This window comes from Amycolatopsis nivea (genome assembly GCF_004522235.1).
In the GTDB taxonomy this organism is placed as follows: Bacteria; Actinomycetota; Actinomycetes; order Mycobacteriales; family Pseudonocardiaceae; genus Amycolatopsis; species Amycolatopsis nivea.
Window position 1 is genome coordinate 1 of record NZ_SDLT01000031.1, and the last position, 57,671, is coordinate 57,671.

The 57,671-nt window shown below is 68.0% G+C and carries 45 protein-coding genes and 1 tRNA gene (1 of these 46 running past the window's edge); 22 read left to right on the forward strand and 24 right to left on the reverse strand.

The features are described 5' to 3' along the window. Nucleotides 1-535: 535 nt before the first annotated feature. Nucleotides 536-3,412 (forward strand): AfsR/SARP family transcriptional regulator, encoded by a 2,877-nt coding sequence (locus EIZ44_RS30285; protein WP_134732672.1) that lies wholly within the window; start codon nt 536-538, stop codon nt 3,410-3,412. Between the two features lie 154 nt (nt 3,413-3,566). Beyond that, entirely contained in the window at nt 3,567-4,253 is a 687-nt protein-coding gene (locus tag EIZ44_RS30290) for a DUF8814 domain-containing protein (protein ID WP_338081095.1), read from the forward strand. A 3-nt stretch (nt 4,254-4,256) separates the two neighbouring features. Here EIZ44_RS30290 and EIZ44_RS30295 read toward each other — a convergent pair whose 3' ends face one another. Next, complete coding sequence (locus EIZ44_RS30295) at nt 4,257-4,715, reverse strand: DUF4396 domain-containing protein (RefSeq protein WP_037811965.1); 459 nt, start codon at nt 4,713-4,715, stop codon at nt 4,257-4,259. Nucleotides 4,716-4,937: 222 nt separating this feature from the next. Here EIZ44_RS30295 and EIZ44_RS30300 point away from each other — a divergent pair, with 222 nt between their 5' ends. Continuing rightward, a complete protein-coding gene (locus tag EIZ44_RS30300) occupies nt 4,938-5,951 on the forward strand; it encodes an autoinducer 2 ABC transporter substrate-binding protein (protein WP_134732674.1) in 1,014 nt (337 codons plus the stop codon). A gap of 6 nt (nt 5,952-5,957) precedes the next feature. Here the strand turns inward: EIZ44_RS30300 and EIZ44_RS30305 are convergent, their stop codons facing one another. The 3 genes from EIZ44_RS30305 to EIZ44_RS30315 form a co-directional block, all read right to left on the reverse strand. Further along, nucleotides 5,958-7,517: an esterase-like activity of phytase family protein gene (locus EIZ44_RS30305; protein WP_134732675.1), complete on the reverse strand. Its 1,560-nt coding sequence runs from the start codon at nt 7,515-7,517 to the stop codon at nt 5,958-5,960. 91 nt (nt 7,518-7,608) lie between these two features. Next, the gene (locus EIZ44_RS30310; RefSeq protein WP_134732676.1) at nt 7,609-8,877 is read right to left on the reverse strand and encodes a DUF6923 family protein; all 1,269 of its coding nucleotides are present in this window, start codon (nt 8,875-8,877) and stop codon (nt 7,609-7,611) included. A gap of 3 nt (nt 8,878-8,880) precedes the next feature. Further along, the gene (locus tag EIZ44_RS30315) at nt 8,881-9,642 is read right to left on the reverse strand and encodes a bestrophin-like domain (RefSeq protein WP_134732677.1); all 762 of its coding nucleotides are present in this window, start codon (nt 9,640-9,642) and stop codon (nt 8,881-8,883) included. A gap of 515 nt (nt 9,643-10,157) precedes the next feature. On the opposite strand from EIZ44_RS30315, the gene EIZ44_RS30320 reads away from it, so the two are divergent. The 3 genes from EIZ44_RS30320 to EIZ44_RS30330 all read left to right on the forward strand — a co-directional run bounded on the left by EIZ44_RS30320 (nt 10,158) and on the right by EIZ44_RS30330 (nt 14,215). Further along, nucleotides 10,158-11,180, forward strand: a complete 1,023-nt coding sequence (locus tag EIZ44_RS30320) for a family 2 encapsulin nanocompartment cargo protein polyprenyl transferase (RefSeq protein ID WP_134732678.1) — start codon at nt 10,158-10,160, stop codon at nt 11,178-11,180. 799 nt (nt 11,181-11,979) lie between these two features. Then, on the forward strand, nt 11,980-12,987 hold the full coding sequence (locus tag EIZ44_RS30325; RefSeq protein WP_134732679.1) for a thiaminase II/PqqC family protein: 1,008 nt from the start codon (nt 11,980-11,982) through the stop codon (nt 12,985-12,987). A gap of 82 nt (nt 12,988-13,069) precedes the next feature. After that, nucleotides 13,070-14,215 (forward strand): MFS transporter, encoded by a 1,146-nt coding sequence (locus tag EIZ44_RS30330; RefSeq protein WP_134732680.1) that lies wholly within the window; start codon nt 13,070-13,072, stop codon nt 14,213-14,215. Between the two features lie 13 nt (nt 14,216-14,228). Here the strand turns inward: EIZ44_RS30330 and EIZ44_RS30335 are convergent, their stop codons facing one another. From EIZ44_RS30335 to EIZ44_RS30360, 6 genes are all read right to left on the reverse strand, one after another. Continuing rightward, on the reverse strand, nt 14,229-15,350 hold the full coding sequence (locus tag EIZ44_RS30335) for a CapA family protein (RefSeq protein ID WP_439098629.1): 1,122 nt from the start codon (nt 15,348-15,350) through the stop codon (nt 14,229-14,231). Nucleotides 15,351-15,429: 79 nt separating this feature from the next. Beyond that, nucleotides 15,430-16,749, reverse strand: a complete 1,320-nt coding sequence (locus tag EIZ44_RS30340) for a DNA polymerase IV (protein WP_037811974.1) — start codon at nt 16,747-16,749, stop codon at nt 15,430-15,432. 1 nt (nt 16,750) lies between these two features. After that, entirely contained in the window at nt 16,751-17,056 is a 306-nt protein-coding gene (locus EIZ44_RS30345; RefSeq protein ID WP_134732682.1) for a winged helix-turn-helix domain-containing protein, read from the reverse strand. Beyond that, nucleotides 17,049-17,696: a hypothetical protein gene (locus EIZ44_RS30350; protein WP_134732683.1), complete on the reverse strand. Its 648-nt coding sequence runs from the start codon at nt 17,694-17,696 to the stop codon at nt 17,049-17,051. Before EIZ44_RS30350 ends, EIZ44_RS30345 begins: the two co-directional genes overlap by 8 nt. Nucleotides 17,697-17,750: 54 nt before the next feature. After that, nucleotides 17,751-18,485 (reverse strand): ABC transporter permease, encoded by a 735-nt coding sequence (locus EIZ44_RS30355; RefSeq protein ID WP_037811977.1) that lies wholly within the window; start codon nt 18,483-18,485, stop codon nt 17,751-17,753. Continuing rightward, nucleotides 18,482-19,384, reverse strand: a complete 903-nt coding sequence (locus tag EIZ44_RS30360; protein WP_134732684.1) for an ABC transporter ATP-binding protein — start codon at nt 19,382-19,384, stop codon at nt 18,482-18,484. The genes EIZ44_RS30355 and EIZ44_RS30360 overlap by 4 nt, the downstream gene beginning before the upstream one ends. Nucleotides 19,385-20,222: 838 nt before the next feature. Between EIZ44_RS30360 and EIZ44_RS30365 the strand changes: the two genes are divergently transcribed. After that, nucleotides 20,223-20,756 (forward strand): hypothetical protein, encoded by a 534-nt coding sequence (locus EIZ44_RS30365; protein ID WP_134732685.1) that lies wholly within the window; start codon nt 20,223-20,225, stop codon nt 20,754-20,756. Between the two features lie 176 nt (nt 20,757-20,932). Then, nucleotides 20,933-22,099, forward strand: a complete 1,167-nt coding sequence (locus EIZ44_RS30370) for a macrolide family glycosyltransferase (protein ID WP_134732686.1) — start codon at nt 20,933-20,935, stop codon at nt 22,097-22,099. On the opposite strand, the gene EIZ44_RS30375 is transcribed toward EIZ44_RS30370, so the two are convergent. From EIZ44_RS30375 to EIZ44_RS30395, 5 genes are read right to left on the reverse strand one after another with little or no spacing between them, the layout of a single operon-like run. Further along, nucleotides 22,059-22,949 carry an aminoglycoside phosphotransferase family protein gene (locus EIZ44_RS30375; RefSeq protein ID WP_134732687.1) on the reverse strand — a complete coding sequence of 297 codons (891 nt, stop codon included), beginning with the start codon at nt 22,947-22,949 and terminating at the stop codon, nt 22,059-22,061. The genes EIZ44_RS30370 and EIZ44_RS30375 overlap by 41 nt on opposite strands. After that, nucleotides 22,946-24,670 (reverse strand): aminotransferase class V-fold PLP-dependent enzyme, encoded by a 1,725-nt coding sequence (locus EIZ44_RS30380; protein ID WP_134732688.1) that lies wholly within the window; start codon nt 24,668-24,670, stop codon nt 22,946-22,948. The genes EIZ44_RS30375 and EIZ44_RS30380 overlap by 4 nt, the downstream gene beginning before the upstream one ends. Further along, on the reverse strand, nt 24,667-25,434 hold the full coding sequence (locus EIZ44_RS30385) for an amino acid ABC transporter ATP-binding protein (RefSeq protein ID WP_037812163.1): 768 nt from the start codon (nt 25,432-25,434) through the stop codon (nt 24,667-24,669). Before EIZ44_RS30385 ends, EIZ44_RS30380 begins: the two co-directional genes overlap by 4 nt. Further along, nucleotides 25,427-26,320, reverse strand: coding sequence for an amino acid ABC transporter permease (locus tag EIZ44_RS30390; RefSeq protein WP_134732689.1), 894 nt, complete (start codon nt 26,318-26,320; stop codon nt 25,427-25,429). Before EIZ44_RS30390 ends, EIZ44_RS30385 begins: the two co-directional genes overlap by 8 nt. Next, complete coding sequence (locus EIZ44_RS30395) at nt 26,307-27,254, reverse strand: ABC transporter substrate-binding protein (RefSeq protein ID WP_134732690.1); 948 nt, start codon at nt 27,252-27,254, stop codon at nt 26,307-26,309. Before EIZ44_RS30395 ends, EIZ44_RS30390 begins: the two co-directional genes overlap by 14 nt. A gap of 99 nt (nt 27,255-27,353) precedes the next feature. Between EIZ44_RS30395 and EIZ44_RS30400 the strand changes: the two genes are divergently transcribed. After that, the gene (locus EIZ44_RS30400; protein ID WP_134663241.1) at nt 27,354-27,740 is read left to right on the forward strand and encodes a pyridoxamine 5'-phosphate oxidase family protein; all 387 of its coding nucleotides are present in this window, start codon (nt 27,354-27,356) and stop codon (nt 27,738-27,740) included. Nucleotides 27,741-28,226: 486 nt separating this feature from the next. Here the strand turns inward: EIZ44_RS30400 and EIZ44_RS30405 are convergent, their stop codons facing one another. The 3 genes from EIZ44_RS30405 to EIZ44_RS30415 all read right to left on the reverse strand — a co-directional run bounded on the left by EIZ44_RS30405 (nt 28,227) and on the right by EIZ44_RS30415 (nt 33,394). Further along, nucleotides 28,227-29,426, reverse strand: coding sequence for a GTPase (locus EIZ44_RS30405; RefSeq protein ID WP_167754324.1), 1,200 nt, complete (start codon nt 29,424-29,426; stop codon nt 28,227-28,229). 725 nt (nt 29,427-30,151) lie between these two features. Continuing rightward, nucleotides 30,152-31,924, reverse strand: coding sequence for a dynamin family protein (locus tag EIZ44_RS30410; protein ID WP_167754325.1), 1,773 nt, complete (start codon nt 31,922-31,924; stop codon nt 30,152-30,154). Nucleotides 31,925-32,020: 96 nt separating this feature from the next. After that, nucleotides 32,021-33,394 (reverse strand): IniB N-terminal domain-containing protein, encoded by a 1,374-nt coding sequence (locus EIZ44_RS30415; protein WP_205673362.1) that lies wholly within the window; start codon nt 33,392-33,394, stop codon nt 32,021-32,023. Between the two features lie 304 nt (nt 33,395-33,698). On the opposite strand from EIZ44_RS30415, the gene EIZ44_RS30420 reads away from it, so the two are divergent. Beyond that, on the forward strand, nt 33,699-34,841 hold the full coding sequence (locus EIZ44_RS30420) for an Hsp70 family protein (RefSeq protein WP_134732693.1): 1,143 nt from the start codon (nt 33,699-33,701) through the stop codon (nt 34,839-34,841). Next, entirely contained in the window at nt 34,838-37,495 is a 2,658-nt protein-coding gene (locus EIZ44_RS30425; RefSeq protein ID WP_205673363.1) for a helix-turn-helix transcriptional regulator, read from the forward strand. The genes EIZ44_RS30420 and EIZ44_RS30425 overlap by 4 nt, the downstream gene beginning before the upstream one ends. 13 nt (nt 37,496-37,508) lie before the next feature. Here the strand turns inward: EIZ44_RS30425 and EIZ44_RS30430 are convergent, their stop codons facing one another. From EIZ44_RS30430 to EIZ44_RS30440, 3 genes are read right to left on the reverse strand one after another with little or no spacing between them, the layout of a single operon-like run. Continuing rightward, the gene (locus EIZ44_RS30430; protein ID WP_134732694.1) at nt 37,509-38,252 is read right to left on the reverse strand and encodes a ferredoxin reductase; all 744 of its coding nucleotides are present in this window, start codon (nt 38,250-38,252) and stop codon (nt 37,509-37,511) included. Then, entirely contained in the window at nt 38,222-38,821 is a 600-nt protein-coding gene (locus tag EIZ44_RS30435) for a sulfite oxidase-like oxidoreductase (protein WP_134663245.1), read from the reverse strand. Before EIZ44_RS30435 ends, EIZ44_RS30430 begins: the two co-directional genes overlap by 31 nt. Before the next feature lie 48 nt (nt 38,822-38,869). Next, nucleotides 38,870-39,493, reverse strand: coding sequence for a pentapeptide repeat-containing protein (locus EIZ44_RS30440; protein ID WP_134663246.1), 624 nt, complete (start codon nt 39,491-39,493; stop codon nt 38,870-38,872). 1,034 nt (nt 39,494-40,527) lie between these two features. On the opposite strand from EIZ44_RS30440, the gene EIZ44_RS30450 reads away from it, so the two are divergent. After that, nucleotides 40,528-41,031, forward strand: a complete 504-nt coding sequence (locus EIZ44_RS30450) for a DUF2993 domain-containing protein (protein WP_240691457.1) — start codon at nt 40,528-40,530, stop codon at nt 41,029-41,031. A gap of 300 nt (nt 41,032-41,331) precedes the next feature. On the opposite strand, the gene EIZ44_RS30455 is transcribed toward EIZ44_RS30450, so the two are convergent. From EIZ44_RS30455 to EIZ44_RS30465, 3 genes are all read right to left on the reverse strand, one after another. After that, a complete protein-coding gene (locus EIZ44_RS30455) occupies nt 41,332-42,759 on the reverse strand; it encodes an ATP-binding protein (RefSeq protein WP_037812003.1) in 1,428 nt (475 codons plus the stop codon). Beyond that, entirely contained in the window at nt 42,756-44,408 is a 1,653-nt protein-coding gene (locus EIZ44_RS30460; RefSeq protein ID WP_037812004.1) for an NAD(P)/FAD-dependent oxidoreductase, read from the reverse strand. Before EIZ44_RS30460 ends, EIZ44_RS30455 begins: the two co-directional genes overlap by 4 nt. Before the next feature lie 108 nt (nt 44,409-44,516). Next, on the reverse strand, nt 44,517-46,196 hold the full coding sequence (locus EIZ44_RS30465; protein ID WP_500676318.1) for a pectate lyase-like domain-containing protein: 1,680 nt from the start codon (nt 46,194-46,196) through the stop codon (nt 44,517-44,519). Between the two features lie 838 nt (nt 46,197-47,034). Here EIZ44_RS30465 and EIZ44_RS30470 point away from each other — a divergent pair. The 10 genes from EIZ44_RS30470 to EIZ44_RS30515 all read left to right on the forward strand — a co-directional run. After that, a tRNA-Ala gene (locus EIZ44_RS30470) sits at nt 47,035-47,107 on the forward strand. Nucleotides 47,108-48,798: 1,691 nt separating this feature from the next. Next, nucleotides 48,799-49,479 (forward strand): AfsR/SARP family transcriptional regulator, encoded by a 681-nt coding sequence (locus EIZ44_RS30475; RefSeq protein WP_235147136.1) that lies wholly within the window; start codon nt 48,799-48,801, stop codon nt 49,477-49,479. A gap of 171 nt (nt 49,480-49,650) precedes the next feature. Continuing rightward, entirely contained in the window at nt 49,651-49,902 is a 252-nt protein-coding gene (locus EIZ44_RS30480) for an acyl carrier protein (RefSeq protein WP_037812007.1), read from the forward strand. Between the two features lie 5 nt (nt 49,903-49,907). Continuing rightward, on the forward strand, nt 49,908-51,161 hold the full coding sequence (locus tag EIZ44_RS30485) for a beta-ketoacyl-[acyl-carrier-protein] synthase family protein (protein WP_134663248.1): 1,254 nt from the start codon (nt 49,908-49,910) through the stop codon (nt 51,159-51,161). Further along, nucleotides 51,158-52,234, forward strand: a complete 1,077-nt coding sequence (locus EIZ44_RS30490) for a beta-ketoacyl synthase N-terminal-like domain-containing protein (protein ID WP_134732695.1) — start codon at nt 51,158-51,160, stop codon at nt 52,232-52,234. Before EIZ44_RS30485 ends, EIZ44_RS30490 begins: the two co-directional genes overlap by 4 nt. Beyond that, entirely contained in the window at nt 52,231-52,965 is a 735-nt protein-coding gene (fabG, locus tag EIZ44_RS30495; RefSeq protein WP_134732696.1) for a 3-oxoacyl-[acyl-carrier-protein] reductase, read from the forward strand. The genes EIZ44_RS30490 and fabG overlap by 4 nt, the downstream gene beginning before the upstream one ends. 69 nt (nt 52,966-53,034) lie before the next feature. Then, nucleotides 53,035-54,405: a preATP grasp domain-containing protein gene (locus tag EIZ44_RS30500; RefSeq protein WP_134732697.1), complete on the forward strand. Its 1,371-nt coding sequence runs from the start codon at nt 53,035-53,037 to the stop codon at nt 54,403-54,405. Nucleotides 54,406-54,511: 106 nt separating this feature from the next. Continuing rightward, complete coding sequence (sbnB, locus tag EIZ44_RS30505; protein WP_037812013.1) at nt 54,512-55,549, forward strand: 2,3-diaminopropionate biosynthesis protein SbnB; 1,038 nt, start codon at nt 54,512-54,514, stop codon at nt 55,547-55,549. Beyond that, nucleotides 55,549-56,526 carry a 2,3-diaminopropionate biosynthesis protein SbnA gene (gene sbnA / locus EIZ44_RS30510; protein WP_037812015.1) on the forward strand — a complete coding sequence of 326 codons (978 nt, stop codon included), beginning with the start codon at nt 55,549-55,551 and terminating at the stop codon, nt 56,524-56,526. The genes sbnB and sbnA overlap by 1 nt, the downstream gene beginning before the upstream one ends. Nucleotides 56,527-56,645: 119 nt before the next feature. After that, nucleotides 56,646-57,671, forward strand: the 5' portion of a protein-coding gene (locus EIZ44_RS30515) for an MMPL family transporter (RefSeq protein ID WP_134732698.1). Its footprint extends 261 nt past the window's final position; 1,026 of the gene's 1,287 nt are visible here — the first part of the coding sequence; its start codon is at nt 56,646-56,648; its stop codon lies beyond the right edge, outside the window.

Genomic DNA, 57,671 nt, shown 5'->3' on the forward strand with positions numbered 1-57,671 from the left:
AGCCGCTTGACAAACAAAACCCAGGGATGTCTTCACGGACCACCCCGCCCGCCCCGCGCCACCGGAATGCGCCCCCAATGCGGCATTGGTTGCGTCCCACGCACCGAACGCCACATTGGGTGCGTCCCATGCACCCAATGCCACATTGGGGCGCTAGCCCCGCCACCAACCACACCGCACCGATGCACCCAACGAGCGAGGCACCCAGCCCCTCCCCCGCACCCCGATACGAAGCTCATCTGCGGTCTGGGGGTGCTTGTCAAGGCATCTTTCCCGCCTTGACAAGCACCCCCGGACCGTCAGCACAATCAAGCTTCGGGGTGCCCCACGCAAGCACGGGCCAATGTCGCCGCCAGGCGACGAGGCCCACGACCCCGCACATGAAAACAATTCACCCCACCCCCAGCCGAACACCAAGTGACATCCACCCCGATATCACCCCATATGGGGTATTCCTCCCCCAGTGGATCTAGGCAACCGCCCCAAACGCTCCTAGCATGCCGACCATGGGGACCTTGCCGCCAAGGCGGGTAAATTGATTTCGCTGACCTTCCGGATCCTGGGGCCGCTGGAGGTCATCGCCGAGGGCCGGGCCGTACCGCTGGGCGGCCCGAAGCCCCGTCTGCTGCTGGCCGCGCTGGCGCTGCAGCCCAACATCGTCGTGTCCACCGAAGCCCTGGTCGAAGTCCTCTGGCCGACCACCGCCCCCCGCTCCGCGGCCGCCAACATCCGCACCTACGTCCACTCTCTGCGCAGACGCCTGGCGGAAACCTCCCCCGACCTCGCCGACCGCATCACCAGCCGAGCGTCGGGCTACCTCCTCACCGTCGAAGAAGACGAACTCGACCACCTCGTCTTCACCCGCCTCGCCACCCAAGCCTGGGAATCCCAAGACGACCCGGAAACCGCACTGGCCCTGCTGGACCAAGCACACTCCCTCTGGCGCGGCGAAGTACTGGAAGGCCTCCCCCACGACCCCACCTGGGGCCCGACCGTCGCGCGCCTGGACGAACTGCGCCTGGCAGTGCAGGAACAACGCCTGCGCGCCCGCCTGGATCTGGGCCGCCACAACGAAGTCATCGCCGAACTCCGCGCCCTCGTCACCGAACACCCGCTGCGCGAAGAACTCTGGCACCACCTCATCACCGCCCTGCGCGACGCGGGTCGCACCACCGAAGCCGCGGAAGCGTACGAACTGGTCGAACAAACCCTCGCCGACGAACTGTCCGCGAGCCCCGGCGCCGCACTCCGCGAACTCCGCGCCACCCTCGAAGTCCCCTGCGCCAAAATCCCGCCGATCTGCCAACTCCCCTTGGATCTGCCCGATTTCACCGGCCGCGGCGAAGTCATCGAGCACCTGGTCGCGAAACTCCGCCACCACGCCGAAGCGGAACGCCCCACGATCGTCGTCCTCTCCGGCGCACCCGGCATCGGCAAATCCTCAATCGCCGTACGGGTAGCGCACGCCGTCCGCACCGTCTTCCCGGACGGACAGTTGCATGTGGACCTGGCCGGGACCTCGTCGTCGCCGCGCTCGCCCATGAGCGTTCTTGCCGAACTCCTGCGCGCCCTGGGCATCCCCGACTCCGGCCTCCCCCGGGACTTGGCCGAACGCTCCGCGCTTCTGCGTTCCCAGCTCGCCGGCCGCCGGATGTGCATCGTCCTCGACGACGCGGGCAGCGCCGCCCAGGTACGCCCGCTGCTCCCCGGCGCGGGCGCGTCCGCAGTGCTGGTCACCAGCCGGATCCGCCTGCCCGACCTCGCCGGCGCGATGCCGGTGGACGTCGATCTCCTGCCCGAGCCGGAAGCCGCGCGGCTGCTGGAAGGCATCGTCGGCCATGAACGAGTAGCCGCCGAACCCGAAGACGCCGCGGCGATCCTGCGCCAATGCGGACATCTGCCCCTGGCGATCCGGGTAGCCGGAGCCAAACTCACTCACCGGCCGACTTGGTCTTTGCGCATCCTCGCCGACCGCCTCCACGACGAGCACCGCCGCCTGGACGAGCTGCGCGTCGGCGATCTGGCCGTCCGGGCGAGCGTGACTCTGAGCTACGACCTCCTGCCAATGTCCGCCGCCGCGGCCTTCCGTCGCCTGGGCGCGCTGGGCCCGGTGCAATTCCCCGCCTGGGCAGTCGCCGCGGTCCTGGGCCGCCCGTCCGCGGACGACGTCCTTGACGTGCTCGTCGACGCCCACCTGGTGGAGCTGGTCGCCACCGACGTCGCGGGACAGCCGCGCTACCGCCTGCACGACCTCCTGCGCGTCTACGCCGCGGAACTGGCCGAGCCCGGCGAAACCCGCGCCGCGATCGGCCGCGTGCTCGAGGGATATCTGGCGCTGGCAGTAGAAGCCGCCGAACGCATGCCGATCCATTTCTTCGGCCAGTACCACGACGACACCGATCTGCCCCTGCCGCCGGAAGCCGACCGTCTGCTGACGGACCCCGCCGCCTGGTTCGCCGCCGAACGCGCCACCTGCGTCGCCGCCGTCGCGCTTGCCGCCGAACGCGGGTTCGACGACCTGACCTGGCGGCTCACCGTGGCGCTCACGCCGTACTTCGACCTCCGCGGCCACCAAGACGACTGGCACGCCACTCACCTGATCGCACTGGAAGCGGCACGCCGGGCGGGCGCGATCCGCGGCGAGGCAGTCGTCCAGCGCAACCTCGGCCAAGTCCTGCTGTACCAAGACAACGACGCGGACGCGATGGTCGCCTTCGAGGCAGCACGCGAGCTGTACCAACGGATCGGCGACCAGCAAGGACTCGGCGAGGCACACGCCGGTCTCGGCACCGTGCTGCGGATGCAAGGCAAAACCGACCGCGCGCTCGAACCGTGCCACGAAGCGCTCCGGCTGTTCGACGAGGCGGGCGACCCGCACGGCGAAGCGGTGATCCGGATCGCGATCGGCTCGATCTGGGTCGCGCGCAAATGCTACGCGACCGCGCGCCGCTGGTACACCGACGCGCTCGAGCTGTCCTGCGAAATCGGCGACCGGCACCGGGAAGCCCATGCGCTGCAACGACTCGGGCTCCTGAACCAGCGCGAGGGCAATCTCGCCGAAGCCCGCGAACACGTCACGCGCGCCATCGCCGTGTTCACCGATCTCGGCGACGACCACTGTGTCGGCTACGCGAACCAGAACCTGGGCGCACTGTGCTTGTACAGCGGCGATCTCGCGCACGCGCAACTGCTGCTGGTGAACTCGCTGAGCGTGCACCGCCGCAACGGCGACCGCCGGTCCGAGGCCGAGGTGTCCCAGCTCCTCGGCGAACTCCACTCCGCGCTCAGCCAGCCGGAACGGTCCCGCAGCTACGCCGAACGCGCGCGGGCCATCCGCCGCGAGCTGTCCGCCGACACCGCGGTCGACGACCAGCCCCGCAAGACCGGACCGCACCGGATCGTGTCCGCCTGACGCGCGGGCCCGGTTGCGCGGCCAAACCCGCTCGCTGGGCCACGATGCGCAGATGAACACCAGGAAAGCGGCTGGTCACGTCCTTCTCGCAGTGGCAGTTATCGCTTTGTCGACTCCGGCTCCCGCTTTTGCGAAACCCCACCACGGCAGAAGAGTGCTGGAAAGACCGCTGACCTACCGCCTCTACGCGACCCGAGAAGGACTCGTCGGCGGCACCACTTCGAGCGGGCACCGGATCACCGAACGAGACCATTTCGTCGCGCTCCCGTCCACGAAAACGGTGTCCTCGAAGGGAAAGGGGACTTTCACCGTCCGGGTCTGCCGCACCGACGGCACCCGCTGCGAGTACGCGCCGGTGTGGGATGTCGGGCCGTGGAACGAACACGACGATTACTGGAACCCCGCCGACCGGCGCGCGACGTTCGGTTCGCTGCCGCAAGGCGTGCCGGAAGCACAAGCGGCGTACCAAGACGGGTTCAACGGCGGCAAGGACGAACGCGGCCGCACCGTGCGCAATCCAGCCGGTCTCGACCTGGCCGACGGCACGTTCTGGGACGGTCTCGGCCTCAAAGGCAGCAGCTACGTGGACGTCACTTTCCTGTGGACCGGCAGCGCTCCGGCCACCGGCGTGGTGACCGGCGGCGCCCCGCTGGTCGTGCACACGTCCGCGAGCAACGACGCGCCATCGGCCGGCTTGGCCGCCGACTCCGCGCAGGTGCCGATCGAGTGTTCCGTGCAAGGCGATCCGGTGGACGGAACCACGCGCTGGAACCGGATCGGCCCCGGGCACTACGTGTCCGGGGCTTACCTCCGAGCCGACGCGGCCGTGCCCTCCTGCTGAGGCTCAGTGCTGGTGGTGGGCATGCACGACGGCGTGCCCGCGACCGCGGCCGATCATCCACTTGTTGACCGGAACCGTGACCACGAAAGCGATCGCGAGCGACAACGCCAGCGACAGCCAGAACAAGCCGCTCGACAATCCCGCGTCCATCGCGCCCGGGATCGCCACGACGACGGTGTTGTCGATGACCTCCATGACCGCGATCGACACCGTGTCGGCGGCGAGCGCGACCTTGAAAGCGGCACCGAGCGCGAGGCCCGACTTGAGCACGCCGCGCATGGTGAGCGCGTAGCCGAAGACGAACGCCAGCACGATGGACAGCACCACAGTGGCCGCGTTGTGCAGGCCAAGCGCGGTGCCGAGAACCATGCCGAGCACTTCGCCGATGGCACAACCGGTGAGGCAGTGCAGCGTCGCTTGGGCGGCGGTGGACCAAGACGCTCCGTGCTGGTGTTCGTTCATACCGGCGACTATACCCCTTGGGGGTATCAAGAACGCAAGGTCGCCCGATGTGATGGCTGTCGCCCGGCACCGCCGTGCCAACCAGCCGACGGGCGGAGACGAGGCTGCGCCGTCCGGCGGTTGAACTCGCTTGCGTAACCGTTTGGTCGCGTTCGGTTGACCCCCTGCCGTCACTGGCCCTACCTTCGGCTGCCAGGTCACATAGCCGGGGAACGGTGGGGGATGCGAGGGCGGACCAAAACGCTCGTGCTGGGTGCGGCGCTCGTGGCGACCGCGGCGGCGATGGCGGCCAGTTGCTCGCCGGTTCTGTCGGACTCGCCCCCGGAGCAGGCGAAAATCGCCTTCGTGCCGAAAATCGGCGGCATCCCGTACTTCGACGCGATGAACGCAGGCGGCATGGCGGCCGCCAACCGGCTCGGCGCGAAGTGGCTCCTCCGCGCCCCGGCGTCGGTCGATCCGGCCGCGCAGACGGCGATCCTGCGCCAGCTCATCGCCGAACGCGTGGACGTCATCGCGGTCGCCCCGAACGATCCGGCGCAGCTGGCCCCGACGATCGCGGAGGCGCGGGCGAAGGGCATCCACGTGCTCACCACCGACACCGACGCCGCCGGCTCCCAGCGCGAGGTCTTCGTGAACCAGACGACGGCCGAGGGCATCGGTTCGGCGCTGGTCGACTCGCTGATGAAGAAGACCGGCGGCGCCGGCGAGTACGCCATCGTCTCGTGCGGGCGCGCCGCGGCGAACCTCAACTCGTGGATCGAAGCCGAGAAAACGTATGCGGCGCAACGCTATCCGCACGCGAAGCTGGTCGAGACGGTGTACGCCGACGAGGACACCACCACCGCCACGAAGCTGACGAAGGAGATCCTCAACCGGCATCCGAAGCTCACCGGCCTGATCGGCCAATGCACCACGGCGACGCCTGGCATCGCGCGAGCGGTGCGTGATCAGCAGAAGATCGGCCAGGTCTTCACCGTCGGCACGGGCACGCCGCAGACGATGAAGCCGTACCTGGTCGACGGTTCCTGCTCCATGACGGTGCTGTGGAACGTCGAATCCCTCGGCTACCTCACCGCCTGGACCGCCGAGCAGCTCGCGACCGGCGCCCCGCTCCGGCCCAAGAACAACGTGAGCCCGGAACTCCCCGCGGTGCGCTACGACGCGGCCACCCAGACGGTCCTGCTCGGCGATCCCCTGCTGATCACGCAGAACAACGTGGATCAGTTCAAGTACTGACGGTCCTCAGCGCACGTCAATGGTCACGGTCAGCGTGCGCGTCCGCGCCGGCAGCTTCGTCATGTCCACCTTCAGGTACTCGCCGTCGTCCTGACGGCCGTTCGGCTGCGTCTTGGCGTGCAGGGTGTAGGGAGCCGCCGAGTTCGCGACGCCGTCGATGCCGAAGTCGCTGTCGTTGCTGATCACCACGGTGCGGCCGCCGTCGGTCGTCGCGACGCCTTCGACCTTGTCGTGCCCGAAGAAGCCGCCGCTCGGGTCGAGCCCGGTCACCAGGCCGCCGACGTCGAGGAACAGCTTCTTCGCCGCGGGCGTCACCCCGACCTTCGCCAGCGCATCCTGAGCCTCCGCGGTAGCGGCCTTGCCGACGTACGCCTCGATGCTCTTGCCGCCGTCGACGAGCAGCCCGCCCTTCGCCGCGTCGTAGGTTGCGCCCGGCACCTTCGCCGCGGGTCCGAGGTCGGTCGCCTTGCTCAGGTCGATCTCGAACAGCTTCTTGTACGCGCCGGGCTCGGCCTTTCCGTCGCGCTCGTCCACGAGGAACCTGGTCGCTGACAGCGCGGTGATCTCAGAGACCGCGGTGCTGGTCTCGTCCGGGTTGTCGAGCAGGTAGGCGTACTCGTGCGTGGCGCGGGTCTTCAGATCGACCGTCACGATCCGCAGCGCGGGAACCTTGCCGGGTTTCTTCGTGAGATCCGGCTGTTGCAGCGCGGACTGCATGATGCCGACGAGCGTCCGGCCGTCCGGAGTGAGCGCGAGCCCCTCCATGCCCTTGTTCGGCACGCGGTTCTCGAGTTCCTTCGGCAGCGACCCGTCGAACGGCGAGAGCCGCTCGATCGCCCGGCCGTCCGCGCGGAAGTGCGTGATGAACGGGCCGTACTCGTCCGACACCCAGAACGTCCCGTCGCGTTGCGCGACGAGCCCTTCGGAGTCGTAGCCGTTCGCCGATGCGGGCAGCTTCGCGCCGTCGCGGTCCACGATGGTCTCGCCGGTGTTCGCCAGGGTGTTGACCTGGCCGTTGTACGGCGATCCGTCGGCCGCGCGCAGCGGAATGTTCCGCTCCAGCACAGCTTTCCCGCCCTTGAGCCGGAACTTGCCGATGGCGGGCGTGAACGACGGCAGCGGCTCCACTTTGGACCCGTCCGGCGCGTCGACGTTCGGCCCGCGGTCGGTGAGCCCGTAGAACTCGTCCCGCGAACCCGGCACCGGAGTGAGCGCGGACCCGTACCCGCCGCCGGTGATCTTGACGCCGCCGACAGTGCCGAGCGGCGGCAAGTCCGTCGGGTACAGCCGGACCGCGTCGCTCACGGTGCAGGTGAACGTGTCGCGTCCGGTGAACCCGGCGGCGGGCGTGTAGCGGAACGACCCGTCCGGGCCGATGGTCAGCGCGCCGTGCCCGGGATCGGTGTGCCGCACCACCGCACCGTCGCGCTGCGCGTCGCCGCGCACCTGCAGCGTGTGCCCGGCCCGCACCCGGTAATGGTCGTCCGGACGGCCCTTGGCCTCGGCCGGGCCCGCGGCGGCCAGCGGCAGCACCAGCGCGACCAACCCGATCTTCACGCTTTTCATTCGGCTTTCTCCTCCTCTGGCGTCGTTTCGACGCCTGGGGGAGTCTTGACGGCCGAGTTGGACAGCGTCCGTCATCGAGACGACTGCCGCGTTAACGAGCGCGCCGTGCTCGAGCCGCTACCGCACCTCCTCCGACGATCAGCAGGACCGCGGTGATGCCCCAACGCCGCTGCTTCTTGACGTTGTCGTGTGCTCTCGCCGCGCGTTTCTCGGGCAGTTTCGGGATGGCCTTCACCGGGGCGGCGCGCGACGGCGCCGGGGGCTGCGGCATCGGGATGGGCGGGATGATCGCGTCCGGCGGTTGCCGGGACGGGGTGGGGGTGACCGGATTCGGCGTGATGGGTGGCGGTGACGATGAGAACGGTGGGGACGGTGGAGTGGACGACGGCGTGGGGCTCGCCGAGGTCGATGGCGTCGGGGATGGAGACGACGTCGAGGGTGGTGGTGGCGTCGGCGTGGACGAGGTCGTCGGCGGGGCCGAGGACGACGGAGGCGGAGGCGGTGGCGGCGGAGGCGGTGGCGGTGGCGGCGGGGGTTCTGCCAAACACCCGGCACCGTCGGACATGACCATCGGCGGCCCAGTGCTCACCTCGACCGCGGATCCGCCGTCCAGCCGGTACGTGACACTCCGCCCGTCGACCCAGTTCGCGGTCGCGTAAAGCTTGCGGTCCGGCCCGAACACGACCGCACCGTAAGTCGCCTCCGGAAACCGCTCCCCCGGCACCTTCGCGACCTTCCCGGTCACCGGATTCACCGTGACCACCGCGCCCTCCCCTGTGGACGAAACCCCATACAGCAGGCCGTCTTCGGAGTTGTACGCGAAATCGTCCACTCCGGACGCGAGCCACCACGGATGCAGCAACACCGGCCCAGTCGCGGTGAGATAACCGGAACTGTGCGGGTCGACGTCCACTGTGTACAGACTGGTCGCCCGCTTCACGTACCAGGAGTTGCCGGACATCGCCCCGGCCGTCGCGCCAGTCACCCAGCTCCATACTCCGTGGTGCGTGTCGCGGCCGACCCCGCCGAGGTCGGTCAACTCGCCGTCGGAGTCGATCCGCACCGCGTGCCAGCCGTCGCGAAATCGTCCGTCGGCGACGCCGTACGTCACGTCCTGCGCCGACGAATACGCGATGGCATTCAGCGCGAAGGGACTGTGGTGCAACAGATGTCGCGCACCGGAGGGCAAGGTCAACCGCACGATGTCGGACGACTGCCCGTCGCGGCTTTCGACCTGAAGCACCCGGCAGGACGTCGCGGCCGCGCGCTGGCGAGCCGGAGCGAGCCACCCCGACGCGACGAGCAGCCCGGCGACCGCGGCCGCGGCGGCCACCACAGTCAGGTACCGGGAACCTCGCACCGGTCAGCCGAGCCGCGAGATCGCCGAGGTGAACGCGTCCGGATGCACGTTCGCGCCGCCGGCGTAAGGGTTCTGCAGCTGGAAGATCGCGTACAACAGCAGCACGATCGTGCCGGCCAGCGTCGACACGATCACCAGGTGCGCGGCCATCCGCGTGCCGCCGAAGAGGTTGGGCAGCAGGATCGAGATGACGCTGCCGAGGATGAGCGCGAACCACATGACCGAGCCGACGCCGTCGGTTTCCGCGCCGGTGAGCCGGGTCTGCCGGGCCTGGTAGACCTGCCAGAGCTGGGCGGCGGCGTCTTTCTTCCGGTCGTTCGTCCAGTCGTCGCTGGCCTGCGCGTTGGCGACGACGCGGCGCATCTGGTCGAGCTGCGTCCAGCCGGTGTCCGGGACCGGTCCGTCGTCGATGAGCCGGGGCCACTCCTGCTTCGACACCGTCGTCGCGTACGCGATGGCCAGGCGCCGCACCTGCTCGCCGGTGTCGCCGGGCAGCGCCTCGGCCGACCAGGTGGCGGCGACCAGGCCCTCCGCCTCGGTGTAGGAACCCTCGCGCGTGGCCGTGACGGCGTCGAAGAGCGAGATCAGCACGAACGCGACCAGCACCGCGTGCAGCCCGCCGACGATGGTGAACACCTGGCCCGCGGCGTCGTTGTTGTCGCGGCGGCCCTCGTCCCAGCCGAAGCGCCGGACGAGATAGCCGATCACCGCCGCCGCGATCGCCGCGCCGACAACCCAGAACACCCCGGTCACGTAGACGTTCATCCGGTTCCTTTCGCGCGGGTGAATACGCTGGCCGACGCTATCCAGCCGATTCCGGAACGGACAACGGCACCACCCGCGATTCAGCCGGGTGGCCGTCCACCGCCCGCGCGGTTCGCCGGATCGGAGCAGCGGGCCGGGTACGCGTTCCCTCGATTGCTCTTGCTCGGCAAGGGAAACGCCTCGGATACCGCTGGCGCGCACTCGACCGGGTTACGGCAGCAGACCCACCGTGACGCGCTTCCCGTTGTCGACCGGACAACAGCACCGGCAATGTCCGAAAAGGAGCTTCGGCAAACAGGTGAATCGAACGCGCCTACCCGATCGAGTGATTGTCGAGGTCATCCTTCTTGCTAAGTTGATGCGCGGCGCCGCTTACCATTCGCATTCCTCTCCCGGAAAACACCGCTCCGCCGTGTTCCGGCGTTTTCGACGTTAGGTGGTTTCGCAGTGATCGTCCCGAGCCCCTCCGCACTGTCCACTGTGGCCGCTGCGCGGCGTCCGGAAGCGGAAGAACGATGACGACGGTGGACGCGCGCACCGGGGCCCGCTCCGTGGCCGAGGTGCTGGACTGGAGCCGGAGCCGCTGGGAACCGGCGATGCGGGCGGCGGTCGACCGGCTGCCCGGGTCGATGCGCCGGATCGCCGGCTACCACCTCGGCTGGTGGGACGAAACCGGAACGGCCACGAGCGCCTCCGGAGGCAAAGCCCTGCGCCCGGCGCTGGTGCTCCTGTGCGCGGAGGCCTGCGGCGGAGACCCGGAAGACGCGATCCCCGCCGCGGTAGCCGTCGAACTGGCCCACAATTTCTCGCTGCTGCACGACGACGTCATGGACGGCGACCGCACCCGGCGGCACCGCCCCACCGCATGGACCGTGTTCGGCACCGGACAAGCCGTGCTGGCCGGCGATTCCCTGCTCGCACTGGCCTTCGACGTCCTGTCCGCGGACGGCCCAGCCGCCGCCCGCCTGCTGAGCACCGCGGTGCTGGACCTGCTGCACGGCCAGCACGAAGACCTGGCGTTCGAACAGCGAACGAACGTCGAAGTGGCGGAATGCGTCCGAATGGCCCAAGGCAAAACGGCGGCCCTGCTGAGCGCGGCCTGCACCCTCGGCGTGCTGGTAGTCGGAGGCCGCGGCGAACACGTCGAACGCTTCAGCCGTTTCGGCCGATCACTAGGCCTGGCCTTCCAGCACCTCGACGACCTCCTCGGCATCTGGGGCGACCCAGCAGTCACCGGAAAGCCGGTCTACTCGGACCTGCGCAGCCGCAAGAAATCCCTCCCCGTGGTCGCGGCGCTCACGTCAGGCACGTCAGCCGGACAGGAACTGGCAATGCTGTACCGACAGCCCCTGCCGGACGACTGCCTCGCGAAAGCCGCTGCCCTGATCGACGAAGCCGGCGGCCGATCCTGGAGCCACGCTCAAGCAGACGAACTGCTCACCGACGCGTTGACCGCCCTCACCGCCGCCCACCCAGCCGCCCGCGCGACGGCCGAACTGACCGCGATCGCCCAGCTCATCACCCGCCGGGACCACTGACCTAGACGATCGCCTTGGGCGGACGCCCGACCAGGACAGACGCCCGTCCCTGGGCAACCGCCTCGGGCGGCGACCCGTAGATTCCGCCCGAGGACAACCGCACCAGCCAACGGATTGGCAGCCCAGCCCTTCGGCGGGATCGGGTGCCATCAGCGAGCAGCAGACAGAGATCCCGCTGCGGGGCAGGTCGCACGTCGATGCCGCCTGTCGGAGTGCAGCCACGCGGACCCAGGCGTATGCCGTCCAGAGGAGGACGCGGCCACAGCTTTCATAGCCACGAACCCTGCAACCAGGAACTCTCACGTGCCGCATGCCCCTTGACTGACGGCAGTCACCAGGATCCGGAAAATTCCAGCCTTACCGCAGCCGTCAAGCGTTCGCAATATTCCAACCAGTCCAACAGTCACTAGATCATCTGAAGCAGCAGACCGCGACGTCCGGGCAGGCCATTGCTGCTTTCGAGGCATAGACCTCGTTCATGGGTGTCAAGGCAATAAATTACTGGCACCCTCTTGCAAGGGTTGAGTTATGCCGCAACCCCGGCCGCAGCACCGAGGGGAACAAGGGGGTGACAGCAATGGCGACCAACAAGGCGAAGTCCGTGAAGATCAAGATCCGGAAAGTGGACAACCGCACCTCCACGTCCAGGATCTCGGCCATCACCCGCTGCATGTGATGCCAACATCGGAGCATAGTTAACGTTCGGTGGTGCACCGAACTACTACCGCAACGGTGCACCACCGAATTTGTTAAGCTTACTCGAAATTGATAACTACAGAAATATTCGAGGGGGACAAAGATGACACTTGAATCCGAGCATTACAAGCCAATTATTCGACACTGTACTACGCGCGAGGTTTCACCGGATGAACCGCTTTTGATGATAGTTGGCGATCAGTACTTTGAACTGACCGAAGAAATCGGTAATCGACATGATCTCCTGAGCATCAAACGCTACCTCGACGGCAGGCACACATTAACGGATATCGCAGCCAAAGCCGGGGTCACCCGAGAATCTGTCGAAAGCATCGTTTCATCACTTGCGGAATTCGACCTCCTCGGCAACCCTCGACCGGTCGAAACCGTTTCCGGTGCAGAATTTGTCAAAAATATCGAAGATGCTTGCCGAATGTGGGGCCAGCAGATTGGCTTCCACCACATATTCACTGGAATAGCAGAGGGAAGCTTGCGCTCCGAGGTTTTGCTCGGACTAGTCCTCGAGACGTACCACTACATCAACTCTGCAAGCAAGCATATTGGCGTCGCCGTCGCGCACTGCGACGACGACCGCCTTCGGCCGATACTCTGCCAGCACCTCGCGGACGAATGGGATCACGCTCGGTCCCTGGTAGATGGAATCACGCATATGGGATTACCGTCAGCACACCTCCAGACGGCACACCCTCTGGTCGGAACCATATCGCTGGTCAATAACTTGTGTGAAATAGCGCGCCAAGACACTCTGTCGTATATCGCGTCGACATCCCTGTTCGAAGCCCGCTCCGAGGATTACGAACAGGCCGCCGCAGACCTCCGAGACGCCGCAGAACGCTGCGGATTCCCCGCCGAATCGGTAGAACCCTTAATCACCCACATGCGCCTGGACGTCGAAGCCGGGCACGCCGGACTCCTCGCAGAAGCAGTCGAAATTATCGGAGATATCCCCGCTGGACGCGCCCATCAAGTCGTGAACAACGTACATGACATAAAGCACTCCCTTGACCAATTCCACGACCAGATCGTCGAATTCTATTCCGATCCATCGAATCATATTCCCCGACTTAAGATGGATTACTTTCTCCTGTAAAACGGTGCGACTTGCACTGGCGGCTCACACGAACCCTGACCCCACCTTCCAATAAATAGCCCTACTGCGGTATGGTTCGATTATGGCCAATCTCGAGTCGCGTCGCATTGCCGGACTCATGCTTGCCTCGATGGCGTCGCAATCTCTCATGGTTGTTCTGGCGCCAGCAATGGTTCGCATAGCCGAATCGTTCCACGCGTCAGTAGGCACGGTGAGCCAAGCTCGCGCAGTAGCGGCCGTCGCGGCAGTTGTCTCGTCTTTCTGGCTCAGCCCGAGGTTGAGCAAGATCGGAGTACGGCGAGCAATTCAAACAGGCGGCTTGCTCTCGCTTGCCGCTTGCCTCGTCGTAGGACTTTCCGCGTCGCTGTGGATTTTCTGGCTAGCACATCTCATCGTTGGTTTGGCGGTGTCGTTTCTTCTTTCCGCCTCGTTCTCGGGTGCCGCTGCCGCCGAGTCCCCCGTGCGGACACTCGGCCTCGTGGCAGCAGCAAACTCACTGGCCTGGGTAGCGATCAACCCGCTTTCCGGACTGTTCGCCCAGACGCTCAACTGGCGGTTTTCCTTCTTGCTGCCAGCAGCATTTGCCCTGACTGCCATGTGGTGCGCACGATACATACCTCCGACCAAGACACAGAACCAGAGCGAAAGATCAACAGTATGGCAACTGCTGGCCGCGAAGCCAGCTCGAATGTGGATTCTCGCCGAACTGGCCGCCTACACCGCCTGGACGGCCACCATGACTTTCGTCGGCCCGCTTTTGATCCAACGAGGTCAGCTGTCGGAAACCCTCGCAGGCGTCTGCCTGGGTCTCGGCGCCAGCATGTTCTTCATCATCTCCAGCCGCGTCAAGAACCTTCTCTCCAGAACGAGCGCGAAAGCAGCCATCATCGCCTCTTCCGCAGGCATGTCGATAACGGGAGGAGCGCTCTTTTTACTCCCTCTTCCCGCCGCACTGCTAGCCGTCCTGTTTTGCGTAATGTCGGCGTTCTGCGGAGTTCGCACCCCAGTCGCCAGCTTTATCGGCACACAGGTGGAACCGACTCGAACAGACGCGATGATGACCGCGAGGACCGCTATTACCCAAACCGGATACCTCTTGGGAGCCGCGCTGGGAGGGGCGCTGCTCACCTGGTCCGGATTCGGCGCGCTGGGCTTACTGGTGATGGCTGGCACCATCACCGGCGGCCTGGTGTTGTTCTGGAAAGCACCCGTGCCGTCGGCCGCCTGAAGCCGCGGAACCGTCACCGCCCCGGTCGGCTCAACCCGTCGTCCCCGGCACCCCGGGAAAGCACCACTTGGTCGGTGTTCCCGAGCGCTTCCTTCCCGCGCTCCGTCGGCGGCGCGGTCGTCAGGTCCCGCAACCGGATCGGCGGTCCGAGGTCGATCAGCGTCGGCACGTACTCGGCCTTGTCCACCGTCCACTTCCCGCCCGCCCGGCTGAACCGGAACCGGGCCGCGACCCCTTCCTCCGTGGATCCGCGAGGTTCGTCGTGCCGCGCGACCTCGTTGCCGAGCCCGAACGCCACCCACTTGCCGCCGACCTTCTGGAACGGCTGCACCACATGCGCGTGATGCCCGACGATCAGGTCGAGATCCGGCGACGCCGTCAGCTTCTGCGCCAACTGCTTCTGCTCAGCAGTCACGTCGTGCTGATATTCGACGCCCCAATGCAGGCTCGCGATCACGACCTCCGCCCCGGCCGCCTTCGCCTCGTGCGCCGCGGCGAGGATCTCGTCGGGGTCGATTTCGTTGGCCAGCCACGGTTTCCCAGCCGGCCGCTTGATCCCGTTGAACCCGAACGAGTACGACAGCTGCGCGACCTTCACCCCGTGCACGTCCAGGATCAGCGGTTTCCCCGCCTCCTCCGCCGAACGCGCGGACCCGGTGTGCTTCAGCCCGGTCTGGTCGAGCTTGTCCAGCGTCCGCTGAACACCCGCCGCGCCCTGGTCGAGCGTGTGGTTCGACGCGGTGGAGCAGGTGTCGTACCCGGTGTCCTTCAACGCGTCCGCGATCTCCGGCGGCGCGCTGAACGACGGATACCCGCTGTACGGCCCGCCTTCCGGCGCGAGCGGCGTTTCGAGGTGGCAGATCCCCAGATCCGCGCCGGACACCAGCGGTTTGACCCCGGCGAACAGCTGCCGGTAGTCGATCTTCCCGCCGCCGTCCGCCTCGGCCTGCTCGGTGAGCCGCGGGTGGATCAGCACGTCCCCGGTCGCCACGACGGTGAACGAGTCCGGCGAAGCGGCCGCCGACGACGACGGTCCGGCCGAGGGCCGTTGCGGCGCGGCTTCGCTCCCACACGCCGTCAGCATCAGCGCGACCCCGGCGAGGGCGGCGGCGCGGCGCATGTTCGTCATGATCATCCCCTTTGCCCGACTGCCCGGCACATCCTTCCGTATCACTCTTGTGGGTTAACACCCCGGTCGTGACCAGGCGAAACGCTCAGGCTAGGCAGTCGGCAGGCTCTCCGCGAGTCAGCGCCGGGTCGGTCTGGTCGAATGTCCGCGCGACGCCCGGACCGGACGTGCGCGTCTCGAACCGCACCGTCACCCGGCCGTGGCCCGCGCCCTGCACCCAGCCCGTCCCGTACTCGGCGTGCACCACGTCGTCGCCTGGACGCCATCCCGACGACGACACCGGCGCGCTCCCGCCCGGCGACGGCGCCGAAGTGACCACCGGCTCCTCCGTCGCGGCGGGCACGGTCAAGCTGAACAACGCGTCCTGATGCGGCACCGAGAGCCCGCTGAACGCGACGCCCGCCAGCCGCACTCCGCCGAACTCCTGCGGGTCGAGCAGCAGCCGTTCCGCGGTAGCCGCAAGCTGTTCGAGGTCGTCGGTGGGCGACGCGGTGGTCTCGGAGCGGGTCACCGTGCTCATGTCGGTATGCCGCAGCTTGATCACTACCGTGCGCGCGACTCGCCCCGCTTTCACCAGCCGAGCGTGCGCGCCAGCCGCGATTTTCCTTACCTCAGAACGCAATCGGACGAGATCGACCACGTCTACATCGAAGGTCGTCTCCGCACTCACCTGCTTGGCTTCGCCCCGTTCCGCGACCGGACGGTCGTCGAACCCGCTCGCCAGCCGCCGCAGGTCGCGGCCGACCACGCCACCGAGCGTCGACACCGCGTCCGGCTCCGGCAACGCCGCCAGTTCGCCCAAGGTGAGGACACCGATCGTGCGCAGTTTCGCTTCCGCCACCGGCCCAATCCCCCACAACGCGCGCACCGGCAGCGGAGCCAGGAACTCGCGTTCGGTCCCCGGCGGCACGACGAGCAGACCGTCCGGCTTCGCGCGATCCGAGCCGATCTTCGCGACCTGTTTGCCGGTCCCCGCGCCGATCGACGCAGTCAGCCCAGTCCGTTCCCGGATCCGCGCCCGCAACTCCTCGGCCCATTCGGTCACCTGCTCGACCGACGCACCGGCCAGCGCGGGCGGTTCGGCGAAGGCCTCGTCGAGGGAAATCCGTTCCAGCACCGGCGCGACCTCGCCGACGACGTCGAAAACCTGCTTGCTCAAGACCTCGTACAACCGGAATCGCGGCGGCAGCACCACGCCGCCAGCCGGCAGCAGCCGTCGAGCTTGGGACATCGGCATCGCGGACCGCACGCCGTACTCGCGGGATTCGTAACTCGCGCCAGCCACGACGCCGCGGTGCCCGGTGCCGCCGACCACGACCGCGCGTCCGCGCAGCGTCGGCCGGGTGAGCTGCTCGGCGGAGGCGTAGAACGCGTCGAGGTCCAAGTGCACGACCCAGCGAGACATGTCAGGTTCCAGCGTCCAGGAGCCGTTGCAACGCCTTGGTGTAGGTCTCGAACGCGGCGCGGCCCGTGCTCGTGAGCCGCACCAGAGTGACCGGCGTGCGGTGCTCGTAAGCCTTGGTGATCTCGACGTACTGGGCGTCCTCGAGCTTGCGCAGATGCGTCGAGAGGTTGCCCGCGGTCATCTCCAGCAACTGCTGCAGCCGCGGGAAGGTGATCTGGTCGGCCGGACGGAGCCCGGCGAGCGCGACAGTGACGCGCAGCCGCGCCTGCGCGTGGATGACGGGGTCGAGCTCCGGCAGCTCAGTCACGAGGCCGCACCACATAGACCAGCGCCGCGACCGCGAATCCGCCGCCGCCGGCGAGCGAGAGGACGAGGAAGTTGCCCGGCACGCCGACCAGGACGCTCGCCCCGCTGCACACGATGATCCAGCCGCCGAGGAAGTACTGCCGCAGGTCCTGCCACAGCGTGCCGCCGGCGAGGTAGAGCGCGCCGGTCAGCAGCAGCGACGTGCCGGACCACAGCAGCGGCACGAGGTCCGAGCCCTCGGGGAGGAGTTTGGTGATCCGGATGTCGATCAGGCTCATCCCGGCGAACGAGATCATCCACGCCCAGCCGTACATCGCGCCGATCCGCCGGGACGGCCCGCGGATCCCGCGGCCGCCTTTGCTGCCGTGCCAAGCGGAGTAGACGATCGCGCCCACCATGAGCACCGCGACGACGATGCCCGCGACCCAGCCGGGCAGCATTGCCGCCGACCGCTCGTCGGAGAGGTAGACGAGCCCCCAGCCGACCAGCCAGGCGAAGGCCCAGACGGCGAACAGACGCGCCGGGCTGACTCGCAGCTCCCGGCGCGTCCGTTCGTTCTGCCGGGCGATGAGCTCCAGCGATTCCGCCACGGACAGCGGCTCGCCTTCGTCCTCGACGGGGTCCCCCGCGTCGTTGTTCACCCCGGACCGCCCTTCCCCCGTACTGACCCCGCATGCAGCACGGAAGCTAACACGTCACGCGACCTTCACCGGGCCCAGCCGGAACCGCCGCACCACCACGAGCGCGGGCACGACCAGCCACGCCGCCAGCACGCCGACCGCGAGACCGAGCCCGCCGGCGTGGTCCACCGGGAGCGTGCCGACGCGGCCGAGCCAGTACGTGGGGAAGAAGTGCGCGAGCGCGGACATCCATTCCGGCAAGATCGACAGCGGCATCCACAACCCGCCGAACACACCGAGCGGGAGCATCAACGCGCCAGTCATCGCGCCGACCGTGTCGCCCTTGCCGAACAACCCCAGCAGCAGCCCGAGCACCGCGAACGGCAGCGCGCCCAGCCACAACGAAACCCCGCTGAGCAGCCACTGCGCCGCGGTGAGCTGTACCCCGCGCACCGCACCGGCCACGAAGATCACCAGAACCACCGGCAATGCCATCGCCATCGAAGACGCGATCTTCACCGCGAGATAGCCGGGCCCGCGCATCGGCGTGAGCCGCAGTTGCCGCTGCCAGCCGTCAGTCCGCTCGGTCGCGACGCGGGTGCCGGTGAACAACGCGCCGCTCATCGCGCCGTACGCGCCCATGTTGATCATCGTGGTGACGCTCGCCTTGATGCCGTCCGGCCCGACTTGGTCGCCGAACAACCCGCCGAACAGGAGAAACATGCCGAGCGGGACCACGATGGTGAACAACGCGAACTGCGGGCTGCGGACGATGCGCAGGATCTCCAGGCGGAGGTAGACGAGGTTCATCGGAGCGCTCCCTGCGGCTCGTCGGAGGTGAGGGCGAGGAACGCTTCCTCCAGCCCCGCGGAGGTGATCTCGATCGAGCTGGCCTGGGGAAACGCCGTGATCAGCGCCCGGATCGCCAGGTCGGAATCCGTGCAGGCCAGTTCCGTACGATCGCCCTGTACGCGCGCCCTGGCGACCCCGTCGAGCGCGGCCAGGGCTTCCGGGCGAGCGCCCTGTACGAGTGCCCTGATCACTCGCCCGGACACATTCGCGCGCACCTCGTCGACCGCCCCGTCCGCGACGACCTTCCCGTGCCGCATCAACACGACCCGGTCCGCGTAGTCCTCCGCCTCGGCGAGGTAATGCGTCGCGAACAGAACAGTCCGCCCCGCCGCCGTGAACTCGTGCATAGAGGCCCAGAATTCACGCCGAGCATCGACGTCCAGCGCCGCCGTCGGCTCGTCGAGCACCAACAGCTCCGGGTCACCGGTGAGCGCGAGCGCGTACCGGACCCGCTGAAGCTGCCCGCCGGACAACTTCCCGCACCGCCGCTTGGCGAACTCCGCGATCCCGGCCCGCGCGTAAACCTCCTTGGCCGACAGCGGATTCTCGAACATCGACCGATGCAACTCGACCAACTCGGCCGGCGTGACGTCCCGCAGCAAGAACCCGTTCTGCACCATCGCCGCGAGCCGCCCGGAATCGAGCGCCGCCCGGGGCGAACCGCCGAACACCCGCACGCTCCCCTCGTCCGGCGAGGCAAGCCCCAACAACATGTCAATCGTGGTCGACTTGCCCGCACCGTTCGGCCCGAGCAACGCGACGACCTCACCCCGCCGCACGGCCACCGACACGCCGTCGACCGCGCGGACCTGCTTGAACTGCTTCACCAGGCCGGTCAGCCTGAACGCTTCCGTCATCTCGTCCCCCAGTGCTTCGCTGTCCGGAACTTTGTAACACAAAGTCGACTGTGTTGAAAAGTGGTGGGCAACACCGAGTCGTTCACGACGGCAAGCACACACCCCGCCCGAGCAACCCTCCCGCTCAGCCAGTCGCGGGCCACGGACGGGCGAACGAGGGCCTCTCCAGTGCGGACACAACGCCCGACCGCACTCACTCACATGAACTACGGGATCACTGAAATGCAGGAGAATTCCGGCTTGCGTTCCATTTCGCAGCACCGTGTGCAATTCGCCGAACCAGCGGTAGGGAAATTTCCCATCATCCCGGAACAATCGAGGATTACCGCGAATCCGAGGGGGATCGGTGAAACACTGGGCTAGCTGCGAGCGCGCGGGAAGCCAGCGCTGTGCATGCAAGGCGTGTGCGGGTGCCAAACACGGTTGGACCGGCGCTGTCGCGCTGGCACGGGACAAAAACCCAAGCAGACGCGACGACCTGCGCGACAGTGCCGACGAGAGGTGGCGGGCCGCTTGGGTCGGACACCGGCCGAAGAACCGTCGGATCAGCTACCCCAAGAAAAGCGCCGCCATAAGCGCCACAGTCGCCGATATCGTCGACTGGCTTGCCGTCGACTGCGAAAATCACCGGCACTCGGCTGATTCTCGAAGTACATCAGGAAGGAAGACCGTCGAGTACGTCGAAACCGCGGTACCCGACTCCTCAGCAGGGCAGCCAGAACCGAGTGGTCAGTCTCCGTCGCAAGCTACGGAACCGGGCGACGCAGCGGACCGACCGCCAGCAGCCGCGGAGAGCGGCGATGTCGCAGCAGGCCGGGATGAGCCGCCGGTACTCAGCATGGTCGACCAGGTCGAGCGACTCGGCGACGCACTCACCACTGTGGTCCTCTGTGACATCGAACGAGCTCACCACGGTCCGATCCCGGATACGACGAGAGTTGCCCTGGCCGACCACTTCTGGTGCGACTTGCTCGCGCAACTGGCGCATGTGCTCTCCGAGGGCCTCACCACGGTCGAGAAACTGACCGGCAAAGTTCCGGAGCTCGTGACTCGGCTCGTCCTGGAGTCCCGGAGGGAGAGCGATCGGCTTCCGCTCGAGGAATTCGTGGTGCGGACTGCGGTGAACAGCATCTGGAAGCACCTGCAGGTGCTGATGCCGTTCGGCTGGCTGGTGCTGGTCAAGCGGATGGTGCCGATCATCCGGATTCTGGCGGTGCTGATGTGCAAGTCTCCGGAACGGCACGAAGCGGTGGTGCGCTACTGCGTGGACCCGCTCACCGGGCAGCTCCGCGATGAGACCAAACGGCGTCTCCGCAAGGTCCTCAACGACTGGCTGCCGGGCTTGGAAGCGCCCGACGAAGAGGCAGCCTGAAACCGGTTAATCCGGTTGCTCCCCGCTATCAGCCGCACTACCGTCCGGATTCATGACGATCTTCGCCCGCTGCCGCCTGTCCTGATCCCGGCACGACTTTCCGGGCCGCCCGCCACCGGGCGGCCCCCGCTCTGCGTGCCGGACCGCCTCTCGTCCGGAAAGGACACTTTCGCCTTATGGGCAAGCACATCGTCATGGTCGGCTGCTCCGCGCCGAGCCACGTCTACCCGTCGCTGGGGATCATCCGCGAGCTGGTGCGGCGCGGGCACCGGGTCAGCTACGTCGTCGGCGAACCGCTCGCCGAACTCGTCGAAGCGACCGGCGCGGACGTCGTCGCGCATCCCACGATCTTCCCGCTCGGCCCGGACGCGGAATGGCCGGAAGACCCGGCCGAAGCGATGCGCGTCTTCCTCGACGAAGCCGTCGCGATCCACCCGCGGCTGATCGAAACCTTCGACCACGACCGCCCGGACCTGCTGCTCTACGACATCGGCGGCCTCGGGGCACCGCTGCTCGGCCTCCGCTACGACGTGCCCGCGGTGCAGCTCTCCCCCACCTACGTCGCCTGGGACGGCTACGAGGAAGAACTCGCCGACGTCCTCAAACCGATCCGCACCTCACCGTCCGGAGTGGACTACCACCGGGCCTTTACCGAGTGGCTGACGGAAAACGGAGTCACCGAAGACGCCTGGACGTGGCTCGCCCGACCGGTGCCGATCCTGTCGCTGATCCCGCGCGCGATGCAGCCGAACGCCGACCGCGTGCCGGAAGACCGGGTCCAGTTCGTCGGCCCGTGCCTCGACCCGGCGCGCGCCTCGGAGCACTGGACGCCGCCGTCCGACGGCAAACCCGTGCTGCTCGTGTCGTTCGGCACCGCATACAACGACCAGCTGGACGTCTACCGGCACTGCATCACCGAGTTCGAGGACTGGCACGTCGTGCTCTCCATCGGCAAGCACGTCTCGAAGGACGATCTAGGCCCGCTGCCGGAGTCGGTCGAGGTGCACGAAACGGTGCCACAGCTGGCAATTCTCGACGTCGCGTCCGCCTTCATCACGCACGCCGGCATGGGCGGCTGCACGGAATCCCTCTGGTACGGCGTCCCGACGGTCGCCATCCCGCAAGCCGTCGACCAGTTCGGCAACGCCGCGCAGCTGGAAGCGTTGGGAGTCGGCAAGCATCTGCCCGCGGACCAGGTGACCGCCAAATCCCTGCGCGAAGCGGTCGATGAGGTCAGCAGTTCGCCGGACGTCGCCGCGCGGCTGGCTGAGCTGCGCGCGGAAATCCGAGCCAACGGCGGGATTACCGCGGCCACGGACGCGGTGGAGAGGTTCCTGAAATAAGCGCGAGGAGCACGTCGCGGTCGAACCATTCACCGCCGACGTGCTCCTGGTGCAGATAAGCAGTGACCGCCCGGGCCTGGCAACATCGCTCCGCCAGGCCCGGATCCACTTGTGCGGCATGGGAAAACCGTGTGATCAACCCGGCCAGGTCGCGCGTCAGCGTTGTTTTCGCGACCACGGTGAACGCGTCGAAAGCCGCTGTCCCACGCCACCCGATCGGATCGATCGCCAGCCACGGTTCCCGTTCCGCCCGCAGCACATTCCCGAAATGCAGATCGGCGTGCAGCATCGTGGCAGTCCGGTCGTCGGCGAGCTGGGCGATCAGTTCGCGCGCCCGGTCCACCTCGCGCGTCGGCAACAACCCTGACGCTGCCAGTTGTTCCAGCTGCGCGAGCCACGGCCCGGCCGTCGAGGCGAGCGACCGCGTCCCGGCCGGCGCGGGCACCGCGAGCCGACGGGCCAGCTCGCCAGCGATCTCGGTCGCTTCCTCCGCGCGCACCGTTTCCAGCGTCGCGGGGCCGACGCGTTCGAGCAAAAGTGCGGCACGATCCGCGGAGACCGCCAGCAGCCGCACGACTCCAGCGCCGTCGAAGTGCTCCAACGCCGCCGCTTCCTCAGCACAACGCGGATGGGGAAACGAAATCTTGAGCGCGGCGGCCTGCCCGCCGCGTTCGACGGGCAGCACCAGCGCGGTCTCCCCATGCAGTGGAGCCCCTGCGATCCGACACCCCCATCGCGCGCAAGCCGCCGCGGCCAGCTCGGGCAGCTCCCGCAGCCAAGCCTCGCCCGCGCTGCCCTCCCGCCGCCGCACCGCCGCAGCCAATCCAGGCGGCACGGCGAACTTCGTCATCCCCGGATCTCGTTGAGATAGTTGTAGATCGTGTACCGCGTCACTTCGAGCTGCCCGGCCAGGTGGTCCACCGCGTCCTTGATCAGGAAATACCCGGCCTCGTCCAGCTCCCTGACCACCGCCGACTTGTGCCGCTTCTTCATCAGCTCCACCGGGATCCCGGACTTCCCGATCGCGCGTCCGACGAGGAACCGCTGCAGGCTGTCGACGTCCGGCAGGAACGTCTCGTCCCGCCGTTCCTCCGACGTCTGCGCCGCCGCGGGCAGTTCGCTGTTCACGCACAGGCACCCGATCGCCGTCCCGTCGGCGTCGCGCAGAAACAACGTGGACGAACGGATCTCGCGCCCGTCCGGGCTGTGCGTGCGGTAGTTGGTCAGGTCCTGCGTCGTGCCGCGCCGGACGAGCCCGAGCAGCAGATCCGTCATCGGCCCGCCGACCGAGCGGCCGGTGAGCTTCCCCGCGATCGCGACGATCGAATCCGGCAGCCGCGACAGGTCGTGGAGCAACACCTCGTTGCCCGGCCCGAGCATCGCCGCCAGTCCGTCCACCGCCGGGATCAGGGCGGTGAGCAGCTCATGCGTCGCCGTGCCCGCAGCCGACGCGACCGGCACGACCCGGCGCGGGCGCAGCAGTGTTTCCAGCGCGTCCCGTACCAGCTCGGCAGCCGCGGCGGGGGTCGACGCGTGCGGCGACAATCGGACATGTTCCGGACGCACCGTTGCCGCGATCCCCGCTGCCGTCAACGCCGCCCCGACCTGCTCCGCCGGCTTGTCCGGCAACGAAAACGCGAGAATCCCGGCGCGCCGTTCAGTCGCCGAGACGATCTCCGCGCCGAGTGAGCGCAGCACGTCCTCAAGCTCGCCAACACGTTCGCCGATCCGGCCCGCGATCGCCGCGACGCCGGTTTCCTCGACCAGTTCGAGCGCCGCCGCGAACGCGCCGGACGTGACCGGGCTGAGGTTCGAGATCGACCAGCTCGCCGCGGTCGGGTCGGCCGGGTGGATCTCGTTGTCGAACAAACCAGGGTCGCGCGCGCCGGTCCAGCCGGACAGGATCGGGTCCATCCGCGCCAGCGCCCGGTCGGACAGCACCGCGAACCCTGCGCCCCAGCCCGCCCGCAGCCACTTCTGCCCGCCGACCACGAGCACGTCGGCGACCTCCCACGGCGCGTCGACGACCCCGAAGCCCTGGATCCCGTCGACCACCAGCAGCCGATCGCCCACCACCTCGCGCAACGCGGCGAGATCAGCCCGGTAACCAGTGCGGAAATCGACCGCGCTCACCGAAACGACAGTGGTTTCCGGCGTGAGCGCTTCCGCAAGCCGATCGGGAGTGACGTAACCGCCTTCCAGCCGCCGCATCCGCACCCGTCCGGCCTGCTCGGCGCGTGCCCACGGGTACGTGTTGGCCGGGAACTCCGCGGCCGAAACGAGCACTTCGCCGTGGCTGTTGAACGCCGCCTGGAACAGGCCGAGGCTGGTGTGCGGGAGCAGGACGGTGTGGTCGGTGTCGCTGCCGCAGAGCCGCGCGGCCGCTGCCTTCGCGCGGATCTCCTGCCGCATCACTTCGTCCACAGTGGACGGACCGGCCTTGGTCGTCGCCTCCAGCAGCCGCGCGGTGGTGTCGAGCACGGCGTGCGACGGCGGCCCGAACCGCGCGAAGTCCAGGTAGCCCGCGGGCTCGTCGAACTGGAGCAGGTACCGGGGCGGGATCCGGGTCACGACAGGACCCGCGCGAGGAACTGCCGCGTCCGCTCGTGTTCCGGGGACTTCAGCACCCGCTCCGGCGGCCCGGTTTCGACCACCGTGCCGTCGGCGAGGAACACCACCTCGTCGGCGGCCTCCGCGGCGAAAGCCATTTCGTGCGTCACGACCACCATCGTCATCCCCTCCCGAGCCAACGTACCCATCACCGCGAGCACCTCCCCGACCAGCTCCGGGTCCAGCGCGGACGTCGGCTCGTCGAACAGCATGAGCTTCGGCTTCATCGCCAGCGACCGGGCGATCGCAACGCGCTGCTGCTGCCCGCCGGACAGTTGCCCTGGGTAAGCGCCCGCTCGGTCCGCGAGCCCGACCCGGTCGAGCAGGTCCAGCGCCTCTTTCCGGGCCTTCGCCGGGTCGACGCCGAGCACCCGCACCGGTCCCTCGACGACGTTCTCCAGCGCTGTGCGGTGCCCGAACAGGTTGAACCGCTGGAAAACCATGCCGATGTCCCGGCGCTGCCGGGCGACGTCCTTCTCCCGCAGTTCGTACAGCTTGCCGCCGCGCAGTTTGAACCCGATCGGCTCGCCGTCCACCCAGACCTGGCCGCCGTCGATCGTCTCGAGATGGTTGAGGCAGCGGAGAAACGTGCTCTTCCCCGCTCCCGAGGGCCCGAGCAGGCACACCACCTGTCCTTTGCGGACCTCCAGGTCGATGCCCTTGAGCACCTCGGTGTGCCCGTAGTTCTTGCGGACCCCGACAGCTTTCAGCAGCGGTTCAGACACGCGCACCCCTCACCAGCGGCATCCCCTTGAACGCCTTCCCGACCCGCGCGACGGGACTCCGGTCAGCTGCCCCGAACGACCGTTCGAGGTAATGCTGGCCGACCCCGGCGACGGTCACCACGACCATGTACCAGATCGCCGCCGCGATCAGCGTCTCCATCACCAGCAGGTTGTTGGACGAGATGTTGTTGGCCGCGTGGATCAGCTCGGTCACGCCGATCACCGACGCCATCGACGTGCCCTTGAGCATGTTGATGAAGTCGTTGCCGGTCGGCGGGATGATCACGCGCATCGCCTGCGGCAGCACGACCCGGCGAAGCGTCGCGCCAGGCGTCATGCCGATGGATTTCGCGGCCTCGGTCTGCCCGGCGTCGACGCTCGTCAGCCCGGCGCGGACGATCTCCGCCATGTACGCGCTCTCGTTCAGCGCCAGCCCGAGCAGCGCCGCGGTGAACGCGCTGATCAGCACGTTCGTCGGCTCGTGCACGAGGTAGCCGCCGAAGGGCAGCGGGATCGAGACGGTCGGGAAGATCAGCGCCAGGTTGTACCAAATCAGGATCTGCAACAACACCGGGAGCCCGCGGAACAGCCAGATGTAGGCCGCCGCGAACCACTTCGCGACCGGGTTGGCGCTGAGCCGCAGCAACGCGATCAGGATGCCGAGCACGATCGCGACCGCCTGCGCGATCACCGCCAGCACAACGGTGTTGAGCAGGCCGAGCGCCATCACGCGGTAGAACACGAAGTCGGGTACCGAACCCCAGTCGATCTGAGCCTGCGCGAGCCCGAAACCCAGCAGTACCAGGAGCGCGACGATCACTACCGCGCTGACCCAGCGACCCCAATGCCGCAGCCGGACGATCGGCAGCGGTTCAGCTTCCGCCATTGACGGCCGCCTCCTTGATCGCGCCCTGCTCGACGCCCCAGGACTGCAGGATCTTGCCGTACGTGCCGTCGGCGACGAGCGACTGCAACGCCTGCTTGACGGCGTCGCGCAGCTTCGAGTTGTTCTTCGCGAAGCCCATCCCGTACGGCCCGCCTTCGATCGGCTGGCCGGGCACGACCTCGAAGAACTTGCCGTCCCCCGCGGTGCGCGAGATGTAGACCGCGCTCGGCAGGTCGTTCAGGATCGCCGCGACGCGACCGGTGCGCAGCTGATTCTGGTTCTGGTTGTCGCTGTCAGTCGCGGTGACCGTGATGGCAGGCTTGCCCGCCTGAGTGCATTTCGCGCTCTGCGCCGTGGCGAACTTCTGGTGACTGGTGCCCTGTACGACTGCCACGTTCTTGCCGCACAACGTGTCCGGCCCGGTGATGCCGTCCGGGTTGCCCTTGCGGATCATGATCGTGATGCCGGACGAGAAGTAGTCGACGAAGTCGATCTGCTGCTGTCGTTCCTTGGTGTCGTTCATCGCCGCCATGGTCAGATCGACGCGGCCGGACTGCAGGCTCGTGATCAGCGAACCGAACGCCAGGTCCTGGTACGCAACGGTCACCCCGAGCTTCGCCCCCACCGCCTTGGCCAGGTCGACCTCGTAGCCGATCGGCGTCTTGCCGTCCGCGGCGTAGAAGTTGTTCGGCGCCGACTGGATATTGGACGCCAGCCGCAACGTCTTGGCCTGCACAACAGCCGGCGGCAACCCCTCGGCGAGCTGCGGGTCGGCCTTGATCGTCCCGAGCAACGCGGTGTTGTCCGGAACAGCGCTCGGCTTCTGCTGCTGCCCGCCGCCGGCCCCGTCAGGACCTCCTCCGCAGGCGGTGGCGAACACGAGCAGACCGCCCAGCAAAGCGGCTTGCCAGGCACGGGAACGAAGCGACGACATGCGGATCCTCCAGGACGTCGTTGGTTCCGCGGAACGCTACAACTGGTTGTTAAAGAGGTCAACAAGCAGTTGAATTTCTGTCTCGTCTAGCGTGCGGACATGCCCCTCGACGAGAGCTTCCGCCAGTTCTGGACCGAACGACGGCTCGCGTCGCTCACGACGGTCCGCCCCAACGGAACGCCACACGTCGTAGCGGTCGGCGTAACGGTCGACTTCGACCAAGGCATCGCCCGCGTGATCGCCTCCGGGACCTCGTACAAGGCCCGCCTCATCCGCGCCGCCGGCGACACCGGATTGGCCGCCGCGGTATGCCAGTTCGAAGGCCGGACCTGGTCCACGCTGGAAGGCCGAATCCGCCTCCTCGACGACGCCGCTTCCGTCCACGACGCCGAAGAGCGCTACGCCCAGCGGTACCGGAAGCCGCGGGAAAACCCGCAGCGGGTGGTCCTGGAACTCACCATCGGACGGGTGCTGGGCAACGCCTGATGTTCCGGGATCCGGCCGACCGCCCCGGTCAGTCACCCCGGTCAATCGCCCTGGTCAGTTGTCCCGGTCGGTCACCCCGGTCGGCTGCCCCGGTCGGTCACCCTGGTCGGCTGCCCCGGTCGGTCACCCTGGTCGGCTGCCCCGGTCGGCCATCCTGGTCGGCTGCCCCGGTCGGCCATCCTGGTCGGTTGTCCTGGCTGGTTGCCCTGATCAGCCACACCATCGGCCGCACCAGCCCATTGCTTCAGTCGGTCGGTCGTCCCGGGCGAGCGCCCTGATCGACCGCCCAGTCAAGTCGCGTAGGTCGGTCGCCTTGACCAAACGTCCTAGGCGTCCACCCCGGTCAGTCGCCCCGGGCGACCATCCCAGTCGTCCGCCCGGGTCAGTCATCCCGGGCGACCGCCCTGGCCGCCCTCTCCGGTCAGTCGCCTCGGTCAGTCGTCCCGGCCGACCGTCCTGGGCGATCGTCCCGGACGACTGCCCCGGTCAAACGAACTGCGCCAGCAACCCTTCCGCACTGCGCACCACAACCTGCGCCGCCGCGCGCTCCGCCAACGCCCGGTCCGGCCGCTCCGCCTCATGCCGCCACCGCATCACCGCGTCAAGACCGGCCTCATACATCTCGCGAGGATCCGTACCCGCCGCAAGTCCCAGCCGTTCCTCCGACGCCGTCCCCTCCGCGCCCAGCAACCGCACAGCCTCTTCCGCCGATTCCCCCGACAAAGCCGTACGTCCGCCACGAATGTCCGCGATCAGCCGCAACTCGCGGAAGTCATGCGCGCCGGCCGAAAACCGCTCAACCCGCGCCGCAAGCCGATCACTGTGCGGTCGAGGCTCCGCGTTCAACACTGTCTCCAACCGAATCAACGCAGTCCGAGCGCGCAACGCATCTGCACGCGCAGCGAAACAACCCGCAATAGTGTCGCGAAGCTCGCCAAGACCGCTGCGCCGCACCAGTTCCGTCGACAGCTTCACCCGATCATCGCAGCCCGTACGGATGAGCGTCAGCGCAAGCTTCACCCCGAACAGCCCGAAACGAACCACCAACGACCGTCGCGTCTCGACGGACACCGGCCCCGGAAACGCCGGATCAGTAAAGGAATCCACCGAAAGCAGATACCGCTCCAACTCCTCACGAGGCACCGCCGCGAAGGCCGCGAGAAGCTCGAACTCGTCATCAGTGAACGCGCGCGCCCCGTACGCAAGCTGCGCCGCCACCGCGATCACGCCTTGGAACCCGCTGCACAGTGGATCTTCGCGCCACGCGCGCCGCGCAATCTGCTTCGCGGTAAGCAGTGCGTCAATCCGCCCCGCACCGGTCTCGTCCGCGCGCGCAAGCACAAGGATCGTGTCAACGGCCGTCTGCCGCGCGAACGCTGAAGGCGTTGTCGGACGCAACGTTGCCAACTGGTCGGGCTCAAGGTGGCGAAGCAGCCGTACGGATGCGTCAGTGAGCGTCGACGGCAGCGGCGCATCGAGAAACTCCAGATCGCGCAACGCCCGCGTCGGCCAATCCCCCAACGCCGCAGCCAACGTGGACTTCCCCGTCCCCGCAGGCCCTCCGATGCTCACCCGAAGCGGCTCGTCGAGATGGTCAAGCGCTTCCCCCAGCAACGCCGAAGCCCTCGGACTGTCGCGGTAGTACGCACAAGCATCCGCCAGAAGAGCCCGAACGTCCTCACCCACGCGCGACACCACTCCTCACTCGACTCACTCGACTCACCCGGCACAGCCCCGAACATCCTCGACTACCCGGCAACGCACCGCTCACCGAATCCCAAAGCCCGCCGCCATCAACCCCGCAGATGTCTCCCGAAACGCCCTCAACCGCCCAAGAAGGGCACTTTCCGAATCTTCCACCACGCGGCCACGTCTCCCGGCTCCGCTTCCGCGATTCGACCCCGCCGAAGCATGCCGTCACTAACCGATCCCGCCCACGAAACCGCCTTCACCGCAGCAAAACGCCTCAACGCGCCAAAGACCAACTCACTCTCACAATGCGGAACCCCGCTCACGACCAGGCCGCCAGCGCTCAGAAACCGCGCCTCCTCCGGCCAGCACCAAACGCCACAGCCACCCGAAGTCGCAACCATCTCCATAACGACCGATTGGCCAGCTTCCCCTCAGCTGTCCCACCCGAAGAACTCAGCCCGCCCCAGAGAGCCGCCGCGCGCGACGCCCGGCTCCCCATCCGACGTCACGCAGACAACAACTAACCGCCGCACCCTCCGAGTACGAGACGACCGGCCAGCATCACCAGCCCACAAAAAGCCGCCAGCACCGCCAAAAGCACACCGCACGCAGCCCGCCAAGTCGAAACCACGCAGGCAATTCCACCGCCTCTGATCGAACCAGCATCACCGATCCGTCCAGCCGCGAACGCCGCCACAACCCAGGCCGCCAGGCCAAGGTCACGCAGGCAACTCCTTGGGCACCCGATTAGCCAGCATCCCCAGCTCCCCAGCCCGCTTGTGCAATCCCGCCAGCCGGTCGATCTCCCGCCGCAGCGCCGCGCTGCGCCGTTCCCGCTCGGCCGACCCGGCGATGATCATCTCGCGTTCCCGTGTCAGCTCGTCGGCGAGACTGTCCGCGAGCTCGGTGAAGTGGTCCCGCAACCGTCGCTGCACGTGGCGGATCGCGTCGCGGCATTCCTTGCTGAACCGCAGGAACACGTCGTCGACGTGCCGTTGCGCGGTCATCTTGGCGACCGCCTGCCGGCGTTGCAGCCGCATGCCGCCCTCGTCGCTGATCGTCTTCGCGGCGAACGCGACGCCGGCACCGATCGACACCGGGTTGATCAGCGGCAGCCCCGCCAAGCCGGTCACCAGGCCGAACATCAGCACGCCGCCGTACGAACCGCGCAAACCGGTGAACGCCTTCTGCCCAATTTTGAACCGCTCGATCCGCGGCTGCCGCACCTCGGCGATCCGGTCCGCGCCGGAGTCGGTCAAAGCCAATTCCGGCAGGTCATACTGCGCGCCGAAGCTCACCGCGACCGCCTGCGCGATCCACTCCGCGCGTTCGGCCGCGAACGTGTAGGTCGTCTCGACGGCTTCCGCGAGCGTGCTGTCCAGCCACGGCCCGAACTCGTCCCACACCTTCACCGGGTCCCCGCGGTCAAAGGTCTCGTCGATGGTCTCGACGATCTTCCGGGTGCGTTCGCGCAGGTCGTATTCCGCGTCGGACTGCAGGTCGGCGATCTCGTCGGCCAGCAGGTTCTGCCAACGGCTGTTGCGTCGGCGCAGCTCATCGGCGCGACGTTGCGAACGCTGCAGCAACGTCGTCTGGTCGACGCCTGCTTCCTGCCCGGCCGCCTCGGCGCGTGCCCGCAGAGTCTCGACCAGTTCGGCCGCGGCGGCGCGCACACTCACGGCGGCGAGCAATGCGGCCGTACTCTCGGCCGGTCGCGAAACCTGCGTCGCGATCCAGGAAAGCAACTCCGGGAAGCCGGACCGCGCGTTGAGGTCTTGGTCACCGCCCTTGGCCGCGGCGAACCGAACCGTCGCCGACACCGGCAGCACCGGCGAGTCGATCCCGGCCGCGGAGAGCGCGGTCCGGTTCTGTTCGGCGACCGTGCGCCATCCGGCGCTGACGTCGATCTTGGTCAGCGCGATGACCACGTGCGGACACCAAGTCCGGATGTGATGCGCCAGCGCCAGCTCGGCCTGATCCAGCGGAGCGGCTGCGTCGGAAACAAGAATGACCGCGTCGGCGTCCGCGAGAACGTCGAGAGCGGCAGCTGTGCGCGGGGACCTCGGGTCGCCGATCGCGGGAGTGTCGATGAGCACCAGGCCCGCGGACAGCAGATCGCGCGGGACGCCGACCTCGACTCGGCGCAGCGACCCGGCAGGCCGGGCACCGACCTCGCCCGTCAGCTTCTCGATCTCAATCGCGATGCGTTCATCGGCGCGGCCAACGAGCGTCGCACCGGGTTCGGCCGCGTACCCGACTTCGATCGGCACCGCGGGAGTCGCCGCGTCGCCGACCGGGCAGACCGGCGCGTTGAGCACCGCGTTGACCAGGTAGCCCTTGCCTTGCTTGGGAAAGCCGAGCACAGCGACCCGCGTGCCCCCCGGCGGCCGGTCCTGACGCCGGCGAAGGCGTTGCGCCAGGTCTTCGCGGCCGTGCGTCCGGCAGGCATCCGAGGTCTCGGCGAGCACTTCGAGCCAAGCTGGAGCCGTCACGGCGAACCAGTGTCCCCCGTGTACGGGGAGTATCCGAACCGGGTGGTGGCTCCGCGGTCGCACCCAGACCGCGGAGCCACCCCCGAATTACCTTGCTCAGAGGGAAATGTGCAGCTCACCGCCGCCGTGCGAGGTCTCCGCACCGGCGTGCAGGTCAAGGCCGAGGCCCTGGTGCCCGAGGTCGGAGACCGTCGAGACGGTGTCGTGCACCATGCCGACGCCGGCGTCGGTCCCGGTGTGCGTCTCGGTCGCGGCGTCGGAACGCTCGGACTCGCCGTGCGAGATGAGCGAGTGCGCCTGCTGGGTCACGCCGTTCACCGCGTGGTTCAGCCCGTTGGCGCTGAGCGTGTTGCTCAGGCTGCCGACGTTCTCGGTGACGGTCCCGACCGCGTCGCTGACGTGCCCGGCAATCCCGCCGCCGGCCTCGGTCGCGTGGTCGGCGACCTGCGAGGCGGAGTTCGCGACCGGCAGGTCGCTGACGTTCACCGGGGAAGCCGCCGCGAGCTCGCCGCCGACGTGCTGCACCTGCGAGGTGGCGCCGTCGGCCGCGGTGGCCGCCTGCCCGCTCGCCTGCGCGACCGCGCTGGAGTCCAAGCCGCTGGCCAGGTCGTTGCCCAGGGCGAGTGCACTGGTCGGGTTTTGCACCAGCGCGGTGACGGACGCGGCAGCGCTCTGCACGTCGCCGAGACCCGGCGCCGAGGGCAGCCCCGGAACGGCCGGGACACCCGGCACAGCCGGAACCGACGGCAGCTCGCCGGCCGTCGGCAGCGCCGGAACCGCGCTGGCGACGTCGCCGACACCAGGCAGCGCACCGACGCCCGGAAGAGCACCGGCACCCGGCAGTTCACCGAGGCCGGGCAGCTGGCCGACACCCGGCAGCTCGCCGAGACCCGGCACTGCCGGAAGCTCGCCAAGGCCCGGCAACTCACCGGCGGCGGGCAGCGCCGAAGCACCAGCCACGTCGCTCACGACGGGCAGTTCGCCGAGACCCGGAAGGTCTCCGGCGGGCACCGCACCCGCCAGGTCACCGAGACCCGGAACGTCGCCGACAGCAGGCAGAGCACCCGCGCCCGGCAGTTCACCGAGGCCGGGCAGTTCGCCCACGCCCGGCACCGCCGGCAGCTCGCCAAGGCCCGGCAGCCCAGGCGTAGCCGCGGACGCCTCCGCGCCGCCGGCCGAGACGCCGAGCGAAGCGGTCAGTGCCTGCAGCTGCTCGATCGCGCCCTGCGGGCCGTCGCCGAGCGCAGTGGTCAGGTCGCCCGCCTGGGGCAGCTGGCCGAGCGAGGCCAGGTGGTCCACCGGCACGTAGTCGAGCACCAGCGGCGCGACCTCGTTCACGTCGGCGGCGCTGATGTCGCCCAGCCCAGCAGCGGCCAGCGCGGCCTGCGGGTCCTGGCCGAAAGCGGCGAGCGCGGACGGGTCTTGGAGCAAGGTGAGCGTGAAGTCGTGCAGAGTCTGCACCGAATCCATGGGGGGATCTCCACTTGTAGTGATTACGGGGAATGCCCGGCCCTCCCCGGCCGGGCGTGGCGCCCAAGGTAGGGACGGGGCACCCCCGCTCACATCGGGGTTTACACCCAGTCGCGCCTCGCTCAGCCGTTAGGGGGTCGATATGAGATCGTTAGGGAGTTAGGGGATCGGACACGCGGAACCCGGTTGGGTTAAATCCCACCCCACTCTTGCCCGTCTGACCCGAACGGGTGAGGATGCGTATCCGTTCAGTGAGTTACGCCCCTTGGCCGAACCCTGACTGCGACGAAGGGAGGAAGCGGCGGTGCCCTACGTGCTCGGCATCGACCTCGGCGCTGCCCGGACCCACGCCGCGCTCCGTCGCAGGCAAGGTGACCGGTGGGACGATCCCGAGCCGTTGTGGCTGGGCGAGACGTCCCCGGCGACCGCGACCGCACTCTTCCTCGACGACGAGGGATACCTGCTCACCGGCGACGCGGCAACTCAAGCCGGCGCCGCCGTGCCCTCCCGCCTGATCACCGGTTTCCATCGCCGCATCGGCGACGACGTGCCGGTCTTCATCGGCAGCGAACCGTTCACCCCGGAGTCGCTGACCACCGTCTTCATCGAAGGCATCGCCGACGTCGCAGCCAGCCAGACCGGCGAACCGCCGCGCCAGCTGGTCGTCACCCACCCCGGTGACTGGGGCGGTTACCGACGCGAACTCCTGCGCCAGTCGCTAGCGGAGTCAGGTTTCTCCGCGGTCACTCTCGTTCCCAGCGCGGTCGCCGCGCTCTACGCCCACCTCCCGGAACCCGGCGCAGGCGACCGAACAGCCGCGGTGTGCGAGTTCGGCCCGGACGGCCTCACCGTCACGTTGGCGACCGCTTCGGGAGCCAGCGGCTGGATCGCCCGGAACAGCACGGAAGGTGTCGCGCCGGGTTCCGCGGTCAAGACCGCGTTCGGCCTCGCGCAGGCGGCCAACGTCGCCCCCGAGTCGCTGGCCGGCATCGTGTTCTGCGGCGAACCCGGCCCGGGCACTCGCCCTGGACGTCTGCCCTGCCCGTTCTTCACCGGCCCCCAACCCGCCGATACGGCGGCCATCGGGGCCGGGATCCTCGCCAGCCAACGGACGAGGCCTCTCGCGCGAAGGGAAGCCCCCGCCCCCGAAACCACGTTGCTGCCGCGAGTCGACCGCGAACCCGAACTTCCGGAAAGACCCGAGCGGCCGCCGGTGGAGATCACTCCATTCACGCTGCCGGAGCCCGAGGGCGCTGCCAAACTGTTGCGTCGATGGCGACCGCTCGCCGCCGCGGCGGCAGTACTGGCGATCAGCTCCTCGATCCTGATCGCGGTCCTCACGTCACACGAAGCGACCGCCGATAAGGAACCCGTTTCTCCCCGTCCCCCTGTCCTGAGCTCGTGCGCCCACCCAGCCACAGCTCCCTCCGGTGAAGGTCACTGTTGAACGCACTGCTGGCGAAAACCGGCAACGACGCCGTCCACCCCGCAGCCCGCCGCCTCCTTGAACAACTCGCCGACACCCCCGCGGCCCCAGTCCGGCTCGTGGTCGTCGCGCCGGGCGGCTACGGCAAGACTGCCTTGTTGGGTGCCCTCGATCGCAGCTACCGCGAAGCAGGTGTCGAGGCCACGGTCGTCGACGACGCAGACCAGCTCGACGACGAAGACCTGACGAGGCTCACCATGCTCGCGGCCGCCAAAGAGGGACCGCTCGTGGTGGCACACCGTCCGAACCCTCGCACGCAAGCGTTGCGGTCCCTCGGTGAAACGCTGCTGCTGCCACCGCTGACCGTCGACGAAGTCGGCAAGCTCGCAAAACAACTCACCGGCCGCACTGCGGACGCCCCCGCCCTGCACGCGAGCACCGGCGGTGTCCCCCGTCTCGTGGAACGGGTCGTAACTGCCCGTCTCGCCGACTTCCGCGCCGAACTGGCAGCACTAGACGACGACGTCCTCCGCTACCTCATCGCCGCCGAAGCCGGTGCAGCCCGCAACCTCGACCTGCTGTGTTCATTGCTGGAGCGCACACCAGACGAACTGCCCGAAGTCGTCGACGGTGCCCGCGCGACGGGCCTCCTCGATGCTGAAGACATTCTCCTGCCCGCCGCCGCCGAAGCAGTGCGCGCTTACGGACCACCCGCTCGACGCCTAGCTGTGTTGCAGCAACTCGTGGAAGCACAACTGACTCGGGGCCTGCCTGTACTCGACCTCGCGACGTCTCTGCTCGACGCCGGCAGCTCCGGTGCCTCCGCAGCAACCGCATTCGCAACCGCTGCGAGCGAAGCACTCCCCACCGACCCCAAGCACGCCGCACGACTCTTCGAAGCCGCCGCCGAAGCTGGTGCCCGCGACGCCGCGACCACGACGGGTTGGGCCCGCGCCGCCGCACTGTCCGGAGACCTGGACACCGCCCTCCGCCTAGGCGACGGCATGCTGTCCGGCGAAGATCCGGAAGCACGAGCCGCCGGGGCCGAGATCGCCGCGACAGTTCTGGCTCACCGCGGCGAACTGGCCCGAACTGCAGAGCTGTACCGCTGGGCCGCAGCCACGGACAACTGGTCTCGTCAACATGCGGCCATTCCGTCATCCAACTCCGGCGGCCATGACTCCAGCAACGAAAGTCCCACTGCCGCGGCAACGAACCACCAAGCGGCGACCCAACGGACACTAGCCAGCTCGACAGACTCTCAAGCCTCCGCGCTCCCCCACCGCGCGGACGCTGCTGGAGCCCCAACCGATCCCGCTCCCGCCGCACCCAACGGCAATCCCGCGTTCCCCGGACAGCCCCAACCGAATGGCGAAAGCTATCGCTGGGTAGGCCCTGGCGCGGTGGACGCATTCGCCACGATCGCCCTCGTCGGAACTGGCCAGACCACCGACGGTCAAGCTGTCTCCAACGTCCCGATGCCTGGAGCCGCGCCGACATTGTTCACCGGTGCCGCTGCGCGAACAGCAAACGGGATCGTGGAATCGGTGTTCGGCTGCGGAACAGAGGCGCTCCCGACACTCGTAGGCGCCGCAGCAATGCTCGAACCAGCAGTCGGCGGCGCACCCCTTCCGGACAGTCCGGCCGCACTCGCTGCACTCGCGGGCCTGCACGCAGGAGAACTGGCGCTCGCCGAGTCGGTGCTGGAACGAGCATTAGCCAGCAGCGTCGGCGGCGATCTGCTCGCGACGCGGCACCGGCTGCTGCTCGGCTGGGTCGCGATGACCGGCGGCCATCTCGCCGCCGCAACGGAACACCGCGATGCCGTCGCCGGCACCAAACTTGAGGCTCGCGACGAACTGTTCTTCGCGACACTGGAACTCGGCCTCGCCCGGCGAGCGAGCGACCTGGTCGGGCTGCAACAGTCGTGGGAGCGGGCGTATCAGGCGTCCATGCGTCAGCAAGTGGACCTGTTTACGCTGCTGCCGTTGGGAGAACTGGCAATCGCAGCCGCTCGAACCGGTGCGCACGCCAAGCTGTCCCGCCGACTAGAACGCGCGCACGCGATGCTTGACCGCCTGGGAAACCCTCCTTTGTGGACGGTCTCGCTGTGCTGGCATGAACTGCACGCCGCGATCACCACAGAAGACCGTGCCACTGCCGAACAGCAACTGGCAGCGCTGAACCACTTCGCCGACTGCGGCCGCTACCCGGCAGCGCTCGCCCGCGCCGCTGGGTGCTGGCTTGCGGTACTCAGCGGCACGTTCGATCCAGGCGAAATCTCCGCAGCAGCTGCGGAACTTCATGAACTGGACCTGTGCTGGGACGCGGCCCGGCTGGCTGGCCAAGCCGCGATTCGCACCTCCGATCGCAAGGCGATGGTCCAACTCCTCGAAGCAGCTCGGCAGTTCCAAGGCACGACCGGACGTCTTGAGTCCGCCGCCCCGGCACCGGGCGCGGCGACCGGCTTAAGCGCACTCAGCGAACGCGAGCTTGAGGTCGCCCGCCTGGTCGTCGACGGCCTGACTTACAAACAAGCCGGCAGCAAACTCTTCATTTCCGGCAAGACTGTCGAACACCACATGGCCCGCATCCGCGGCAAACTCGGTGCAGCAGACCGTCGCGAACTGCTCGCGACTCTGCGCGAACTCCTCGCCAAACCGACCGTGCACTGATTCGTTGACGGCCTCAGTCCCGGCTGGGGCCAAAACGCTCAGTCCGAATCGACTGCGGCGAATGTCCCAGCGCAAGCAGGATGTCCGCTGCGGTCTCCACGAAGCCGGTCGGCCCGCAAATGTACGTGGTGGCACCGAAGTCAACCGGCCACGAAGCGGTGTTCAATGTGGCGACGTCGATGCGCCGCGGGATGCCGGATCGCCCTTCCGGGAGCTCCCGCGTGTAGACGTAAGTGATGTCCAAGCCTGCATAGGGTCGGCGGAGCTCCTCGGCGTAGTACAGCTCTGCCGGGGTACGCAGCGAATAGACCAGCCGGAATAGTGCCTTGCTGCCAGCTTCTCGACGAGCCCGAATCATCGACATCAGAGGGACGATGCCCGCGCCACCCGCCACGAGCAGCACCGGAGCCGACTCGGCGGGACGCCACACGAACCAACCGCCGATCGGGCCGCGGATTTCGACCGGGTCACCGACCGCGTAGGGGCCGGTGAGGTGTTCGGACACTTCGCCGTCGGCTACCCGTTGAACGGTCAGTTCGATCCGGTCCCCGTTCGCCGGTGCAGCAAGCGAGTAGCTGCGTTGTGCCGTGTAGCCGTCGGCTGCGGTGAGGCGGACGTCGACGTGCTGTCCCGCGAGATGACCCGGCCACCCTGGGATGTCGAAGACCAGGGTGCGCGCGGTCGGTGTCTCCTGCCGGATCTCGGCGAGCCGAGCGACGCGCCACGCTAGTCGCCCTGATACCGCTGTTCCCGCCATGGATCTCCGTAGTCGTGGTAGCCGGCTGCTTCCCAGAAGCCGGGATCGTCCTTCGTAGCGAGCCGCAGCTTGCGCACCCACTTCGCAGACTTCCAGAGGTAGAGGTGCGGCACCAACAGCCGAGCCGGGCCGCCGTGTTCCGGAGTGAGTGGCTTACCGCCGTACTCGTAGGCGATCCAGGCATGTCCGCCCAGGAGATCAGCGAGCGGAAGGTTTGTGGTGTAGCCGCCGTAGGAATGCGCCATCACGTAATCAGCGGCCGTATCGAGATCCCCGACGAGCGCGTCCACTGGGACGCCGCGCCAATGAGTGTCCAGTTTGGACCATTGGGTGACGCAGTGGATGTCGACGGTGATCTTCTCGCTCGGCAGCGCCATCAGTTCCGGCCACGACCATGAGCGGCGTTCGCCGCTCTCGGTCACTACCGCGAACTCCCACCTCTCTGTGCTCACTCGAGGAGTCGGCCCGGCTGAGAGAACCGGGAAGTCTTCGGCGAGATACTGCCCTGGCGGCAGCCGCGGATTGGCACCGCGGGCGCGTCCGGTGAAGCCTGGTGTGACGACTCCCATCGCGCTCCCTCCGGACATACCCGACGGCTCGGTTCCCCAGAAGCGAGACTACCCGCGGACCTGCAGTCCGAGCGACGTGACGAGCACCGCCGCCTGCTCCGGGGACACGATCGCGCCGGTCAGCGACGCACGAGTCAGATCGAGTGACGACAGGTCGCTGCCCCGGAGTTCGGCGCGCGTCAGGTCGACGTCCTGCAGCTCCGCGCCGGACAAATCCACGTCGGTGAGCACTGCTCCCGAACACTTCGCCTTGGTGAGGTCCGCTTCGCGCATGCGCACCTGTTGGAACGTGACTCCACGCAGGTCGGCACTGTTCAAGCCGACGAAAGACCAGTCTCCGCCGGTCACGCGCAACGGCCGCAGGTCGCAGTCCTGGAAGCGGCTGCCGACCAGCTTGCAGCCCGTGAACTCGGCATCGAACAGGTTGCATCCTTTGAACACGCAGCCGGTGAACGCAGAGTCGGTGTGCCGGGAGGCGTTGAACTGGACGTTTCCGAACACACAGTCCAGGAAGGAGACACCGCGGGTGACTGCCTCGGTCAGGTCGACCTGATGGAACTCACAGCGCACGAACCGACGCGCGGTGAACTCCTCCGCGTACCAGTCTTCTCGCCGGTAAACGCGGCCTTCGACTGTCTCGATGTCGGACGGCTCGTGGTCGGGTTCGGACATTCGGCAAGCCTAGTTCGCCGCCCTGCTGATCGGGTGCCAGACGCGACGTCAAGCGGCTCGCTGCGACGGAATTCCGGCTGGTGGCGGCCAGGATCGCCGAGTCCGGAGCGGCTGCCGGGCTGCTGACTGCTCCGGTGGCTTGAGTGATCGGCCCCTTGCCGTCCGTTACGCGGCTCATGCCACAGCGAGGAGCGGTCTTCTCGGGACAGCCATACGATGGCCGAATGAGCGAAGGCCGATGGTTCGATGCCTGGGTGCCCTGGCCCGAACTGTCGGGCCTGGCAGCCGCGGGCCGGGCACTGCTGCCCACAGTGCCCGCGACCCCGGCCGCGCTCGCCCGAACCGTCACCGAGCAACTGGTGGGCCGTCGCCTTACGACCACAGTGCAAGGCCACGAGGTCGGCCTGACTCTCACCGAACTCGACTATCCAGCGGACTCGCTTCGTCTGGCCACCGGTCGGGTGGGAGACGTCCGCATCGTCGCGGAAGATGTCGACTGGCCCGTTCCGAACAGCTCGGCGGCCCCCGTTGCGCACGGCGCTGGCAGCCTTGCCGGCACTGCCCGCTCGTCTCGAACTGCAGCGGCCTCAGCAGCGTCGAACGCGCGTGGCGAAACGAAGGACCCGACCACCGCGGACGCGTCCGGCATGCCTGCTGCGACGGGCACCCCCGTCGGCGAAACGCACAAGACGGACGGCCCGCCAGATGCGGCTGGGCTTGCGCCTGCTCACCTCGCGCGGCCCGCCGACGGCCGAACTGACGCACGCTCATCCGGTCCACGAGAGAACACGGCATCGTCGGATTCTGTTCAGGCGCAAGGCGATCGCCGAATCGCGGAAGCCACACCAGGTGCCGCAGCATGGAAACCCATCTGGGGACCTGACGCAGCAAACGTGGGACCGCACGAATCCGAGCGACCGACTTCTCGACGCAGCTCCGGACGGGCGCCCGCCGCTCGCGAAGCCGGTCCTGAAACGCGGCCAACTGTCGGACCGCCTGCGCAGCCAGACGTCGAACGCATTCCGTTGCGGCGCGTGACCGTGCTCGCCAAGGACGTGCGGCTTCGAGGATTGCCTTCGCCAGCGGCGATTCCCGGATCTGTCGAACTCGAGATAGAAGTGAGCGGAACCGTGGTGCGGGATCGGGTCGCCGCGGCACGTCCGGACCTGATCGCGACACCGCATCCGGAAGGGTTCCGAGTGCGCTGGCGGAAACGTCCGCGCTGGGGATATTTGACTCTCGCCGCAGACATCGAAGACGAAGCAATAGTGCTGACCCCGATCTCGCTCTGCCTCGGACGGTGGACGAGGCGGCCGCCGAAGCGGATCCAGCCGATCGTGCTTCCCCTGCCGGATCTGCCGAAAGGCTTGCGCCTGACCGGAATCCGGCCTGGCGAAGACGAGCTCGCACTGACGATCGCAGCCGACGAATGGCCTGGACGGCTCGCCCGGATTCCGTTGCCGGACCTGCTGACCTGGCTGACGACAGCGGCAATGACACTGACACTTCCCGGATTCGGATCACGGTCCCTCCCCTGAACCGGCGGCGGTGCCCACCGGACCCCCTGCGGGTCCGAGCAATGGGCGCGGCGCTGCCGTGTTCCAGAGTGCTCGAACATGCGTTCCCAATCATCACCCGATCAGGGAAAGATCGAAAACCGTTGGCGCACAAGGGAAACTCGAAAACAGCCCGAAATCCTGTCGGTGCGGTCGGCTAACCTCGGAATCGAGCCGTCAGTTCGCTCCGAGGGGATACCGCCGATGACAACCACCGCAGAACTGCTCCGAAGAACCCGAAGATCCCAGCCTCATGACGGGCATCCGCGGGCAACCGCGCGTTCAGAGCGACGCTTGCTCCTCCACGGGAAGGCAGACCTCGAACCGCGTGTCACCCGGTTCCGACGTCACTTTGATGTCGCCCGAGTGCCGTTCCACGACGATCCGCCACGAGATGTCCAGCCCGAGACCGGTGCCTTCGCCCACGCCTTTGGTCGTGAAGAACGGCTCGAAGATGCGCTGGCGCACCTCTTCCGGGATCCCCGGGCCGGTGTCGCCGATCTCGACGCGCACCTGTTTGCCGACCTGCCACGTGCGCAGGGTCAGCGTTCCCTCGCCGCCCATGGCGCCGACGGCGTTGTCGATGATGTTGGTCCACACCTGGTTCAGTTCGGCGGCGTAGGCAGGAACCCGGTCGATCGAGCAGTCGTATTCCTTGACCACGCGGATGCCCTCGCCGAGCTTGCCCGACATCATCACCAGCGTGGAGTTGAGTCCTTCGTGGACGTCGATGAACTGGTGCGGGGCGCGATCCATTTGCGAGTACTGCTTCGCCGCGCCCACGAGCGTGGACACCCGGCTGGTCGAGTCCTCGATCTCGCCCATCAGCATCTCGGTTTCGAGCGCGTACGCGAGCCAGCGGATCGCGCCGTCGAGCAGTCCTTCGCCTACCGATTCCAGCACGTGGTCGAGGTTCGTCGGCGTGAGTCCGGCAGCGACGAAGATGCTGGCGAGGTCCCAGCCCTGGTCGATGCCGTGGTCGTCGAACCAGTCGCCGATCTCGTCCTCGCGGTCGGCTTGCTGCATCGCGGAGAGCTTGGGTGCGTCGCCGACCTGTTTCACCAAGCGTTCCTGCACGTCGAGGAGCAACTCGAGCAGGTTCGGGTCGATGTCTTTCTTCGCCAGGATCGCGAGTTTGTGCCGCATGCCGGCGACTCGCTCGCGCAGCGCGGCCGTGGCCCGCACCGCAGCTGCGGCCGGGTTGTTGAGTTCGTGCATGAGCCCCGCGGACAACTCGCCGAGGGCGACGAGCCTGCGGCGCGACGACACCAGCGCGTCGGTATTGCGCCAGCCGAGGTACATACCCTCCAGCAAGTGCGCCGCCATCGGGAACCATTGCCGGAATTCGACGGCGAACTCCGCGGCGGGAAGCGTGAGGAAGGTCAGATCGCTGACGGCGTAGATCGTCGCGCCGTAGGTGGCTTCGCTGTCCTGGTAGGCCAAGAATTGCGTTGCGCCGCAGTAGGAACCGCGTTGATCGGACCGCTTCATCTCGACCTCGGCGCCGGCCACCACGCGGGTCATCCGCAGCGCGCCGTTGAGCAGGACGTAGAAGCACGTGGCCGGGTCGCCTTCGCGGATCACCACGGAGTCGGCCTTGAACTCCTCGCGCACCGCGTTCTGCTCGATCCAGTCGAGTTGCGCGTCGGAGAGATGTTCGAACAAGAACAGTCCGCGCAGTTCCTCGCGCGACAAGGCGGGCTGAGTCACTGTTCCTCCAAGTAACGGTGGACCAGGGTCACGGCCATGGCGCCCTCGCCGACGGCGGACGCCACGCGTTTCACCGACTGCGAGCGCACGTCTCCGGCCACGAACACGCCGGGCACTGACGACTCCAGGTAATGCGGATCGCGGTCCAGGCTCCATCCCGGCGGCCTGCGTCCGTCCTCCACGAGGTCTGGGCCGGTCCGGACGAATCCGTGGGCGTCCCGGAGGACGCTCTTTCCCAGCCACTCCGTGCGCGGAGCGGCTCCGATGAAGATGAAGAGGTGTTCCGTGTCCAGTTTCTCGGTCACGCCGTCTTTGCAGACCGTGATGGACTCGAGGTGATCGTCCCCATGCGCTTTGACCACCGTGGTGTGCGTGCGAACGTGGACGTTCTCGATGGCAGCGATCTGCTCGATGAGGTAGTGCGACATCGACGACTCAAGCGACGCGCCGCGCACCAGCAGCGTCACGTCGGTGGCGTGCTGGGCGAAGAACACAGCCGCCTGACCGGCGGAGTTCGCGCCGCCGACGATGTACACGTGATCGTTCGAGCACTCAGGTGCTTCCGTCGCAGCGGAGCCGTAGTAGACGCCCCGGCCGGTCAGCTCCGCGATTCCCTCGGCTTCCAGCGCTCGGTAGTTGACGCCGCTGGAAAGGATCACGGAGTGCGCGGCGATCTCGGATCCGTCGCCGAAGGTCACGACCCGGCTCGAGCCGCGCGCCTCCAGACCCACGACATCGCGAGCCGTAAGCACTTCAGCGCCGAACTTCTGCGCCTGGCGGCGGGCTCGATCCGTGAGCTGCGCGCCCGACACTCCGTCCGGGAAGCCAAGGTAGTTCTCGATCCTGGAGCTGGTTCCGGCCTGGCCGCCGGTGGCCTTGCGCTCGACCAGCACGGTCCGCAGTCCTTCGGAAGCGCCGTAAACGGCGGCACCGAGTCCGGCCGGACCGCCGCCGATCACCACCAGGTCGTAGAAGTCCTGCGCGGGCTGCGTAGAAAGGCCCACCGCATCGGCGATCTCGCTTCCCGATGGCTGTTTCAGCACCGTGCCGTCCGGCGTCACCACGACCGGGATGTCGGTCTCGCACGCGCCGGCGGCTTGGAGGATGCGGCCGGCTTCTTCGTCGTCGACCGAGTACCAGCGGTACGGGACGGCGTTGCGAGCCAGGAAGTCGCGCATCCGGAACGACGGCGCCGAGTACCGGTGCCCGATCAGCTTCGTCTCTTCCACCGGACGATCCCCGACCGCGAGCCAGGTCTCGACCAGCGAGTCGATGACCGGGTACAGCTTCTCCTCGGGCGGGTCCCAGGGCTTGAGCAGGTAGTGGTCGACGTCGACCACGTTGATCGCCTGGATCGCGGCGTCAGTGTCGGCGTAGGCCGTCAGCAGCGCGCGCCGGGCGTTCGGGAAGAGGTCCATCGCCTTCTCCAGGAAGACGATGCCGTCCATGTGCGGCATGCGGTAGTCGGCGAGGATCGCCGCGACGGCGTCGCCGCGCAGCTTGATCTCGCGAAGTGCGTCGAGGGCGTCGGCGCCCGAATCGGCACGGATGACGCGGTAGTCCTTGCCGTAGCGGCGACGCAGGTCGCGCGCCACCGACCGCGAAACGGCGGGGTCGTCGTCGACGGTCATCAGGATCGGCTGGCTCACACGGCACAGCCTACGGTGTCCCGTCGGCTGCCGTGGCAAACGACAGAACCAGGGACCGGTGCCCGTCGCGGCCGCCACCGCGGCGGGCACCGGTTGTTCAGGTGGCGGCTATGGATAGCGCACCAAGTTCACCGGCTTCGTCCCCGACGGGGTGCTCGCACCGAGGTCGTTGATCACGTGGGTGATCGTTCCCTGGTGGTTGAGCGAAACCGTCACCATGCCGTGGAACCGCACGTCAGGCGCGACCGGAGCGGCGAAGGCGTGCGAGCAGGACACCGACGGGTTCGTGTCGAAGAAGCAGTAGCTGCCGAGACCCCAGGCTTCGTGGCTGGTCACATCCGGGGCGACCTGGTACGCGGCGTAGCCCGCGCTCCCGCCGTTCATCCAGGCTGCCTGGTCGGGGACGTCGTAGGGCATCTCGTTCTGGAAGAAGTAGGTGCGCCCGCCGTTTCCGTTCCAGGTCACCTGCGTCTTCTGAAAGTGCTCGACGAACAGCCCGTAGACGGTCACGTCGTTGCCGTTCACCACCAGGCCGGTATCGGCGGTGTTGGAGTTCCAGCCGACGTGACTGTCGTCGGCGCCGTGGTCGGCTCGCCAGAGCCACAGGTGGTCGCCGATCACGTCGTTGCTGTTGATTACGAGGCTGGTATGCGCTTTGCCCGCGGCAGCGCCGCCGACGCGGAAGAACACGTCGTGCAGCGAGGTCGGGTTCGCCGAGTGGTCCGCGTTCGACTCGGGATCGCCGACCTGCATGAGCGTGGCCGACGAGGTCGTTCCGGCGTCGATCAGCAAGCCGGCGATCTTCACTCCGTCCACGTCGTCGACGTTGATCGCAGTGATCCCGCCGTCCGGGATCAAGGTCGCGATGCCAAGGCCGAGGACGACGGTGTCCGGACGAGTCACGTGAAGAGGCTGATCAAGGCGGTACACGCCTGGGGTGATCAGCAGGTTCTTGCCCGCCGTCAGAGCCTCGTTCATCTCGGACGCGGTAGCGCCCGGCTTCGTGATGAAGAACTGGTCGATCGGCAGCGAAACGCCTGGTGCGCTGTCGTGTTCCCAGGTGACGCCGGAGGTGTTGTTTCGCAGGGCGGGCACGAACACCCGGTAGTGACCGGACTCGTCAACCTGGAGGCACGGCTTCTCGCGGACGATCGGGGCCTGGTCGATCGTCGTGTACGGCGGGTCCGGGAAGGTGCCGGCGGGAGCGCCGTCCACGCCGACGAACACCATGTTCCAAGTAGAGCCGGTCCAGCCGCCGAAGTGCGAATCGCGCGAGATCCATTGCTGCTGTGACCCGGAACGGATCTGCCCGTCGATCTTCGTGTCCGAGATCCAGCCCCCGCTGGACCAGCCCCCGCCGTCGTCGAGGCGGAGGTCGCCGCGGACGTGCATGCGCCGGTACGGGCTCGCCTGCGATACGGCCCATTGGTCCGCGCCCCCGACGGGGTTCACGGACAGGTTTTCCGCGCCGCGCCAGAAGTTCTGGGTCGCGTTGTTCGGGGGAAACCAGTCCGCGTCCACGTGCACCGCACCGTTGATCGTCACGGCGTCGGGCGTGCTGCCTAGTCCGAGGATTTGCGTGTAGAAGCCGACGTTCACGTCGTTGGAGTACGTGCCAGGTTTGAACAGCACGGCGTAGCGCTGACTGCCGAACTGGTTCTTCTCCTGCTCCGCGAAGATCGCGTCGAGCTTGCGCTGGATGCTCGCGCTCGGCATCGACGGATCGAAAACGACGACGTTCGGCCCCAGGTCCACTTGTCCCGGCGGCGGAGAAGTAGTGCCACCCACGGAGATCAGTGTGAACGACCGGTTGGCGGCGTCATGACGGCCGTGCTGCCACGGCTTCTCGTGACCAGCAGCCAGTCCGGCCGGGTGCGGGTCGCGGTCTCGGCCGGAGGCAAGATCGACAACTGCAGCAGTCGGATGCGCTGGCCATTGCGGGTCAGGCTCGGTGGACGGCAGCCGCGGCGGGGCTGCGGTGTCGTGGGTTCCCGAGGTGCTCTCGTGTTCCAACGCGGGGTGCCAGGAGGGGTGGGTGGACGTCTCTGCATCGCCCTTGTGGGTGAGGTGGAAGTGCCAATCGTGCGCGTTTGTTCCGGTGACGGTGTACGGGCGGGCCAGCGGGACGGGCGGACGAGCAGCGGTTCGCCGGGCGTTCGCCGCCCGTGTCTGGGCGCGCCAGGCATCAGCGTTGGTCTCGAGGGGCTGGCGGGACGGCGTTCCGCTGTTCCGGCCGCAGGGGTAGTCCGCCGGACTCGGAGGGGTCGGCGCTAGCGCGGCCACTCTCCGTGATTCGGGATTCATCGTCACCTCCCTTGCCGAGACGGGACCGCCGGGCGACCTCGGCCGGGGGTGGGGTTCGCCTCGTGGCGAGGGTCGGCTCGACGTCGCGACTGCGGAGGAATGTAATCGCGGGCACACTGACCTTCAACGCAAACCTGAAGAAAAGTCAGATAGGGCAGTCGACCTGCACTAATGCGCTCGGAACAGGTCGCAGGGAGGCGGGTTTGGGCAGCTTGGCACGCCGTTCCGGCGTGGCCGCGGCGCGTAACCGACCCCCTGACGAAGGGACCGAAGGCGGGGTGTACTGTATGTCCATACGAGATGCGGAGTTCACCTCTGCTTCGGGGCTATGGCGCAGCTGGTAGCGCACCTCACTGGCAGTGAGGGGGTCAGGGGTTCGAGTCCCCTTAGCTCCACAAGTTGCACAGGAACCCTTCGGCCACGCAGTTCAGGTTGGCCGGAGGGTTTTTTGCATGCCCGGGGCATGATTCGATGCGGTCGGCCTGGTCGATGGCTATGGGTTAGCGCTACCGGTCTGCGGCTTGGCGTCGGAAGCTCAGCGGTCGAGCTGGGAAGGTTCGCTGGCAGATGTTGCGAATGGGCGGGCGCGGGCGGGTGGCTGGTGTCGGCGCGGCTCATGCGGTGACGCGGTGATCTCGTCCAACCGCATTGTTCTGAAGCAGGTGGCCGCGGTGCATGGGGGCGGCCTTCTGGCAGCAGCTGCGGGCGGTAGCTCGTACCGATTGCTGCGGCGGCTGGCTAGCTCGTTACGGCTTGGACGCGTGGTGCTGCCGTGTCTCCGGCAGGTGCCCGGTTGTTCTGGCAGGGCGGAGGCTCGGTCAAGAGCTCCAAGGGTGATTGGCGCATTTGGACGGGGGCCGGTTGCGGCTGTGGCAGAAGACGTCAGCTCGCATGGCGCAGCGGGAGTGCCGGGCGGGAGTACGGGACTCGCGGGGGCCCGAGGGGATCGTCTTGGGCTAGGTGGTGGCACGCGGGCGGCGTTGGGTTCTTGGGCTCGACCGCGGTCGTCGAGGAAGCCGGGGTGAGGGAACGCATGCTCGGGGCTCCGATTTGTGCCGCCTGGGGTCTAACGCCGAGAGTTGGCTGGCCGCACTGGGGCGCGGTGTGGAGCATCGCCGGGTGGGCGTCATCCAGCCGCGGCGGTGTGGGGATGGTCGGCGGAGTCCGTTGCGGGGTCGCGTTTTCGCCTGGAGGGATCGTCTCCGGTAGGCGGCGGTAGGCCGCATGGAAGTCAGTACCGAGGGCGACGGGGCGGGGAAACGGTGATCGTCTTGGGAGCCCGGTTTGGCTCGCACGGGCTGGGTCGCGCCAACGACGCGGGGAGCGAGGAGATCGGGGCAGTGGTTCGCGAGCTCGTCGGAGCCAGGGCCCGGATGGCGGCGAGGCATGGAGCGCGGACAAGGACGGTGAGGGTGGCCGCGCGCTGAGGCGGGCGGGAAGCCGTCGAAAGTGTGGAAGTTCGCAAAATTCTCTGTTGCGAACTAGACCAGTCGATGGCGTCGATTGCACACTCGCGCAAATTGTCCCAGCAGTCGAGAGGCGAGCCGCGGCGTTCATGATGTCGAATGCCTTGGTGCGACTCTGGGGAACAACAGAAACACTCTGCGTCGCCGGCCCGCTAATAAATAACCATTCGCCGTCGCTGCGGCAACGGGCAGAAATGTTGCCCGGAACTGCAAATAGAACTCACCCCATGTCGGAAAATGCGGCTCCGCCCCGGCCGCGATAATTGATTCAACACCGTACCGGCGAGTACGACAAGGTATTCGCCGGAGAAGGGTCCCCTGGTGGAGGTAACACCACTGTCGCACCTGGTGCCAGCACCACCATCGGGAGGTCGGGGGCGACAAATGGGAACGGGGTTCGTATTACCGACGGGAAACTGTCGTGCATGACGCCAACTCATTACCCCAATCGGAGGTAGACCGACTTTTCAATGTCTGACATGCTCGGCTCGGCCGACAGCTCGGTGCGTGGGGTCACTTGAGGCGGGCTATTTTTCTCAGGGGTAGATATGGAAATTGAGCTATTGGGATCGGTCACGCTCAGGCAAGCCGGCCGCAGACACGGAGTCGCGTCGCGAAAGGTGCGGACTGTGTTGGCGTTGCTGGCCTTGTCGCCGGGGGTTCCGTTGTCCCTGGACACGCTCGCGGACGAACTGTGGGCCGACAAACCGGTCTCCAACGTGCGCAATGCGTTGCAGGCCAACATCGCGCGGTTGCGGAAGCTCGTGTTCACCGTGACCGGCGAGCGGGAGGTGGTCCGGACGGTCAGCAGCGGGTACCTGATGACCGTGCCTGCCGAGGCCGTCGACGCGCATCGGTTTTCTGCCTTGGCACAGCGTGGGGCCGCGTTGCTCGGGCAGGATCCGCGGGGAGCCATCACGGTCTTCGAGCAAGCGTTGCGGCTCTGGCGGGGGCCGGCGTTGCTCGACGTGGCCGATTGCACTCGCTGCCGGTTGGCTGCCGAGCAGCTGAACGAGCGCCGGCTCACCGTGCAGGAGGACCTGATCTCCGCGCGGCTTCAGGTCGGCGAGCATCATGGGCTTTCCCACGACCTGAAACAACTCGTCGCGGAGAACCCGGCGCGCGAGCGGCTCAGCGAGTACCTGATGATCTCGCTTTACCGCGACGGCAGGCAGGGCGAGGCGGTCTCGGTCTTCCACAGCACCCGGAAGTGGCTGGGCGCCGAACTCGGACTGGAGCCCGGGCCGGGGCTGCGCCGGCTGTACCAGTCCATCCTGATGCAGGACCAGGTTCTCGACTGAACCGTCGTTTTCGCTTCCACCGGGTCAGCATGGCAGTCCCCGATGACCGCCTGCTGACAGCGCGCCTACGGGGGCGTCGCGTCAGGGCGCTGTCAGAAGGGTGTCACCGCTCGCCGCTAGTTTTCGGGCCGAATCCCTTGTAACGGTCCCTGACGATCGGGAGTGACCCCCATGACGACAGCCGTCTCCGAACGCATGCAGCAGATCCGCGAGATCGTCTGCACGCATCTCGAGCTCGACGACGCGGAGCTCACCGAAACCAGCGATTTCGCCGACGACCACGAGGCGGATTCGCTGTCGCTGATGGACGTGCTGGCCGCGCTGGAGAAGAAGTTCGGCGTCACGATCGACCAGGCGCAGTTCGCCCGGATGACCAACCTGCGCGCGGTGTACGAGGTCGTCTCGGAATCCGCGAGCTGGTAGCCGACATGTCGCAGCCGACCAGTATCGGACGCCGGGTGGTCATCACCGGATGCGGTGTCGTGTCGAGCATCGGGATCGGGGTCCGGGAGTTCACCTCCGCCCTGCGCGCCGGGCGCAGCAACGTCCGGCCGATCTCGGTGTTCGACACCACCGGGTTCGCCCACGACAACGGCTGCGAGGTCGCCGACTTCGAGCCTTCCCGGTGGATCCGCACGCTCGACCCCGCCGATCTCGGCCGGGCGAGCCGGTTTTCCACCGCGGCCGCCCGCCTCGCCGTCGAGGATTCGGGGCTGCCGCTGGAAACCCTGCGCGCCGCGCGCACGCTCGTCTCGGTGGGCAGCACCGACGGCGAAGCGCACGAACTCGACGGTCTGGTAGCACAGGAACTCTCCGCCGGGCTGGCCGGGCTTGACCCGAAGCTGGTGCGCCGGACTTCCGCGGGCCGGCTGGCCACGTCGATCGCGCGCGAACTTGAACTGACCGACGTCGAGACCGGGACCATCGCGACGGCGTGTTCGGCGGGGAACTACGCCATCGGCAACTCGCTCGACGCGATCCGGTGCGGGGACGCCGAGTTCGCTCTCTGTGGCGGCGCGGATGCGCTGTGCCGCAAGACGTTCACCTCGTTCTACCGGTTGCGCAGCATCGCGCCGGACTGCTGCCGTCCGTTCGACCGCAACCGGATGGGCATCCTCACCGGCGAGGGCGCGGGCATTCTTCTGCTGGAGAGCCTCGACTCCGCGCTCGCCCGCGGGGCGCGGATCTACGCGGAAGTGCTGGGGTACGGCATGTCCTGCGACGCGCACCATCCGGTGGCGCCGCATCAGGCCGGGATCGCCCGCTGCATGGAACTCGCGCTGGCCGACGCCGGGGTCAAACCCGCCGAGATCGACCTGATCTCCGCGCACGGGACCGGGACCAAAGCCAACGACATGACCGAATCCGCGGCGATCCGCGACCTGTTCGGGCCGACGCCGCCGCGCACCGTGTCGATGAAATCGATGCTGGGGCACTCGATGGGCGCGGCGAGCGCGCTGGCCGCGATCGGCTGTTCGATCGCGCTCACCGAGCAGTTCATCCCGCCCACCATCAACCACCGCGACACCGACCCGGACTGCCCGGTGGACTGCGTGCCCAACGAATCCGTCGACGCCGACCTCGACATCGTGCAGAACAACGGCTGGGCCTTCGGCGGCAACAACGCCGTGGTCCTGCTCGGCCGGTACGAGCGGCAACCCCGAGAGGAGGCCGTACGGTGACCGCACCGGCTCGGCGCCGTCCGGTCATCTCGGCCTGGACCGCCATTTCCCCCTTCGGCTACGGCCGGGAAGCGTTCGCCGACGGCGTTCGGTCCCGGCGCGAGCCCGCCCTCGAAACCGCGGGACCCGGTGATCCCGCGGCGGTCGTGCCCAGTTTCGACGTGCGCGAGATGTTCGGGCGTAAGAAGACCCGGGCGATGAACCGGGTCAGCGGACTGACCGTCGCGGCCGCGCAGCAGCTGCTCGCCGACATGGAACTGGCCCCGGACGGCGACCGCGAGCACATCGGTTTCGTGCTCGGCACCACGACCGGCAGTGCGCAGAGCATGATGGACCTGACCCGCGCGTCGATCACCGGCGAACAGCCCGACCACGTCGAACCCGCCGCGGTTCCCGGCACCGTGATGAACTGCGCGGCCGGGCAGGCCGCGATCTGGCACGGGCTCAAGGGACCCAACGCGACGATCGCCGCCGGGCGCACCACCGGATTGCAGGCGCTGAACTACGCTCGCCGGCTGCTGATGACCGAACGTGCGGCTCAGGTGTTGTGCGGTGCGGCCGAGGAGCATTCCGACGCGCGGTCCTGGCTCGAGCACCACCGGCGCGGCGGGGCGGCGACGCTCGGCGAAGGCTGTGCGATGTTCCTGCTTGAACCGGCGGACTCGGCCGATCCGCGCACCGTGCTGGCGACGCTGACCGGCATCGACTCGCGGATCTGCCTCGACGGTGACCTCGCCGGAACCTTGCACGCCACCGTGACCTCGCTGTTGAACCGGTCTGGTGTCAACGCGGACCGCGTGTGGGCGGCAGTCGGCAGCGGCTTCCCCGCTGGGGCGGACCGTCCCGAGGACGTGACGCTGCGGCAGTTGTTCGGCGACGAAGTGACCGACCGGGTGCCGCCGGTGGATCTCATCGGCGACACCTCCGCGGCGACCGCGTTGTTCGGCCTCGCGTCGGTGCTCAGCATCGCCGACGGAGCAGACCACGGCGCACAGGACCACATCGTCGTCACCGCTTGCGATGACGACGGTTCGGTGGCCTGCGCGCTGCTGCAGCTCGGGGGTGCGCGATGAGCAGAACCGCGCTCGTGACCGGCGGTTCCCGCGGGATCGGCCGGGCGGTCGTACTCCGCCTGGCGCAGGACGGGTTCGACGTCGCGTTCTGCTATCACAGCAACCAAACTGCGGCGGACATTCTCGTCAAGGAAGTCCTCGACCTGGGCGTGCGCGTCGAAGCGAGCCAGGTCGACGTCGCTGACGGCGAGGCGGTCACGGCGTGGGTGGAGCGGACGGCAGACGAGTTCGGCGCGCCGGACGCGCTGGTCACCTCGGCCGGGATCACCCGGGACGGTTCGCTCGCGCTGATGTCCGAACCGGACTGGTCGAGTGTCCTGCGCACGAACCTCGACGGTGTTTTCCACGCGTGCCGACCCGCTGTGTTCCGGATGATCAAACGCCGCGCCGGAAGCGTCGTGACGTTGTCCTCGGTGTCCGGCGTGCACGGCAATCCGACGCAGACCAACTACTCGGCGGCCAAGAGCGGCGTGCTCGGCTTCACCAAGGCGCTGGCCAAGGAAGTCGGCCGTTATGGGGTGCGGGTCAACTCCGTCGCGCCGGGCCTGATCGAGACCGACATGCTCGGCAAGCTCAGCGAAGCGACCCGCGAGAAGATGCTGCGGGCTGTCCCGCTGCGCCGGTTCGGCACGCCCGAAGAAGTCGCGGACCTGGTGTCGTTCCTGGTTTCCGACCGCGCTTCCTACATCACCGGCAGCGTCTTCGAGGTCGACGGCGGCTTCGTCGTCTAGCTGTTCTCTCCCCGCGGCAGCGCTGGCAGCGCGTGCCGCGTCCTATCCGTGCGCTGGCGAAAGGACGTCATGAGCGCCGACAACGGTTTCATCCCGCGGCTCAAGACCGCGGTTCTGGGCACGGCCGACCGCCCGCTGGTGTTCGTCGGCAACTTCGAGGTCGAAGAGCAGTGGGCGGTCGACGAGCAGGGGCTGCCCCGGGTGTCCGCCCCGGGCGGCATGGCGGTCGTCAACAGCATGGACGAGTTCGCGTTGCTGCTGGGCGGGAAAAGGGACCACGTGGTGCTCAAGCACGCGCCGGACCCCGGTTACCGCAGCTATCTGGAAGGCCTCGGTCTCGACCTGCCGCAGATCCACGTGATCGCGGACCCGGATCCGGCACGCACGGTCAGCCAGGACGCGCTGCACGATCCATGGCTGATCGCCGCGCTCTCCGCGTTGCGCACCGACGAAGCGCATCTGCTCGCGCACGGTGTCTCCGCGGTGGAGGAAGAACTGTCCACTGCGACGGGGTTGCCGCTGGCCGCTCCGGACGCGGCTCGGTGCAAGGCGGTGAACAGCAAGATCTACAGCCGCCGCGTCGCGACGAAGCTCGGGTTGCGGCAGCCGAACGGCTGGGCCTGCGACACGCTCGAACTGCTCGACGAGGCCGTCACCGCGGCGGGGGCCGTTCTCGCCACCGGACGGAAGGTCGTCGTCAAGGAGGCGTTCGGGGTTTCCGGCAAGGGAATCTCGGTGGTCTCCGACGAACGCAGGCTCGACCGGTTGCGCCGGATGATCTCCGCGACCGCCCGCCGCAACGGCCGGGACCGGATCGCGTTCGTCATCGAGGAGTGGGTCGACAAGCGCGCCGACCTCAACTACCAGTTCACCGTGAGCCGCGACGGTTCGGTGCACTTCGACTTCGTCAAGGAGCTGATCACCGAGAACAGCGTCCACAAAGGACACCGGATCCCGCCGCGGCTGGACGAGGCGCAGCTGGAGACCATCCGGTCCGCGGCGCAGGCGCTCGGCGGACAACTCGCCGCCGATGGCTACTACGGCGTCGTGGGAGTGGACGCGATCGTCGAACCCGACGGCGGCATCTTCCCAGTGCTGGAAATCAACGCCCGCAACAACATGTCCACCTACCAGGTGCCGATCCAGGAACGCTTCGTCACCGCGGGAGAGACCGCGATGGCCCGGCACTACTCGCTGCGGCTCGGTGCCAGCATCGGCTTCGACCGGGTCCGCGACGTGCTCGGCGAGCTGCTTTTCGACGGTGCGGGCAGCGGCCTGCTGGTGAACAACTTCGCCACCGTCAACGCCGGCGCGCAGACCGCCGACGGGGTGCCGTTCGCCGGCCGCCTCTACGGCGTGCTCATCGGGGATTCGGTCGCCGAGGTCGACCGGATCGACGCGCGGGTCGAACGCGCGCTGGCCGTCCTGCAGCAGGACTGATCCCCATGCCGGGAACCCGGGGCGTGGCCGCAGGTCCGCGCGGGGAACCCCGGCGACTGCCCGGACCAGCCCCAGTTTCCGCCCAGCCGAAGAATAAGGAAGTTCTGTGACCGAAACCGCTACCGTTCCGGAGTTCGCCGTCGTGTCCGGAGCACAGGTGCACCAGGTGCTCGACGGCGCCGAGAAGCAACTGGCCGAGCTGATCGAGGCGGCTTACCGGCTGCACGGGCAGCAGGCGACCGTCAACCCGCCCTCCTACTTCCTCCGGTTCCCGGACCGGCCGTCCGCGCGCATCATCGCGCTGCCCGCCTCGGTCGGCGGGGAGGTCGCGGTGGACGGGGTCAAGTGGATCTCCAGCTTCCCGGAGAACGTCCGCACCGGGCTGCCGCGCGCCTCGGCCGTGCTGATCCTCAACGACCAGGCGACCGGGTACCCGCTGGCCTGCATGGAAAGCTCGATCATCAGCGCGAGCCGGACCGCGGCGTCGGCGGCGCTGGCGGCCGACTGGCTCAGCCGCCGGGGCGAACGGCCGCGGCGGCTCGGGTTCGTCGGCACCGGGCTCATCGCGCGTTACGTGCACCGGTTCCTGCTCGGCACCGGCTGGGACTTCGACGAGACCGCGGTGTTCGACCTCTCCGCCGAGCACGCCGCCGGCTTCCGGGGCTACCTGGAGGGCACCGGCGCGAGCGGGATCTCGGTGCGCGAGAGCGCCGAGGAGCTGATCCGCGGCAGCGACCTGATCGTGTTCGCCACCGTGGCCGCGGAACCGCACGTGCACGATCCGGCCTGGTTCGGCCACAACCCGCTCGTGCTGAACGTTTCCCTGCGCGACCTGTCCACCGAGGTCGTCCTGGCTTCGGCCAACGTGGTCGACGACGTCGAGCACTGCCTCAAGGCCAACACCTCGGTGCACCTGGCCGAACAGGCCACCGGCGGCCGCGACTTCCTCGACGGCACCCTGTTCGACGTGATGACCGGGGCACTCGCCCTGGACGCCGACCGGCCGCTGGTGTTCTCACCGTTCGGTCTCGGCGTGCTGGACCTCGCGGTCGGCAAGCACGTCCTGGACGAACTGCGCCGCCGCGGCGAACTGCACGAGGTCGGCGACTTCTTCTTCGAACTCGACCGCTACGGCCGGCGCTGATGCCGATCATCACCAGTCCGCACGAGTTCAACGTCGACGACCTGTTCGTCGACCTGAGCGGGTGTACAGGGCGATCGCTCTACCTCAAGTGCGAGGGCTTCAACTTCGCTGGTTCGATCAAGATCAAAGCAGCGAAGGAGATGATCGACGCCGCAGAACTGGACGGCACGCTGAGGCCGGGCGCGACCCTCGTGGAGAGTTCGTCGGGCAACCTCGGGGTGGCGCTGAGCCTCGTCGCCACCAGCCGGGGATACCGGTTCATCTGTGTCACCGATTCCCGCTGCACCCTCGGCGCCCGGCAGTTGATGCAAACGCTTGGCGCCGAGGTGCACGTGATCACCGAACCGCATCCGAAAGACGGGCTGCTCGGCGCGCGGATCGCGCACGTGCGGCGGCTGTGCGCCGAGGGCGACGACCGGGTGTGGCTCAACCAGTACGCGAACGCGGGAAACTGGCAGGCGCACTACCGCACCACCGGACCGCAGATCGCGAACTCGTTCCCCGGCGCCGACGTGGCGTTCATCGGGGCGGGCACGACCGGCACACTGATGGGGTGCGCGCGCTACCTGCGCGAACACTGTCCCGGAATGCGCGTGGTGGCCATCGACACTGTGGGTTCGGTAACCTTCGGAACCCCGGCCGCCCCCCGGATGATCCCCGGACTCGGCACCGGCGTCCGGCCGGCGCTGCTCGACGAGTCCTATGTGGACGATGTGGTGCACGTGCCGGAACTCGCGACCGTGCGGATGTGCCGCAGGCTCGTCCGGGCGGGGTTCCTGTTCGGCGGCTCAACCGGCACCGTCGTCGCCGGGGCGCTGCACTGGCTCGACCGGCACGAGCACGGCGAAAGCCTCACCGCGGTGGCGGTCTCCCCCGATCTCGGCGACCGCTACCTGGACACGGTCTACCACGACCAGTGGGTGGCCGACCTCTACGGAGACGCGGCGCTCGCCCCGGCCGCCGCGCTCGGGAGCTAGTACCACTCGAAATCGAGGTGCCACGCCCAGTGTGCGCACGATCACGAGGAGCCATCCTTAGACCGTCCGGCTTGCCGCCTGCGCGGCGGGAGGCCTGAAGCGGCCCAAGGAGTTCGGCATTGCGAACGCTACCTCTGCTCCGTCTCGCGCGCTGGTGTGCCGGACACCCCGGCCCGGTGCTGTGCGCGTGGCTGCTGTTCCTGGTCGTGGCGGCGAGCGAAGACCTCGCCGCCCCGGCCGGCAGCTCGGCGGCGCCCGCCGGTTCCGTCCTCGGGGTCGGCTGCCTGCTCACCGCGCTGCTGCTGGTGCTGGTGCTGGGTTCGCCGCGGCTGGCCGCGATCGCGTTCGGCTACCTCGCGACCGTCGGGGCAGGCGCGCTCGGCGTGCTGACGGCGGTCGCCGAAGGAACGGGTTCGTTCGGCAGCTGGAACCTCGTTCTCCTGCCCGGCATCACGAGCGCCGCCAACCATCTGCTGTTCGCGGTCCGCAGGCAGCAGGAGATGCCGCCGGGCAAGCACGACGCGTCCGACACCGCGCAGATCGTCGCCTCGACCGCCGGACGGACCGCGCTCGTCACCGGGCTCGCGATGCTTTCCGCGATGACCGGGCTGTATCTGACCGGCGAGCCGCAGGTCATGCGGTTGGCGGCGGCCGTGGTCCTGGTCATCCTGGTGGAAGCCGCCGCGGCGCTCACCTTGCTTCCGGTGCTGCTGACCCGGATCGCGCTTCCGGTGAAGAGAGCGTTCCAGTGGCACTGGCTGCCCCGGTTCGTCGCCCGCCTGCCCGCGAGCTGGCGTTACCGCACCGCAGCGGGACTCATCGGCGCGCTGGCCTGCACTGCCGCGGCGCTCGGCTACGTCGTCTACCGCTACCTCGAATCGCCGACGCTGCCGCCGTTGCCGTTGGCGTTGCTGATCGGGCTGACGTCGTTGGCGGTGATCACGGCTTTCCGCCCGTTCGTGGTCGCACTGACGACCGCGGTGCTTTCAGTGCTGTCCGCGCTTTTCGCGCTGACCATGCTCACCTGCATGAACCCGCCGACCCCGACCTGGCTGCCGGTGGCGCTCGTAGCGGTGCTCGCCGCGCCCACGACCGACATGCATGTCTGTCTGCTGCACCACTTCCGCGTCGAGGCGCTGACCGGG

Coding starts and splice junctions, on each gene's coding strand:
- EIZ44_RS30365 (WP_134732685.1), top strand. CDS start 20,223: ATGGTCGACCAGGTCGAGCGACTCGGCGACGCACTCACCACTGTGGTC.
- EIZ44_RS30390 (WP_134732689.1), bottom strand. CDS start 26,320: ATGGCGGAAGCTGAACCGCTGCCGATCGTCCGGCTGCGGCATTGGGGT.
- EIZ44_RS30400 (WP_134663241.1), top strand. CDS start 27,354: ATGCCCCTCGACGAGAGCTTCCGCCAGTTCTGGACCGAACGACGGCTC.
- EIZ44_RS30355 (WP_037811977.1), bottom strand. CDS start 18,485: ATGAACCTCGTCTACCTCCGCCTGGAGATCCTGCGCATCGTCCGCAGC.
- EIZ44_RS30485 (WP_134663248.1), top strand. CDS start 49,908: ATGTCGCAGCCGACCAGTATCGGACGCCGGGTGGTCATCACCGGATGC.
- EIZ44_RS30500 (WP_134732697.1), top strand. CDS start 53,035: ATGAGCGCCGACAACGGTTTCATCCCGCGGCTCAAGACCGCGGTTCTG.
- EIZ44_RS30415 (WP_205673362.1), bottom strand. CDS start 33,394: ATGGATTCGGTGCAGACTCTGCACGACTTCACGCTCACCTTGCTCCAA.
- EIZ44_RS30440 (WP_134663246.1), bottom strand. CDS start 39,493: ATGTCCGAACCCGACCACGAGCCGTCCGACATCGAGACAGTCGAAGGC.
- sbnA (WP_037812015.1), top strand. CDS start 55,549: ATGCCGATCATCACCAGTCCGCACGAGTTCAACGTCGACGACCTGTTC.
- EIZ44_RS30320 (WP_134732678.1), top strand. CDS start 10,158: ATGACGACGGTGGACGCGCGCACCGGGGCCCGCTCCGTGGCCGAGGTG.
- EIZ44_RS30395 (WP_134732690.1), bottom strand. CDS start 27,254: ATGTCGTCGCTTCGTTCCCGTGCCTGGCAAGCCGCTTTGCTGGGCGGT.
- EIZ44_RS30330 (WP_134732680.1), top strand. CDS start 13,070: ATGGCCAATCTCGAGTCGCGTCGCATTGCCGGACTCATGCTTGCCTCG.
- EIZ44_RS30480 (WP_037812007.1), top strand. CDS start 49,651: ATGACGACAGCCGTCTCCGAACGCATGCAGCAGATCCGCGAGATCGTC.
- EIZ44_RS30360 (WP_134732684.1), bottom strand. CDS start 19,384: ATGACGGAAGCGTTCAGGCTGACCGGCCTGGTGAAGCAGTTCAAGCAG.
- EIZ44_RS30370 (WP_134732686.1), top strand. CDS start 20,933: ATGGGCAAGCACATCGTCATGGTCGGCTGCTCCGCGCCGAGCCACGTC.
- EIZ44_RS30335 (WP_439098629.1), bottom strand. CDS start 15,350: ATGATCATGACGAACATGCGCCGCGCCGCCGCCCTCGCCGGGGTCGCG.
- EIZ44_RS30375 (WP_134732687.1), bottom strand. CDS start 22,949: ATGACGAAGTTCGCCGTGCCGCCTGGATTGGCTGCGGCGGTGCGGCGG.
- EIZ44_RS30435 (WP_134663245.1), bottom strand. CDS start 38,821: ATGGGAGTCGTCACACCAGGCTTCACCGGACGCGCCCGCGGTGCCAAT.
- EIZ44_RS30430 (WP_134732694.1), bottom strand. CDS start 38,252: ATGGCGGGAACAGCGGTATCAGGGCGACTAGCGTGGCGCGTCGCTCGG.
- EIZ44_RS30295 (WP_037811965.1), bottom strand. CDS start 4,715: ATGAACGAACACCAGCACGGAGCGTCTTGGTCCACCGCCGCCCAAGCG.
- EIZ44_RS30300 (WP_134732674.1), top strand. CDS start 4,938: ATGCGAGGGCGGACCAAAACGCTCGTGCTGGGTGCGGCGCTCGTGGCG.
- EIZ44_RS30305 (WP_134732675.1), bottom strand. CDS start 7,517: ATGAAAAGCGTGAAGATCGGGTTGGTCGCGCTGGTGCTGCCGCTGGCC.
- fabG (WP_134732696.1), top strand. CDS start 52,231: ATGAGCAGAACCGCGCTCGTGACCGGCGGTTCCCGCGGGATCGGCCGG.
- EIZ44_RS30315 (WP_134732677.1), bottom strand. CDS start 9,642: ATGAACGTCTACGTGACCGGGGTGTTCTGGGTTGTCGGCGCGGCGATC.
- EIZ44_RS30340 (WP_037811974.1), bottom strand. CDS start 16,749: ATGTCTCGCTGGGTCGTGCACTTGGACCTCGACGCGTTCTACGCCTCC.
- EIZ44_RS30325 (WP_134732679.1), top strand. CDS start 11,980: ATGACACTTGAATCCGAGCATTACAAGCCAATTATTCGACACTGTACT.